At 63.7% G+C, this 51,862-nt stretch carries 44 protein-coding genes, 1 tRNA gene and 3 pseudogenes (1 of these 48 cut by a window edge); 19 read left to right on the top strand and 29 right to left on the bottom strand.

Annotated elements, in window-relative coordinates:
- Positions 1-83: 83 nt before the first annotated feature.
- Both tnpB and tnpA read right to left on the bottom strand, forming a co-directional pair.
- Positions 84-419, bottom strand: coding sequence for an IS66 family insertion sequence element accessory protein TnpB (tnpB, locus tag ACP7D4_RS18460; RefSeq protein ID WP_426210595.1), 336 nt, complete (start codon positions 417-419; stop codon positions 84-86).
- Positions 420-439: 20 nt separating this feature from the next.
- Positions 440-736 carry an IS66 family insertion sequence element accessory protein TnpA gene (tnpA, locus tag ACP7D4_RS18455; protein ID WP_426210588.1) on the bottom strand — a complete coding sequence of 99 codons (297 nt, stop codon included), beginning with the start codon at positions 734-736 and terminating at the stop codon, positions 440-442.
- Between the two features lie 54 nt (positions 737-790).
- Here tnpA and ACP7D4_RS18450 point away from each other — a divergent pair, with 54 nt between their 5' ends.
- Positions 791-1,588 (top strand): hypothetical protein, encoded by a 798-nt coding sequence (locus ACP7D4_RS18450; RefSeq protein ID WP_426210586.1) that lies wholly within the window; start codon positions 791-793, stop codon positions 1,586-1,588.
- A 228-nt stretch (positions 1,589-1,816) separates the two neighbouring features.
- Here the strand turns inward: ACP7D4_RS18450 and ACP7D4_RS18445 are convergent, their stop codons facing one another.
- The 6 genes and pseudogenes from ACP7D4_RS18445 to ACP7D4_RS18420 all read right to left on the bottom strand — a co-directional run bounded on the left by ACP7D4_RS18445 (position 1,817) and on the right by ACP7D4_RS18420 (position 6,312).
- Positions 1,817-1,993: a hypothetical protein gene (locus tag ACP7D4_RS18445; protein WP_426103641.1), complete on the bottom strand. Its 177-nt coding sequence runs from the start codon at positions 1,991-1,993 to the stop codon at positions 1,817-1,819.
- 88 nt (positions 1,994-2,081) lie between these two features.
- A complete protein-coding gene (ampC, locus tag ACP7D4_RS18440) occupies positions 2,082-3,245 on the bottom strand; it encodes a class C beta-lactamase (protein ID WP_426210594.1) in 1,164 nt (387 codons plus the stop codon).
- 34 nt (positions 3,246-3,279) lie between these two features.
- Complete coding sequence (gene blaOXA / locus ACP7D4_RS18435) at positions 3,280-4,086, bottom strand: class D beta-lactamase (protein WP_426210592.1); 807 nt, start codon at positions 4,084-4,086, stop codon at positions 3,280-3,282.
- A 69-nt stretch (positions 4,087-4,155) separates the two neighbouring features.
- A pseudogene (locus tag ACP7D4_RS18430) lies at positions 4,156-4,965 on the bottom strand (M56 family metallopeptidase); the annotation flags it as partial.
- 62 nt (positions 4,966-5,027) lie between these two features.
- Positions 5,028-5,411 carry a BlaI/MecI/CopY family transcriptional regulator gene (locus ACP7D4_RS18425; protein ID WP_426103640.1) on the bottom strand — a complete coding sequence of 128 codons (384 nt, stop codon included), beginning with the start codon at positions 5,409-5,411 and terminating at the stop codon, positions 5,028-5,030.
- A gap of 286 nt (positions 5,412-5,697) precedes the next feature.
- Positions 5,698-6,312, bottom strand: coding sequence for an OmpW/AlkL family protein (locus ACP7D4_RS18420; protein WP_426210584.1), 615 nt, complete (start codon positions 6,310-6,312; stop codon positions 5,698-5,700).
- A gap of 217 nt (positions 6,313-6,529) precedes the next feature.
- Here ACP7D4_RS18420 and ACP7D4_RS18415 point away from each other — a divergent pair, with 217 nt between their 5' ends.
- The 5 genes from ACP7D4_RS18415 to ACP7D4_RS18395 are packed head-to-tail and all read left to right on the top strand — an operon-like array spanning position 6,530 to position 11,260.
- The gene (locus tag ACP7D4_RS18415; protein WP_426210583.1) at positions 6,530-8,251 is read left to right on the top strand and encodes a hypothetical protein; all 1,722 of its coding nucleotides are present in this window, start codon (positions 6,530-6,532) and stop codon (positions 8,249-8,251) included.
- Positions 8,252-8,254: 3 nt separating this feature from the next.
- The gene (locus ACP7D4_RS18410; RefSeq protein ID WP_426210581.1) at positions 8,255-9,076 is read left to right on the top strand and encodes a glycosyltransferase family 2 protein; all 822 of its coding nucleotides are present in this window, start codon (positions 8,255-8,257) and stop codon (positions 9,074-9,076) included.
- 10 nt (positions 9,077-9,086) lie between these two features.
- Positions 9,087-9,494, top strand: a complete 408-nt coding sequence (locus tag ACP7D4_RS18405; protein ID WP_426103637.1) for a GtrA family protein — start codon at positions 9,087-9,089, stop codon at positions 9,492-9,494.
- A 37-nt stretch (positions 9,495-9,531) separates the two neighbouring features.
- The gene (locus ACP7D4_RS18400; RefSeq protein WP_426210579.1) at positions 9,532-10,215 is read left to right on the top strand and encodes a class I SAM-dependent methyltransferase; all 684 of its coding nucleotides are present in this window, start codon (positions 9,532-9,534) and stop codon (positions 10,213-10,215) included.
- Positions 10,208-11,260, top strand: a complete 1,053-nt coding sequence (locus ACP7D4_RS18395; protein ID WP_426103635.1) for a glycosyltransferase family 2 protein — start codon at positions 10,208-10,210, stop codon at positions 11,258-11,260. The genes ACP7D4_RS18400 and ACP7D4_RS18395 overlap by 8 nt, the downstream gene beginning before the upstream one ends.
- Here the strand turns inward: ACP7D4_RS18395 and ACP7D4_RS18390 are convergent.
- The gene (locus ACP7D4_RS18390) at positions 11,240-11,611 is read right to left on the bottom strand and encodes a YbaN family protein (RefSeq protein ID WP_426210578.1); all 372 of its coding nucleotides are present in this window, start codon (positions 11,609-11,611) and stop codon (positions 11,240-11,242) included. The genes ACP7D4_RS18395 and ACP7D4_RS18390 overlap by 21 nt on opposite strands.
- Before the next feature lie 258 nt (positions 11,612-11,869).
- On the opposite strand from ACP7D4_RS18390, the gene ACP7D4_RS18385 reads away from it, so the two are divergent.
- Both ACP7D4_RS18385 and ACP7D4_RS18380 read left to right on the top strand, forming a co-directional pair.
- On the top strand, positions 11,870-13,045 hold the full coding sequence (locus ACP7D4_RS18385; protein ID WP_426210576.1) for a M48 family metalloprotease: 1,176 nt from the start codon (positions 11,870-11,872) through the stop codon (positions 13,043-13,045).
- On the top strand, positions 13,042-18,207 hold the full coding sequence (locus tag ACP7D4_RS18380; RefSeq protein ID WP_426210574.1) for an AAA domain-containing protein: 5,166 nt from the start codon (positions 13,042-13,044) through the stop codon (positions 18,205-18,207). Before ACP7D4_RS18385 ends, ACP7D4_RS18380 begins: the two co-directional genes overlap by 4 nt.
- On the opposite strand, the gene ACP7D4_RS18375 is transcribed toward ACP7D4_RS18380, so the two are convergent.
- Positions 18,204-18,500 (bottom strand): hypothetical protein, encoded by a 297-nt coding sequence (locus ACP7D4_RS18375; protein ID WP_426103631.1) that lies wholly within the window; start codon positions 18,498-18,500, stop codon positions 18,204-18,206. The genes ACP7D4_RS18380 and ACP7D4_RS18375 overlap by 4 nt on opposite strands.
- 113 nt (positions 18,501-18,613) lie before the next feature.
- Positions 18,614-18,753 (bottom strand): annotated as a pseudogene (locus tag ACP7D4_RS18370) (transposase domain-containing protein); the annotation flags it as partial.
- Positions 18,754-18,927: 174 nt separating this feature from the next.
- On the opposite strand from ACP7D4_RS18370, the gene ACP7D4_RS18365 reads away from it, so the two are divergent.
- Positions 18,928-19,329, top strand: a complete 402-nt coding sequence (locus ACP7D4_RS18365) for a hypothetical protein (RefSeq protein WP_426210572.1) — start codon at positions 18,928-18,930, stop codon at positions 19,327-19,329.
- A 64-nt stretch (positions 19,330-19,393) separates the two neighbouring features.
- Here ACP7D4_RS18365 and ACP7D4_RS18360 read toward each other — a convergent pair whose 3' ends face one another.
- Complete coding sequence (locus tag ACP7D4_RS18360; RefSeq protein WP_426210570.1) at positions 19,394-19,594, bottom strand: hypothetical protein; 201 nt, start codon at positions 19,592-19,594, stop codon at positions 19,394-19,396.
- Between the two features lie 253 nt (positions 19,595-19,847).
- On the opposite strand from ACP7D4_RS18360, the gene ACP7D4_RS18355 reads away from it, so the two are divergent.
- From ACP7D4_RS18355 to ACP7D4_RS18345, 3 genes are read left to right on the top strand one after another with little or no spacing between them, the layout of a single operon-like run.
- Positions 19,848-20,471, top strand: a complete 624-nt coding sequence (locus tag ACP7D4_RS18355) for a DUF4254 domain-containing protein (protein WP_426210568.1) — start codon at positions 19,848-19,850, stop codon at positions 20,469-20,471.
- A complete protein-coding gene (locus tag ACP7D4_RS18350) occupies positions 20,468-21,280 on the top strand; it encodes a glycosyltransferase family A protein (protein ID WP_426210566.1) in 813 nt (270 codons plus the stop codon). Before ACP7D4_RS18355 ends, ACP7D4_RS18350 begins: the two co-directional genes overlap by 4 nt.
- Positions 21,277-22,350, top strand: coding sequence for a glycosyltransferase family 9 protein (locus ACP7D4_RS18345; RefSeq protein WP_426210564.1), 1,074 nt, complete (start codon positions 21,277-21,279; stop codon positions 22,348-22,350). Before ACP7D4_RS18350 ends, ACP7D4_RS18345 begins: the two co-directional genes overlap by 4 nt.
- Positions 22,351-22,770: 420 nt before the next feature.
- Here the strand turns inward: ACP7D4_RS18345 and ACP7D4_RS18340 are convergent, their stop codons facing one another.
- The 3 genes from ACP7D4_RS18340 to ACP7D4_RS18330 are packed head-to-tail and all read right to left on the bottom strand — an operon-like array spanning position 22,771 to position 27,046.
- Positions 22,771-23,886: a glycosyltransferase family 9 protein gene (locus ACP7D4_RS18340; RefSeq protein WP_426103627.1), complete on the bottom strand. Its 1,116-nt coding sequence runs from the start codon at positions 23,884-23,886 to the stop codon at positions 22,771-22,773.
- Positions 23,887-23,924: 38 nt separating this feature from the next.
- Positions 23,925-25,367, bottom strand: coding sequence for a N,N-dimethylformamidase beta subunit family domain-containing protein (locus ACP7D4_RS18335; RefSeq protein ID WP_426210563.1), 1,443 nt, complete (start codon positions 25,365-25,367; stop codon positions 23,925-23,927).
- Entirely contained in the window at positions 25,364-27,046 is a 1,683-nt protein-coding gene (locus tag ACP7D4_RS18330; protein WP_426210562.1) for a carbamoyltransferase family protein, read from the bottom strand. Before ACP7D4_RS18330 ends, ACP7D4_RS18335 begins: the two co-directional genes overlap by 4 nt.
- A gap of 135 nt (positions 27,047-27,181) precedes the next feature.
- On the opposite strand from ACP7D4_RS18330, the gene nudC reads away from it, so the two are divergent.
- Positions 27,182-28,000, top strand: coding sequence for an NAD(+) diphosphatase (gene nudC, locus ACP7D4_RS18325; protein ID WP_426210560.1), 819 nt, complete (start codon positions 27,182-27,184; stop codon positions 27,998-28,000).
- 25 nt (positions 28,001-28,025) lie between these two features.
- Here the strand turns inward: nudC and ACP7D4_RS18320 are convergent, their stop codons facing one another.
- Positions 28,026-28,841 (bottom strand): hypothetical protein, encoded by an 816-nt coding sequence (locus ACP7D4_RS18320; protein WP_426103623.1) that lies wholly within the window; start codon positions 28,839-28,841, stop codon positions 28,026-28,028.
- A 77-nt stretch (positions 28,842-28,918) separates the two neighbouring features.
- A complete protein-coding gene (locus tag ACP7D4_RS18315; RefSeq protein ID WP_426210558.1) occupies positions 28,919-30,682 on the bottom strand; it encodes an AsmA family protein in 1,764 nt (587 codons plus the stop codon).
- 158 nt (positions 30,683-30,840) lie between these two features.
- On the opposite strand from ACP7D4_RS18315, the gene ACP7D4_RS18310 reads away from it, so the two are divergent.
- The gene (locus ACP7D4_RS18310; protein ID WP_426210556.1) at positions 30,841-32,208 is read left to right on the top strand and encodes a thioredoxin family protein; all 1,368 of its coding nucleotides are present in this window, start codon (positions 30,841-30,843) and stop codon (positions 32,206-32,208) included.
- Between the two features lie 82 nt (positions 32,209-32,290).
- The gene (locus tag ACP7D4_RS18305) at positions 32,291-32,614 is read left to right on the top strand and encodes a transposase (RefSeq protein WP_426103620.1); all 324 of its coding nucleotides are present in this window, start codon (positions 32,291-32,293) and stop codon (positions 32,612-32,614) included.
- A 46-nt stretch (positions 32,615-32,660) separates the two neighbouring features.
- Here the strand turns inward: ACP7D4_RS18305 and ACP7D4_RS18300 are convergent, their stop codons facing one another.
- Positions 32,661-33,545 carry a LysR family transcriptional regulator gene (locus ACP7D4_RS18300; protein ID WP_426103619.1) on the bottom strand — a complete coding sequence of 295 codons (885 nt, stop codon included), beginning with the start codon at positions 33,543-33,545 and terminating at the stop codon, positions 32,661-32,663.
- Between the two features lie 100 nt (positions 33,546-33,645).
- Between ACP7D4_RS18300 and ACP7D4_RS18295 the strand changes: the two genes are divergently transcribed.
- Positions 33,646-34,647, top strand: coding sequence for an aldo/keto reductase (locus tag ACP7D4_RS18295; RefSeq protein ID WP_426103618.1), 1,002 nt, complete (start codon positions 33,646-33,648; stop codon positions 34,645-34,647).
- Between the two features lie 22 nt (positions 34,648-34,669).
- Here the strand turns inward: ACP7D4_RS18295 and ACP7D4_RS18290 are convergent, their stop codons facing one another.
- The 10 genes from ACP7D4_RS18290 to ACP7D4_RS18245 form a co-directional block, all read right to left on the bottom strand.
- Positions 34,670-35,092: a hypothetical protein gene (locus ACP7D4_RS18290; RefSeq protein ID WP_426103617.1), complete on the bottom strand. Its 423-nt coding sequence runs from the start codon at positions 35,090-35,092 to the stop codon at positions 34,670-34,672.
- 38 nt (positions 35,093-35,130) lie between these two features.
- Positions 35,131-36,213, bottom strand: a complete 1,083-nt coding sequence (locus tag ACP7D4_RS18285; RefSeq protein WP_426210554.1) for a lipid A-modifier LpxR family protein — start codon at positions 36,211-36,213, stop codon at positions 35,131-35,133.
- A 74-nt stretch (positions 36,214-36,287) separates the two neighbouring features.
- Positions 36,288-37,583 carry a cation:proton antiporter gene (locus tag ACP7D4_RS18280; RefSeq protein ID WP_426103615.1) on the bottom strand — a complete coding sequence of 432 codons (1,296 nt, stop codon included), beginning with the start codon at positions 37,581-37,583 and terminating at the stop codon, positions 36,288-36,290.
- Between the two features lie 153 nt (positions 37,584-37,736).
- Positions 37,737-39,605 carry a carbohydrate-binding module family 20 domain-containing protein gene (locus tag ACP7D4_RS18275; RefSeq protein ID WP_426210552.1) on the bottom strand — a complete coding sequence of 623 codons (1,869 nt, stop codon included), beginning with the start codon at positions 39,603-39,605 and terminating at the stop codon, positions 37,737-37,739.
- A 490-nt stretch (positions 39,606-40,095) separates the two neighbouring features.
- Entirely contained in the window at positions 40,096-41,232 is a 1,137-nt protein-coding gene (locus ACP7D4_RS18270; protein ID WP_426103613.1) for a choice-of-anchor Q domain-containing protein, read from the bottom strand.
- Between the two features lie 29 nt (positions 41,233-41,261).
- Positions 41,262-41,335, bottom strand: a tRNA-Cys gene (locus ACP7D4_RS18265).
- 102 nt (positions 41,336-41,437) lie between these two features.
- Positions 41,438-42,613: a Wadjet anti-phage system protein JetD domain-containing protein gene (locus ACP7D4_RS18260; RefSeq protein ID WP_426210550.1), complete on the bottom strand. Its 1,176-nt coding sequence runs from the start codon at positions 42,611-42,613 to the stop codon at positions 41,438-41,440.
- Positions 42,597-45,974, bottom strand: coding sequence for an ATP-binding protein (locus tag ACP7D4_RS18255; RefSeq protein WP_426210548.1), 3,378 nt, complete (start codon positions 45,972-45,974; stop codon positions 42,597-42,599). The genes ACP7D4_RS18260 and ACP7D4_RS18255 overlap by 17 nt, the downstream gene beginning before the upstream one ends.
- Positions 45,971-46,663, bottom strand: a complete 693-nt coding sequence (locus ACP7D4_RS18250) for a DUF4194 domain-containing protein (protein ID WP_426210547.1) — start codon at positions 46,661-46,663, stop codon at positions 45,971-45,973. The genes ACP7D4_RS18255 and ACP7D4_RS18250 overlap by 4 nt, the downstream gene beginning before the upstream one ends.
- A complete protein-coding gene (locus ACP7D4_RS18245) occupies positions 46,650-48,110 on the bottom strand; it encodes a DUF3375 domain-containing protein (RefSeq protein WP_426103609.1) in 1,461 nt (486 codons plus the stop codon). The genes ACP7D4_RS18250 and ACP7D4_RS18245 overlap by 14 nt, the downstream gene beginning before the upstream one ends.
- Positions 48,111-48,398: 288 nt before the next feature.
- On the opposite strand from ACP7D4_RS18245, the gene ACP7D4_RS18240 reads away from it, so the two are divergent.
- The gene (locus ACP7D4_RS18240; RefSeq protein WP_426210545.1) at positions 48,399-49,490 is read left to right on the top strand and encodes a hypothetical protein; all 1,092 of its coding nucleotides are present in this window, start codon (positions 48,399-48,401) and stop codon (positions 49,488-49,490) included.
- Positions 49,491-49,597: 107 nt separating this feature from the next.
- On the opposite strand, the gene ACP7D4_RS18235 is transcribed toward ACP7D4_RS18240, so the two are convergent.
- Positions 49,598-49,969: a translational machinery protein gene (locus ACP7D4_RS18235; protein WP_426103607.1), complete on the bottom strand. Its 372-nt coding sequence runs from the start codon at positions 49,967-49,969 to the stop codon at positions 49,598-49,600.
- A gap of 235 nt (positions 49,970-50,204) precedes the next feature.
- Between ACP7D4_RS18235 and ACP7D4_RS18230 the strand changes: the two genes are divergently transcribed.
- Together ACP7D4_RS18230 and ACP7D4_RS18225 are read left to right on the top strand one after the other, a co-directional pair.
- Positions 50,205-51,389, top strand: a complete 1,185-nt coding sequence (locus ACP7D4_RS18230; RefSeq protein WP_426210543.1) for a diguanylate cyclase — start codon at positions 50,205-50,207, stop codon at positions 51,387-51,389.
- Between the two features lie 86 nt (positions 51,390-51,475).
- A pseudogene (locus tag ACP7D4_RS18225) lies at positions 51,476-51,862 on the top strand (Tn3 family transposase); its annotated part runs 56 nt beyond the window's last position; the annotation flags it as partial.

Below are 51,862 nucleotides of genomic sequence, written 5' to 3'. Positions count from 1 at the left end.
TCGGGTGGGTACATGCAGTAACTTTACCAAACCATTTTCCGTTTTGGGTTTACGTCATTTGCATGTTTTTGAAATAAAGTTTGCTAGCACATGGCACGCGGTGTCATCGCCTGATGCGCCACCGCGTTCTGCCATTTCAAGCCGTCGATCAGCCAGCGCAACTGGCGTGCCGTCACGGCCAGCGCCTGTGCATCGTCGGCGTGCTCAGGCCAGTGGAAGCGACCTTCCTCCAGCCGGCGGAAGTGCAGCCAGAAACCGTTCGTGTCCCAGTGCAGGATCTTGATCCGATCGCGGGCGCGGTTACAGAACACGAACCAGTGCGGGCTGACTGGATCGAGTCCCAGCGTCTCGGCCACTACCAGCGCCAGTCCGTTGATCGACTTGCGCATGTCGTGATGACCTGTGGCGAGGTACACCATGCCTTGCGGTGTACCCCACATCAGCGCAACGCCATCACAACCGCGCCAAGCCAGTCCACTTGCGCCTGGCTGCGCAACCTGATCACGTAGCCGGTCGGTGTTTCGACTTCCAATACCTGTTCACCGTGGCCTCCCAGTAACGGCAGCGCGATCAGTTTTGTGGAAGTTGCTGGTGCCGGCGAAAGCCGCTTGCGCCAGTAGTGAAACGACGCCTCGGTTACGTTATTGACCGCGCACCAGGAACGAATCGGCTGACCCGACGCTGCGTGATCCTGAAGGCGCGTCGTCCAGATTGTCTGTTTCGTTTCTTCTTGCATGTTCGTGACTCCTTTAGTTGATGGAGCCCCGATTCTGGGTGTCGAAAATTAACAATGGAAGGTGGGGTAAATAGCGCGCTTACTATGTTCTGCTGCGTCGACTCGAACAAGATCACCAATTTCTATGGCAGGGTGGCACAAGAGTCCATCTTTGAACGATTTGGCTACACGGAAGACGATGGCTCGCCTATCGATCTCGTGAGCCACAGCTTGCGGCACTACCTCAGCATGCTTGCTGAAATGGGCAGACTCAGCAGCGCTGAGATTGCGATTTTTGCGGGCCGCAAAGATGTCCGACATAACCGGGCGTACGACCACATGAATTCGGACGAGGTACAGGCACCCATCAGCCAAGCTCTTAAAGCGGGCTTCACAGCAAACATCGTTCCTGCTGCTGGCTCGAGAGAACTGATCCTGCGCAGCGCGTTCAAGGGAATAGGACTCGTCGCCGCCCACACTACAAACTATGGCTGGTGCACGCACAATTTCGCAAGCGAGCCATGTCAGCTATATCGGGACTGCATCAATTGCGAGGAGCAGGAGTGCGTCAAGGGCGAAGATCACAAGACCGCAAATCTTCGCTCGCTCAAAAGCGAGACCGAGTACCTTTTGAACCAAGCGCGGGAAGCTCTGGACGTTGAGGAGTATGGCGCCGACAACTGGGTGGCGCACCAGACGAGGACATTGGAGCGAATGAACTTTCTGCTTTCAATTATGGAAGACCCTGCGGTTCCAGTCGGGGCGCGTGTGCGGCTCAGCGTAGCAAACGCCTTCCTGATTACCGCGACGTCAAACCAGTCCACTGACGTCCTCAATGTCATTGAACATCGCGAAGGGAAGCCGAAGAAATGAAGAAGACTCGCGCCCCTGACCTGACTGCTGAGCGCATCCAGGTAGTTCTTGATACCCTTGACTGCTGGGGGTTGATGTCCTGCAGCCGGCAAGTCGCCAGCAGGCTTTGCACACTGCCGATGTGCTTGGCGCCCAACTCAGCCCAGCTGAACAGCCGGTTCTTTTTACTCATCGGATCATTTGCAGGGAGCGCGCTCGAGGTGGTTCGTGTCGATCGATAGCTCTGGGTCATCCAGGTAAGCCGACAGGCCGACCCTTGCTGCGCGCCTGGCGGATCGCTTCGCCGAAGGCCGGGATGTGTTCGATCAGCAGGTTGCTGTCGGGATCGAACAGACGTACCGTGAACAAATAGGCTTGGCCGGGCACGCGGTTATTGCGGTAAGTGCTCATGCGGTAAGTGCTCATGCGGGCCAGTGTGCCCGCTGGCGCCGGATGCGGCGCCGATGCGCTCAAACGGATGGGGGAACGAATCGGGCGCGTGCGCGGTCGCGCTTTATTTGGCCATGAGCGCGAGCTGGACGAGGATCGCATGGGCTGCCTTGACGCGGGCCGGAATCGGGTAGTTCCTGTTTGAGAGCAGCACGATGCCGATTTTTTTCTGCGGTACGAAGACGATGTAATTGCCGAAGCCATCCGTCGAGCCCGTCTTGTTGAACAAGGTCGGGGTGGCCGGCGCGTGTGGCCGCTCCAGCCGTAGCGCCGGGTTCGGATCCATGATCATGTCGTACGCGTTTCCGCTTAACAGGTCATCTAAGGTGACGGGGTAGGGATACTGCTCCCATCCGAGGCCCTGCACCATGGCGCCGGACTTGAAGTAGCCCACGTGCGTGCCCGCGAGCGCACGCTGCATCGGTCTTGGCAGGCCCGCAGGATCGATGTTCGCCTGCACGAAGCGGATCATGTCGGCCGCGGTCGACGTCAGGCCATAGTTTTGCCTGGCCAGCACGCCGGGGTTCATCCGGACCGGCTTGCTCTCCTTGTTGTACCCCCATGCGTAACGGCCCATTTCGCTGGCAGGCAACTGGAAATAGGTATTCTTCAAACCGAGCTGGGGAAACAGCTGCCGTTCCATGGCGTCGGCAAAGTCGGCCTTCAGGGCCAGTGCGGCGAGGTGCCCGAACAAGCCCAGGCTCGCGTTGGAATAGCGGCGCTGAACGCCAGGTGCCGCGTCCGGCTTCCATTGCTGAAAATAGTCTGCCATGGTGGCGTCGGTGACGCCGTCGGGAAACTGCAGCGGCAGCCCGCCAGCTGTAAAGGTGCCGAGATGGAGCAGGCTGGCCTTGTCGATGGCGCTTCCCTTCAGCTGCGCCATGTATGTGCTCGGGTGCTCATCGAGCGACAGCTTGCCCAGCCCTTGTGCGTAAGTCGCCAGGGTGGCCGTCAAGGTCTTGCTGATGGAGCCGAGTTCGAACAGCGTTGCCGCGTCTACCGGCGCCCTGCTTTCTTTCGAGGCGACGCCGTAATTGAAGACATAGGCCTGGCCGTCGATCGTGATGCCGACCGCCATGCCGGGCACGCCGTGCTCTGCCATCAGGGGATGGATCGCCGTGTCGACCATGGCCCGCAGCTTGGCCGGGGCCTCTGCCGCCCAGCCGGGTGCGGACAACAAGCAGGACGCGACAAGGGCTGTTGCCGTGCGTTTGAGGCTTTTTGACAAGATGATCAAGTGAGTTCCTTTTGCAAAATGTTGATCAGAGGGTTTCGAGGCGCCTTGCCAGATCGGACAAGAATGCCTCTTTGGCGCGCGGCCCTGCGGCGCTGTTTTCCTGGCGCCGGTCGAGCACGAGGCGGGCAAAAACCACGGTGCGCTGTCCCTTCTTGGCCCAGCCGACATACCAGCCGTACTGGCGCGTTTCGTCATCCTTGCCATTTGGCAGGACCGGGCTTGCGGTACCGGTTTTGCCGTGGACTTCCCAGCCATTGGCCAGCATCACGCGCGGCATGATGCGAGCTGTCATGTCGAGCGCGTTTGCGCTCACGGGAAGTCGCCGATTGAGCATCTTTCTCAGGAAAGCCACCTGTTCCACCGGCGAAATTTTCAGGCTTGAAGCGACCCACGACATCGTCAGGCCGTTTTCCTTGCCGGGGTCTCCGGACACATCGCGATTGCCATAGCCGAAGCGCGTCACATAGGACTGCAAGCGCGCCTGGCCCAGGTGCGCGGTAACTTGCTGGGCGTACCACAGCACGGAATTCTTGAGCCAGCTCGTGGGGTCAGTTTCCGCGCGCCAGGATGGGATATCGCCGGCATAGCCGGGCTTGAATGACAGTGCCGGGGCATGTTCGTCGCGCAGGATGCCGCTGTCATAGCCCATCAGGCTGACGACGATATTGAAGGTTGATGCCGGTGTCACCTGCTCGTCGCACCGGCCTTCGTCGGCCAGCCGCTGGCCACTGTCCGCGTCCGCCATTTCCGTGCAAGCGAACAACTGCCCGGCCTCGTCATGCCGGGCGAGCGCAGGCTGGAACGCAAGGCTGCCCATGACGACGCCGGCCATCCCGCCGATCGCGGCCAGGCGTGCCCAGCGGCCGCGGGCGGGGGCGGCTGGCGTACGGATGAGCGCGATCCGCTCCGACAGCGAACTGGGGCTGACGCCGCCAAAGGCCAGGGCGGCGCTCGCGGCATGGCGCTGCAGTGTCAGCTGCGCCACGAGCGCCGCCGCATAATCCTTGCGCGCGGAGCGCGAGCGGCCGCGCAACACCGCGCGGTCGCAACCGAGCTCCTGGGCCCAGGACAGGTTTTCGCGCAGCATGCGCATGAAGGGATTAAACCAGAACAGGGTTTGAAGGACGATGCCGGCGCACATCCATTGCAGGTCGCGCCGCCGCCAATGGGTCAGCTCATGTTCGACGATCAATTGCTGCTGTGCCGAAGCGAAGCTGCGCAAGTGCTGCGGCAAGAGCAGGCGTGGCCTGAACAGGCCAAACAGCATGGGCGAGATGGGCGCGTCCACTTCGATGACGGCCAGCTTGGGCGCGTGCGGCAGCGCTGGGGCAGGAGATCCGGCGGCGGCCAGGCAGTGCAGCATGCGCCGCGCCCGCAGCAGGGCGATGAGCGCATGGCCAAGTCCGGCCAGGTAGATCAGCAACCATGCGCGCGCGGCATTGGCGAGCATGGCGCGGGCCGGATCTTGCGGTTTTTGCACGGCAGGCGCGGCGCCGGCAAGCGGCCCTGCGGCAGCGGCAACCGGGACCGGCGCGAACGCCGTTGTACTGTCCATGTCGATCGCCGGCACCAGCCGCAGCCGTTCGCTGTGCGGCAGCAGGATGACCAGGAAGACCGCCACCACAGTCAGCTGGGCCAGCAGCCACAGGGAACGGTGCGCGGAAGAATCGGCCAGGCGACGGCACAGCGCGGTCAGCGCCCACACGCCCATCCCGGCGGCGAGACAGCCGCCACTGGCTAACAGGAAGCGCAAACCAAGCAAGTCGATGGCGCTCATTTCGCTTCGTCGCCGCCTTCGGGCCAGTCGTTGAGGAGCTGTTCCAGTTGCGCGAGCTCGGCGTCGTCTACCAGTTTGCTGCCTGTGAACATGGTCACGGGCAGGGGCGTGTCCAGCTCCATGACGCGCTTGCCGAAGTCGTGCGCGAACGCGGCCAGGGTGTCGACCTTGTCGAGCGCTGCCTCGTACACCTGGACGCCGTGCACGGCCAACCGGCGCACCGAACCCTTGTCGAGCATGCGTTCGAGCGTCTTGCGGGTGGACGAAAACGACCAGCCAAGTTCGTCAGCTACCTGATCATGGATTTCGCGCGCGCTGAGAGGTTGCTGTCGCCAGAGCGACTTGAGCAAGGTCAGTTCAGAAATCGAGGGAATTGCCATGGTTTGCTCCGCGTGCGACAGTTGCCGATATTGTGCGACAACTGTCACATCCAAGTCAACAGGCGATGTGGGATTTTTCTACGTCTGGCGATGAGATGAAGATGGTCCATTCATTTTTTCAGGATGTGGTTTCCATTAGTTCCTGCAAAACTTCCAAAGCAAGAGAGCGATCACTCCTGCCTGTGCCTCGCTGATGATTGTTATCGCCGCAGCGCAGGCGTAAAAAAGCCCTGCAACTTATTCACTTGCAGGGCTTTTTGTTTCCTCGGCCGGGACGGCGCTTGCTTTAGAAGCGGTAGCCAACGCCCAGCGCGACCATCGTCGGATCAACCTTGAGCTTGCTCACGGTGGTGCCAGCAACGATCACGTCGCTGCGAATATTGACGCGCTTGACGTCCAGGTTGAGCGACCATTTGTCATTGATTTTATAGTCGATGCCAGCCTGCAAGGCCAGTCCGACGCTGTGGCTTTCCAGGTCCCCTGCACCATCTAACAAGTTCACGCTCGAAATGCGCGTGAAGTTGACGCCGACACCCACGTAAGGCGTGAACTGGCCGATCGCATCGAAGTGGTACTGGCCCAGCAGCGTTGGCGGCAGGTGCTTGAAGCTGCCGGCCAGCGCGCCGTCGATGAACACGTCATGTTCTTGCGGGTAGGTCAGCACCAGTTCGGCGGCCAGATGCGGCGTAAAGAAGTAACTGATGTCGAGTTCGGGAATGGTCTTGTTGGACACCGAAATACGGTCGGACGCGCCGACACCACCGATCGGTGTGGATTTGTCGGCCGGATTGAGATGGGCGGCGCGCACCCGAACCAGCCAGTCGCCGTCTTGCGCATGGGCGCTCGTGCCGATCGCACCGAGCAGGCTGAGGGTAATTGCAATAAGGGAGCGCTTGATCATCATGTTTTCCTAGTTGTGGGTTGTTGCTTGTTGGTATGTGATACAGCTTATTGATGTAGCTCAACTAAATCCTTGATGTGTGTCAAAATTTTTGATAACGCATGCAAACATGTATCACATCGCGCAAGGCCGCTGCGAGGCGGGTTTTGTTGTCCGCAAGCCTGTCCCACCCCCTCCCGACAAGTTTCGCTTCCTCATTACCGTCAAGAAAGTAATAATGTGGGTCGTGCCTCAGGGTGGAAAAATGACGTCGGCGAACAAACTACGATGGATGACGGGCGCAATGCTGCTCTCGCTGCTGGCCTTGGCCGGCGCGGCGGCCTACCTTGCCTTGCACCGCATCTTCCAGGTCGACGAAGCGCAAAACCTGTTCATGACGCATGTCGTGGCCACGCACCAAAGCAATCTCTATTTTTCCAACGCGCTGCTGTGGATGCTGGGGCCGATGTCGGCGCTGGTGAGCGCGCAGGAGGAATCATTCAAGATTTTCACGTCGGCGCGCCTGCTGTTCCTGGGCGTGTTCGTGCTCAACATCTATTTGCTGGCACTTAATACCGGCCGCAAGCTGACGACCTTCGCGGGCGTCGCAGCCCTGTTCGGCGCGGCCACGCTGGCGCCCTTGTGGGACTACGGGTTTGAAATCCGGCACGACAACCTGATCCTCACCGGCCTGCTGCTCATGTGGTGGCTGGGCCGCACCGCGCCGCGCGGGCGCTGGTCGTACGTCGGCCTTGGCGTGCTGTCGGTGTGCATGCCGTTCCTGAGCTTGAAGGCAATCGTCTATGTAGCCCCGCTCAGCCTGGCTTTCCTGGCGTTGCCCCCGCCTGCCCACGGGCAAGGCCGCGCGCCCCTGCTGGGCGCCTGGCTGCTGGGCGCGGCAGGTGGGGCCGTGGCGGTGGCGGCGGCCTATCTGGTGTCGGGCGCGTGGCCGGTGTTCCTGGCCGGCTTGCAGGCGGGCGCGGCCAGTGGCGCGACCGCCGTCCGGATGGATCCCGAGATGGCGCTGGGGCGATTGCCGCGCCAGGTTCCGCTGCTGCGCGAACTGGTGGCCATGGCGCTGTGCTGGGTTGTGGTCACGCTGTGCCGTGAACGGCGCGCTGCGCTCACCTGGGACGGCCTGCTGCCCGAGGCCTTGCTCACGCTAGGCAGCTATGGCGCACTGCTGATCAATCCGACGCCGTTCCCCTATAACCTGGTGAACCTGGTGCCGTTCGCCTATCTGCTCGCGTTTCGCTTCGGCGCGCCGCTGGTCGCCTTTGACTGGGGTTGGCGCCATGCGGGCGCGGCCCTCTTTGGCGTGCTGCTGCTGTGGCAGGTGCTTCCCTTTGCCGACGCCACCCGCCGGCACTTCGCCTACACCAACGAGCGGCAAAAAACCCTGATGGACGCGGCCGAAGCGCTGACCGATGCGCGCAAGGATCGCGTCTACGACGCCATCGGCATGCTGCCCACGCGCGCCAGCATCGGCTACAACTGGTACAACCATACGCTCAACAAGGCCGCCTTTGCCAATGGCAGCATCGCCTCGGTGGCCTCGATGCTGAACGCCCACCCGGCCTCGGTGATCATCCGCAGCTACCGGACCAATATGCTTCCCGACGCCGGCTGGCAATTCATCGAGCAGCGCTACATTGCGCTGAGCGATGATTTCTGGCTGCTGGGCGGCGTGCTCGCGCCCGGCGGGGGCAATTACACGGTGCTGCACCCCGGCCGCTATCTGGTGATGCAGTCCGAACTGGGGCGATTGCTGCCACTGCGCGGCGCACGGGTCGCTGGCAAACCGGTCGCGCAGCAACCGGTGGAACTTGCCGTGGGCAGCGTCAGCATCGGGGCGCCGCCTGGTGTGCGTCCGGCCGTGGTGTGGGTCGGCCCGCGCCTGGCCACGCTGCCGGCCATCGGCCCTGGCTATCATGATCGCTTGTTCATCAATTTCTACTGACCCATGCGCGCCCAAGCCTGCCTTCCGCTCGTCTCGATCTGCATGCCCATCTACAATGGCGGCGCCTATCTGGAGCCGGCCATACGCTCCGTGCTGGAACAGGGCTACGCAAATCTGGAACTACGGATCTTCGACGATTGCTCGACCGATGGCAGTTGGGAGCGGCTGCAGCAGATCGGCGATGCGCGCGTTATCCTCGAACGCAATGCGTGCAACCTGGGGCCGGAAGGGAACTGGAACCGGGCGCTGGGCGCGGCGCGCGGCAAGTACGTCAAGCTGTTCCACCAGGACGACTTGCTGCTGCCCGGTTGCCTGGCCGCGCAGGTCGACGCGCTGGAGCGCCATCCGCAAGCGGTGCTGGCCTTTTGTCGGCGCGATATCATCGGTCCGGATGGCAAAAAAATGCTGAGCCGGGGCGCGGGCCTGGACGACGGCCTGGTCGCGCTCGATGCGGTGGCGCGCCGCTGCGCGCGCCAGGGCACCAACATCATCGGCGAACCGAGCGCGGTGCTGTTGCGCGCCAGCAGCGCTGCCGCTGCGGGCCGGTTCGATGCATCGATCGCGTATATGGTCGACCTCGATTATTGGCTGCGCCTGATGGCGCAGGGACCGGCCTGGTACAGCGATGCGGCGCTGGCCGCGTTCCGCGTCTCGCCCGGCCAGTGGAGCGCGGCGATCGGCAAGCGCCAGGGACGCCAGTTTTCCCTGTTCCTCGACCGCCTGGCCCAAGGCGTGCTGCGCGGCCATGGCGCACTGGTCGCGTACGGAAAGCTGCGCTCGCACCTCAACGGGGTGCTGCGTTCCATCCTGTACCGGACTTTATAGGAGTGTGCCCGTGGTAGTATCCGCAACAATTTACCGCACCTTCTTGCGCCTGGTGCGCTTTTCAATGGTCGGGTTTCTCAATACGCTGGCCTCGTACGCGGTCTTCGCCCTGTTTATCCGGATGGGATGCCATTACACGATCGCCACCCTGGCTGCCTACACAGTGGGAATGCTGATGGGATTCAAGCTGCACGGCGCTTACGTTTTCGACCATCCGGGAGACCATCGCTTTTTGCGCTTCACCTTGATTTCGCTGGCCCTGTTCGCCTGCAGCCTGGGCATCCAGGCGCTGGCCAGGACCATCGTCAATGATTACCTGGCCGGCGCCATCGCGGCGGCGATCACGATACCGGTGTCGTTCCTGTTGAACCGCGCTTTCGTGTTCCATGCACCCGCGCCGCCCGACCAGGACCGGTAGATTGTCTTCGATTCACACGTCACAGAATGGGATGCGTATGCAAATGCTGTTTTTGTATGTGATGCAAAAGCTGTTGACCCGCAAGAGGAACAAGATCATCCGGGCCAATCTCAGCGACGACATGCTGGTCATCGGCGACTTTGGCTGCGGCCATTTTGCGAACAAGTACGCCAACGTCCTGGTCGATTTCGCGCAGAGCGACGACGTGCAGCGCGGCGGCTTCAAGGTGGCGAGCGGCGCCAAGACGCTGCCCTTCCACGACCTGAACCTGAACCAGTTTCCCTATCCGTTCAAGGAAAAGCAATTCGATTTCATCATCTGCAGCCACGTCCTCGAGCATCTCGACGATCCGGTGCGCGTCTGCGCGGAGTTTTCCCGCATCGCCAAGGCCGGCTATATTGAAGTGCCCAACTACAGCGCCGATCTGTTCGTCAGGAACAACGATGTCATTCACAAGTGGCTGTGCGCGTTCGGCGCCAAGTCGGGGTCCCTGATGTTCACCGACCGCAAGTCGTTCTTGAGCGCCTTTCCGCCGGTGGCAATCAATATCATGCTGCGGTTTTACCTGCAGCTGACCAACGTGCAGCTGGTCTGGCGCGACAGCATCCGGGCCGAGTATGCAACCTTCAGCGCGGCGCCTTCGGCCACCACCGTCACCAGTTCACCCAGTTCACCCGGTTCACCAAGTTCACCCAGTTCACCCAGTTCACCTTATGAATGACGCCATCGCCAATCGCACCAGGCTGCACATCGTCGTGCCCTGCTACAACGAGCAAGACGTGCTGCCGGAAGCGGCGCGCCAGTTCGACGCCGTGCTCGAGCGCCTGATCGGCAAGGGCATGATCGGCGCCGACAGTGGCATCATTTTTGTCGATGACGGCAGCGCCGACGCCACCTGGTCGCTGATCGAACACGAGGCGCGCACCCGCAGCAGGGTGGCCGGTTTGAGCCTGTCGCGCAACCGGGGCCATCAGAACGCCGTGCTGGCCGGGCTGCTGGCGGCCGATGGCGACGCCGTCGTAACCATCGACGCCGACTTGCAGGACGATATCAATGCGATCGACACCATGGTCGAGCGCTACCTGGACGGCTACGACATCGTCTACGGCGTGCGCGCGGACCGTTCCACCGATACCGTGTTCAAGCGCCGCAGCGCCTCGTTTTTTTATCGGCTGCTGGCGTTTTTTGGTGTGGAACTGGTGCACAACCACGCCGATTTCAGGCTGATGGCGCGCTGCGCCGTGGAAGCCTTGCGCGAATACCGCGAAGTGAACCTTTACCTTCGCGGCATCATACCGCTGCTCGGTTTTCGCACCACCACGGTCGAGTACGCGAGGAAGGAGCGCTTTGCCGGGGAATCGAAGTATCCGCTCAGTAAAATGCTCAAGCTCGCGCTGCAGGCGATCACGTCGTTTTCAACCGTGCCGCTGCAAATGATCACGGTCACCGGTTTTCTGGTGTTCGCCGGCGCCATGGCGGCATCGGCCTATGTGCTGTGGGGGAAATTGTTCACCGATGATATCGTGCCGGGCTGGGCGTCCACGGTCTTGCCCATCATGATGCTCGGTGGAATTCAGATCCTGGCGATCGGCGTGATCGGCGCCTATCTCGGCAAGATCGTCGACGAGGTCAAGTCGCGCCCCCGCTACGTGATCGACAGGGTCACGCAGCCGAACATGCCGCCACCGCCGCGCGGCGGGCGGCGCAAGGCTGACCGCGCGGCGGCGCCGGATCGCACTGCCGACTCAATCGGACGGCGGCCCTGACGACGTTGGCAGGCGCAGCAAGAACATGCTGACGGCGGCGCCTGTGCTCACGATCAGCAGGCGCAGCCAGAGCGACTCGTAGCGCCACGCCGCGTACGCGAGCGAGCTCCACATCAAGACCAGCGCCAGCACCTTGGCCCTGAAAGGAATGCCGCGGCCTGCCTCGTAGTTGCGCAGGTAGCTGCCAAACAGCCGGTGGCTCAACAGCCAGTTGTGCATGTCCTTGTTGCTGCGCGCGAAGCACGCTGCGGCCAGCAAAAGAAAGGGCGTCGTCGGCAGCAGGGGGACGAAGATTCCGATCACGCCAAGCACGATGGCCAGGATGCCGACAGTGGTCAGGACGATTTTCACCAGCGCCTGTCTTGCGTGCGGGCGGGAAGGGGGCGGGTTACAGAGGAAGTGATCGGGCCGGCTGTGAAAGTACGCATGTTCATTCCAACAATGTGGCAAGGGTTGCAGAAGTGTAAAACGTTTCACGCGTTTGCACACGAATCGCGGCCCCATCCACGGTGTTCCGTGCTGCCGTGCGTTATGATTCTGGCTTCCGATCCTGGCTTCCGATTCTTCCCACCGCGCGCCCGCCCGCCTACACCACAGGACCTCATTAACTTGGAAGCGACCACCTACCACGCCGATGTCTGCAACTACCTTTCGGCGCGCGAGCCCGACCTGTGGCGCTGGGGAGCCTTATCGACCCAGGACGACCTGCAGCAAGTGCGCCTGCACCTGCTGAAAACGACCTACCAGCTCAGCCTTAAAGCCCATCCCGAACTGCACGCTGCCGCCGCGCGCGCCGCGCAGGCGCTGGGGATCACGCCGGCGATTTCGCTGTACCAGTCGAATGACGGCGGGTTCGCCAATGTTGCCGTCTACACCGCGCCGGGCGAAGCCCACATCATTTTCCAGGGCACCGTGCTGGGTATGCTGAACGGCGCCGAGATCGACGCCGTGCTCGGCCACGAACTGGCGCACTACCTGCTGTGGCAGCGCGACGGCCAGCGCTACTGGATCGCCAGCCGCATCCTCGAGCGCCTGGCACTGGAAGAGTCGCCGCCCGGGGTCTGGGCCAGCACCGCGATCCGCTACCAGCAATACACGGAAATCTATGCCGACCGCGGCGCCTATGCGCTGTGTCGCGACATCGGCCCGTGCGTCGCCAGCCTGGTCAAGATCCAGACCGGCGCACCAACCGTGCACCTTGACAGCTACCTGCAGCAGGCCGAGCGCATCCTCGCGCACGACAGCGTGGCAGGCGAGCAGGCAGGCCACCCGCAAAACTTCATCCGCACGCGGGCGCTGGCGCTGCATGCCGACGGCGCCGAAGGCATCGACGCCGCGCTCGCGCTCCTGCTGGCCGGTCCGCTCAACCTGAACCGGCTCGATATCCTGGATCAGCTCGAACTGCACCGGCTTACGCGCCGCGTACTGGCGCAATTGCTCGCGCCTGCCTGGTTCGCCAGCGACAGCGTGCTGGCCCTGGCGCGCCGCTATTACGCCGACTTCCAGCCGGGCGAAGCTACGGCGAACGGCGCGTGTGCACTGCCGCCGGGGCACCAGCTGAGCGAATTTTTCTCCTTCGTCCTGCTGGACTTCGCATGCGTCGACCCGTCGCTGGACGACTTGCCGCTCGCCGGCGCGCTGCGCATGGCCGACCACCTGGGCATTGGCGAGACCTTTGACGCCTTGCTGCTCAAGGAAACCGGCATCAAGAAGGCCGCGCTGACTAAGCTGAAAGCTGCGCGCGACGACCTGCTCGCACGAGCCACTACCTCAATTGCACCATGACTGAACCGCTCAACCCGACCGCTCCCGCCGGAAAATCGTTCTTCGACTTTCTCGCCACCCTTTCCGACTACCCGCAGACCGAAGACTTGCAAGGCTGGGTGCTGCCCCTGTTCGAGCAGGTCGCCGCGCTGCACGCGCAAAACCGCGTGGCGCCGCTGGAAGGGGTGGCGGTGCTGCGCTTTGACTACAACCAGCTGTGGTTTGAAAACGCACTGGCGCGCGAACCCGTGCTGGCCCAATCGAAGCTCGACAAGGTCGATGAACTGGTGACGCTCAACGTCACGCGCCGCCTGTTCGCCGACGACAACCTCACGCGCGACCTGTTTGCCAGCGACGCCGACGCCGAGCATGCGGGCGAGCTGCCGGCCGCGCCCCTGTACCTGCCCGGTTACGTCTCGTGGGAGCACAGCTGCGGCCATCACGATGGACTCACCGACATCTTTGTACTGGGCCTGATTTTGGCCAGCGTGGCCTGCCGGCTCAATCTGTCCGACGAAGCGGACTTGGCGCGCTTTGTCGCCCATCGCGGCAATCTGTTCGCGCTCAGCACGCGCATGAATCCCGTCTGGGCGCGCCTGATCGTGCGCATGACGGAGCTGTCGCGCCACACGCGCGAGCCGGATTTGAACGAGGTGATTCACTCGCTGCGCAACTACCGCCTGCTCGACCTGGACACCGACCTGCCGCTGGGCGCGGCCGCCGCGCCCGACGAGCGCACGCGCCAGCTGCAAACGCACCTGCGCGACCGCCTGTTCGAAGTCTCGCGCCGCAACCGCATGCTGCACTTCAAGCCGTCGCAGCAAACGCTGAACATGACGGTTGGCTCATTTCCGCTGATGCTCGACGTGCGCAACATCACCGAGAATGCCCTGTTTTACTGGCATGCCGACCTGGCGCGCCAGGTGTGCAGCGAAACGGCGATCCCGCTGCAAAAATACCTGCGCTTCGAAGACCTGCCATTTTTGCCGGCGCAGCTTGACGCGATCCGCGCCACGGCGCAGCGCGACCAGGCTGAATACGGTTTCTCGCAGCTGCGCATGGCGGTATGCATGTTCAGGTGGCATAACTTCAAGGAAGACAAGGACGAGCGGATCACCACGCCGCTGCTGCTGCTGCCGGTCACCCTCAGCCGCAAAAAGGGCGTGCGCGATACCTATTTGCTGCAGGCGACAAGCTCGGTGGCCGAGGTCAATCCCGTATTGCGCCACGTGCTGCGCCAGGTGTACGGCATGGAGCTGCCCGAAACGATTGACCTTGACGGCGACGCGCTCGACGCGCTGCATGCCGACATGGAGCGCCAGGTGCGCCGTTCGGAGCCGGGCATCACGCTGCACAAGATCGCGCGTCCGCAAATCCAGATGATCCGGCGCCAGGCCCGGATGCGCCTGGACCAGTACGAGAAGCGCCGCAAAAAAACCATGAGCGGGGTGGCGCGGCGCAGCCATGGCGACTTTGAATACAGCTACGCGAACGGCGCCTACCACCCGCTTGGCATCCAGCTGTTTCTGGACCAGGTGGAACCCCAGCCGGCGCCCTTGTCAAGCATTGCGGGCAAGCCGCGCGCGATGTTCATGAGCGCGCCCGAGGCGTCTGACACGTCTGAGGCCCAGCTGTGCGTGGCGCCCGACTACGACGTCATCGAGCAGCAGACCTACGCCTTCGACCAGGAGCGTGCCGGCACCCCGTACGACTGGGAATTCGACCTGTGCGCCATCACGCTCGGTAACTTCAATTACCGCAAGATGTCGCTGGTGCGCGACTACAATGCGGTGCTGCAGGACGACTTGCCCAGCCCCTCGTTCGACGGCATTTTTGCGCTCACGCCGCGCCGCCAGTTTACGGACGCCGCCGCGCCCACCGACCTGGCCGAACAGTTCACCGTGGTGCCGCAAGACCCGACCCAGGCGCGCGCCATCGTGCGTGCGCGCGACGGCGAAAGCATGATCATCCAGGGGCCGCCCGGCACCGGCAAATCGCAGACCATCACCAACCTGATCGCCGACTTTGTCGCGCGCGGCAAGCGCGTGATGTTTGTGTGTGAAAAGCGCGCGGCGATCGACGTTGTGTACCACCGGCTGCAGCAGCAGGGGCTGGAACAGCTGTGCGCGCTGATTCACGATTCGCAGGGCGACAAGAAGTCCTTTGTGAAGGATCTGAAGGCTTGCTACGAAGGGTGGATGGCGCCGCTGGCCGATCCGCAGCACTACGAAACGCAGCGCACCGACCTGCTGGCGCAAGTGCGCCTTGAAGAAGCGCTGCTGGCCGATTTTTCGCATCGCATGAACGACGCGCCGCCTGAGGTGGGCATGGCGCTGCGCGCGCTCTACAAGCGCATTGCCATACTGGGCGTGCAGTTCGAGCTGGCGCCGGGGGACGCCGATGCGCTGCCCGACTACAGCGCCTGGCTGGCGCACGGCGCCAACTTTCTGGCGATCGGGGAGCGGCTGCGCGAAGCGGGCGCGGACCCGGTGCTGGCGCGGCACGCCGTGCGTCTGCTGGGCGCGCACGTGTTCGCGAGCGACAACCCGGCCAAGGCGGCGCGCGCGGCTGCGACCGAAGCGTTGCCGCTGCTTGGTCAGTTGCACCAGCAGCTGCAGGCATTGCCTGTAACGCTGTGGTCCAGCGTCGACCGCATCCGGCGCCTGGCCGACTACCTGCGCGCCATCGCGCCGCTGCTGCAGCGCCAGCTGCCCGAACTGCTCGACCCGCAACAGCCGCGCAGCGCGGCCTTTGCCACGCTGCGCAAAACCTGGCGCAAGCAGCAGGAAGCGGCAGCGGCAGCCGCCGTCAAGAGCGCCGGCTGGACGCGCCGTCCGTCAGCGCACGAGACGGCCATTGCGCTTGTCCAGGCCGGGCAGCTCGAGACGCAGTGGTATGCGTTCGTCAAGCCCGCCTGGTGGCAGCTGCGCGCGCTGTTCAAGTCGCACTACAGCGCGGCGCCTACTGCAGTTATGCCGCGCTGGAGCGACTGCCTGCAATGGCTGCAGCAGGACTACCAGGCGCAGGAAGCGCTGGCGGCCACGCACGCGCAGATCGAAAGCGAATGGCAGGTGGACGATGTGGACGCGTTTGCCGCGCAGGTTGAGCAGATCCACGCGCACAATGCCAACCTGTCGTCGGCGCTGATCATGTTCCAGCATGACGTGGCCAACCGGGCCTTTGCCGACACTGGGGCGCTGCTGGCGCTGGCCAACCTGGGCGAGGCGGCCTTGCACGCGATTGACGCGGCCGTATCCGGCGTGGGTGAATACGGCATCGACCAGGTGCACGCCGAACTGCAGGCGATGCAGGAAGACGCATCCTGGCTGCCGCTGATCGTAGCCAATCTGCAAACGCTGGCCGCGGCGCCGCCCGCCTTTGCGCAGGCGGCGCGCGCGTGGCCGCATGCCGGCCTGTCGCTGGAACTGGCGCTGGCGCGCGCCGCGCTTGGCCGCGTGTACCGTGACGACAGTGCCTTTGCCCGCCAGACGGGCGAGCAAATCGACCAGTTGTGCGCGCGTTTATCAAGCCATGTGCGCCAGCTGCATGCCTTGAACGCGCAAGTGATACTGGAGCGGCGCCGCAACGCCTTTCTGGCGCGCGTGGCGCTGGCCAACAAGAACGCGGCTCACCTGGACGAAGGCGGCAAGGACTTCAAGAAGCGCTACACGGAAGGCCGGCGCGAAGTCGAGAATGAATTTTCAAAGGTGATGCGCTACAAGGCGATTCGCGAGCTGGCGTCAGGCGAGTCGGGCCTGGTGGTGCGCGACTTGAAGCCAGTATGGATGATGAGCCCTTTGTCGATCTCGGACACGCTGCCGCTGGAGACCGACTACTTCGATGTCGTCATTTTCGATGAGGCCAGCCAGATCCCGGTGGAGGAGGCGATTCCATCGCTGTACCGCAGCGGCCAGGTGATCATCGTGGGCGACGAAATGCAGCTCCCGCCGACCAATTTTTTCGGCGGCCATGCCGACCCGGGCGAGATTGACGACGAGGAGATGCTGGCCGACCTGTCGAGCGACAGCTTTCTGACGCAGGCGGCGCGCAGCCTGCCGTCGACCATGCTCGAGTGGCATTACCGCAGCCGCTCGGAGGCGCTGATCACGTTTTCCAACCACCGCTTTTATGACGGCCGCCTGCTGACCATTCCGGACCACGCCTTGAACCATCCGGCCGAGCCGATCGTGGTGGGCACCGACGCCGCCACTGCGGCCGGCCCGGCGCTGGCACAGGCACTGGCGCGCCCGATCAGTTTTCATCACGTGCCGGGCGGCCTGTATGGCGAGCGGCGCAACGCGGCCGAAGCGGCCTACATCGCCAGCCTGGTGCGCGCGCTGCTGGTGGGCGGCAGCAAGCTCTCGCTGGGCGTGGTGGCGTTTTCGGAAGCGCAGCAAGATGAAATCGAGCAAGCGCTGCTGGCGCTGGCGCGCGCCGACAAGGCGTTTTCAACGCTGCTGGACGCCGCCTATGAGCGTGAGGAAGACGGACAATTTTGCGGCCTGTTCATCAAGAACCTGGAAAACGTGCAGGGCGACGAGCGCGACCTGATCATCATGAGCGTGTGCTACGGCTACGATCGCGAGCGCAAGATGCTGATGAATTTCGGGCCGATCAACCGCGCGGGCGGCGAAAAGCGCTTGAACGTGGTGTTCTCCCGGGCCAAGCGGCACATGTTCCTGGTCAGTAGCATCAAGCATACGGATATCAAGAACGACTACAACCCGGGCGCCTTTGCGCTCAAGTCCTACCTGCAGTTTGCCGAGCTCAGTTCCGTGGGCGACGAAGCCGGCGCCCGCCAGGTGATTGACTTACTGGGCGGCCAGCGCCGGGCGCAAGTCCGGCCGGCCGCGCATCCGGTGGTGGCGCAGGTGCGGGCCGCTTTGGAAGCGCACGGTTTCCTGGTCGACAGCAATATCGGACAATCGGGCTTGCGCTGCGACCTGGGCGTGCGCAAGGAGGGCGATGCAGTGTATCGCCTTGGCATCCTGGTCGATACCGACAGCCATTACGAGACGGTCGATTTGCTTGAACGCTACCTGCAGCAGCCCGGTCTGATGACCGGCGCCGGCTGGAACCTGGAGCGCGTCTTTAGCAAGGACTGGGTGGAAGCACCGGATGCGGTGATGGCGCGCCTGCTGCTGGCAGCGGGCGCCACGCCCGACGCGGGCCCTGCTGCCTAAGCCTTGATCGAAATGGTCTTGCGCGCTTCGGGGGCAAGCTGGTCCTCGGCGCGGCGGCCGGGGTTGCGCCGGCGGGTGTGCGCAGTGCGCGTGTCGAGGAACAAGGCTTGTTCCTTTTCGCGCCGCTCGCTCGTTCTGCGGTTGCTGACGCGGCGATCTTCATCGGGCGCGACGCCTTGCACAGCAACAAGTTTAGGCGGCTGGGGGGAGGCAGGACGAAGGCGGCCGGGCCCCAGTTTGGACTGGTGCGGCGGCGGCTTGTCAAAATAGCTGTCAATTTTTACGGGTAACATACAAATAAACGGTATACGAGTCGTATACATCGAGGCTGAACATAATGTTGTAACGACAGGTTTGCTTATTACTTTAGCTGTAAGCGCTAATTTCGCTGCACCTTGCCAGCGTCCTATGCTTGCAGTTGGTCCGTGACGGCTGCATAGTTGAACGGCAGTAGGTCGCGAACATGGTCATCGCTGGCCGGCCCGGCAATTCGGTTAGCACATGGCGCAGATAGGCATACGGCTCGACGCCGCACGCTCGACAGGTGTGTCCGGTGAATCTGGAGGCTATCTCAACAGGATGCGCAATTTCCTGTCTTACGTGGTGGGCAAAATGCGCAGGCGCGTGTGGGTGTGTTGACATCCAGTGCGAGCCATCGCCAACATTTCCTTTTGTTTTGCTATGGGATGGCATATATTAGTGCCATTAAATAGAAAAACGGTGGCAGCGATGTTTGCGAGATCTATTCCGGCTGATTTTTCTCAACTACGCGGAAAAGCCGCCCGGGTTTGCCTCGTTGCGGTCCTGCATCTTGGCCTTGCTATCGCGTTGTTCGCCTCTGCCACACCCTATCGTTCGATAGTGATCCCGGAAAAACCGGTCGACGTGGCGCTGCTGCAGCGACCCCATGCGCTAAATCTGCTCCCTTGTCCTTGTACTTCAGGTATCGGCACGGGCCTGTTGGCGCCCGCCATTGTTGGCCACCGTCTCACGCGTTCGCGCCGCAATGGTTCGCCACGGATCGACGAACCCAATTTTATCTGTGCCTTTCAGCCGCCCGCGAAGTGTTTGCCGTGGAACTCCGAAGTACATGACAGCATTCCTTGTCGTCTGCTGATGTAGAGCAGAGAGCCATTGCCGCTTCGTGTAGTGTTTCCACCGCTGCGTTGCCCCGGGAGGGTAGTTCTCAAAGGTCACGTCCCATCGATTGCTCGACCAGCTTGGCATTGACGCCGTGCTTGACCGCGATGACCGCCAGCGAAACGCCGGGCTGCAGGCACGCCCTCGCCAAGGACCGCTTCGATTGCGCGTCGTAGCGGCGTTGCCCGTCACGACGCATAAACGTCACTACCAGCTGAAACTCTGGGTCGGCACGTTTCTCTTGCATCGGTGTCCACCGCCAATCAGTGGACACCTATGTTCCGCTCCTTTGGCAAGATACCCAGTGTGCGGAAAAATTCGCGCTTACCTTTAGCTTGCACAGCAGACTATTTTCTCTACTTGTGCGTCCGTAACTCTCCGCACCCAAGTTTGATCTGGCGCGAACTTGCATCCCGCTGAGCGCGAACTTGTTGAACTGATCCGTTCTCAAACCAGGGTAAGGCCGCACTTGCGGCCACTCGCTATGCCCGGGGGACGCCATGCTGACGCAGTTCGATGCCTTGTTGATTGTAGAGTTTCACGACGAAAATTTATCACGCAAAGAATGGCTGGGTGGAACAATCGGCCCGGCACTCAATGGTGTGTGGCGCTGGATAGACGCCAATCACCGCTTTAACAGCATGCTTTGGGATGAGGAAGATCGGGCGCGTCGGGTTGACGTCGATCCGGCCGAGATTGCCGCCAGTAAGCGCCTGATCGATCGCCACAACCAATTGCGCAACGACGCGGTCGAAGCCATGGACGAAGCCATTCTGGCGCAGTTGTCCGAGGTGCGGCACGACGATGATGCGCGCCTGTCTAGCGAAACGGCGGGCGCCATGATCGACCGGTTGTCCATCCTGGCGCTAAAAATCTTTCATATGCGCCAGCAGACGCGGCGTCCGGACGCCAGCACCGCCCATATCGATACCTGCCGCGCCAAGTTGCAACGGCTCACGGCGCAGCGCAACGACCTGGCATGCTGCCTTGACCAGCTGCTGATCGACGCGCACAGCGGGCAGGCGTATTTCAAGGTGTACCGCCAGTTCAAGATGTACAACGATCCTTCCATGAATCCGTACTTGTATGCAAGGGCGGCTTCGGCGTCCGGATCGGCGCGATGAACCCTGGCGTCGCCATTGACGTGCTCATTCCTACTTGCAACCGTGCGTGCGCGCTGGCCGTGACCCTGGCGGCCCTGTCGGCGCAAACCATGCGCCGCTTTCGCATCATCATCTCGGACCAGTCCGACACGCCGGGCGCCCTGGGCAGCGCCGAGGTTGCCGCGGTGCTGCGCTATCTGGCCGCGCGCGACATCGCCGTGGAGGCGCTGCGCCACTTGCCGCGCCGCGGCATGGCGGAGCAGCGCGCCTTTTTGCTGTCACGCAGCGAAGCGCCCTACTGCCTGTTCCTTGACGACGACGTCATCGTCGAACCGGACCTGCTCGAACGGTTGCACAAGGCCATGGTCGAAAAAGATTGCGGCTTTGTCGGCAGTGCCTTGCACGGATTGAGCTATCTGTTCGACCAGCGTCCCCAGCACCAGGAAATCGAGTGGTGGGACACCGAGGTTGAGCCTGAGCGAATTTTGCCGGGTACGGCGGCGTGGGAACGCCATCACTTGCACAGCGCTGCCAATCTGTTCCACGTGCAGCAGCGGCTGGCGCTGGAGCACCGCGAAACCCGTTGCTACCGCGTGGCGTGGGTCGGCGGCTGCGTGCTCTTTGACAGCGACAAGCTGCGCTCTGCGGGAGGCTTCGACTTTTGGCGCGAGCTGCCGCCGGAACATTGCGGCGAAGACGTGCTGGCCCAGTTGCGCGTGATGGCAAGGTTCGGCGGCTGCGGGATCATTCCATCGGGGGCGTATCACATGGAGCTGCCAACCACGATTGCGCGCCGCGAGGTCGATGCGCCAAAGGTATTGTGGCAATGAGCGTACCCGTCCTGCACGACGCGCGCAAGATTGCCGTGTTCCGGCCGAACGCGGTGGGCGACTTCATGTTCTGCCTGCCCGCATTGCACGCGCTGCGATCAAGCTATCCCGAGGCCGAAATCGTCTATCTGGGCTTGCCGTGGCATGCCCAGTTTCTTGCCGGGCGGCCAGGTCCCGTTGATCGGGTGGCCGTCGTGCCGCCGCTGCCGGGCATTGGCGGGGCCGGCGCTGCCGCCGCCGCTGCCGCTGCCGCCGCTGCCGATGGTTTTCTCGATGCCATGCGTGCTGAAAAATTCGATTTGGCCTTGCAGATGTTTGGCGGTGGGCGTCATGCCAATCCGCTGCTTGCGCAGTTCAACGCGCGCCTGTCGGCGGGAATGCGGACGGCGGACGCGGCGCCGCTGGACCGCTGCATCGTGTATCGCACCATGGTCAACCAGCGTTTGCAGTTGCTGGAAGTGGCGGCGCTGGCCGGCGCCAAAGCGTGGCCCATGAAGCGGCAGTTGCAAGCAACCCTTACCGACCGGCAGCTCGCTGCGCAGCTGGTGCCCGCGTCGCCCGGGCAACGGCTGGTCATCGTGCAGCCGGGCGCCAGCGATGCACGCCGTTGCTGGCCGGCGGCGCGTTTTGCGGCAGTGGCTGATGCGCTGGTGGAAGAGGGGGCGCTGGTGGCGATCAACGGATCGGCTGCGGAAGCGGCAATCGTCGGCGCAGTCATTGAAGCGATGCGCTATCCGGCCATTAACCTGAGCGGAAAGGCCTCGCTCAATGCGCTGTGTGGATTGTTGGAGCGTGCCACGTTGCTGGTGTCGAATGACACCGGGCCATTGCACATGGCCTTGGCGCTGGACAGGGCGTGCGTGGGCGTCTACTGGTTCACCAACCTGATCGAGGCGGCGCCCTTGTGCCAGCACGCGCACCGTGCGGCCTTGTCAACGCGCGTGCATTGTTCTGTATGCGGGATGGAAAACACGGTCAGGCGCTGCGAGCATGATGCAAGCTTTGTCGATGATGTCTCGCTCGAAGAGGTGACGGCGCTGGCGATTGATTTGTTTCGTGCTGCGCGGTGATGCATTAACGCATTACCGGCCTGGTGAAGCGCGGTCGGCGGTGCGATCCGCAGCTTGCAACTCGCGTTCGCACACGCAACTCAAGCCTCACGATGCACCTCGCACCTCGCAACTGTCAGTCGTCACTCAAGCCTCGCAACTCGCCACCCCCAACTGGCATTCGTCACTCATGCTTGGCAAGTGGCAAGTGGCAAGTGGCAAGTGGCAACCGGCAACTCGCGGCTCGTATTCGTCACTCAAGCCTGGCAACTGGTAAATCGCAACTTGCAACTCGCAACTTGCAACTCGCATTTATCACTCAAGCTTGGCAACTCGCTACTTACAGAACGAGCGCCATATACGCCGGACGTACGGGAGCGGCACCAATTTTGATCGCTCACCAGTTGGGCGCGCCAGTAAAGCGTGAAGCACGAATCGACATCAGCCCAATGGCCGTTCTCGCCAAGTGTCACCGCCAAGGGTGGAGTGTTGCCGCGTCAATGCTGTGGGGTTATCGGCGGCTGCGTCATCAAGGTACGAAGGCAAGCTGAGCAGACTGAAAGCATGGTCGATGACATCGCGCACGCGCTCGCATTCGGGATCCCACAGGCAGCGATGGCGCTGCTTGTCGAGCGGCGCCCAGCGGCGTATGTCGGCTTTGCTGAAGACGACGACGCTATGCAACTTGAGGCCGGCGGCGATGTGCGACACCCCAGTATCGTTGCAGATCAGCAGCCGCGCGCGGCTCATCAGGGCGGCCATGGCGCCGATCGAGATGGGCGCGGCGGCGTCGAGCGCCTTGTAACGCATGCGGCTGGCAACCGCGGCAGTGAGCGGTGCTTCGTCCGCCGAACCCGTCAGGACAATTTGCACGTCAAACTCGGCGGCGATGTGGTCGGCAACCTGGGCGAAGCGGGCAGGGTGCCAGCACTTGTCGCGCATGCGCGCGCCAGGATGAATGCAGACGTAGCCGCCCGCCGTCAGGCCGTCGGACAGCCCGCTTGCGCCAAGCTCGCGTTCGTCGGCGTCGGTGATGGGAAATTCAAGGTGATCGCCTTGTGCGGGCGCCCCTAACAAAACCACCAGGTCCAGCAGACGCAACGGTTCCGCGCCGCCGTCTGGGTAGGGATGAAACTGTTCGCGGCCAACGCTGGCCGCGTCGCCGTAGCCGGCCATGGCGCAGGCGCCAAAGGCACGCGTGACGTTGTTGCTGTATTCGCCGCTGCCATGCATTTGCAATGCCATGTCAAACCTGCGTGCGCGCATGGATGCGTAAAACTCGGCGAGCAGGTGCTGCTGGACGGCTTGTTCGGGAAACGCTGCGTGACCGGGGAAGGCAAGAAATTCGTCAATGTATTGAGGAAAGCGCGCCGCGAACTGCGCCGCCCAGGGCAGCCCGATCAGCGCGATCCGGGTCTGCGGCAGCGCGGCGCGCAAGGCACGCAAGGCCGGGATGGCGCACAACATGTCGCCCAATTGCAGCGCGCGAAACACCGCAAGCGTGGCGCCTGCGTGTTGGTCAATCCACGTGGTGCCTGAATCTGTGTGTGCACTCATTGGACGGCCGCTTTCGGCGCCGGAGTCTGTTTGCCCGCTCATTGGATGGCTGCTTTCGTAAGGAGAGTTGTCGCGATTGAAGTTTCCTCGCGCTCAGGGGATTCCGCGGTGCAGTGCGGGCGGGCGCAACGCCCCATCAAACCGTCGATCACGTTGCCGGTCATCGTGTCGACGCGCTCGTCCTGGCCGCTGCCCAGCACCTGTGCCCAGTCTGTGGTGCCTGCGCTGAAGACGGTGCCCCCGCGCGTGAAAATGCTCATCGTGGCCGCGTGGACCCCGCCCGCTGCGGCGCACGTTTCACGCAGCGGGCGTTCTTGCCAGCGCGCGTCGAGCGGACAAGCCGCAAGGAGCGTCAAGCCTGCTGGCGTGCCGCACTGCCGGGCGTCCGGCGCCAAACTGGCCAGGCCAGAGGCGTGGTCAAAAGCGGCCAGCGGCGCGCCGTCGCATTCGTAACCGGCCAGCGGTGGAATTGTGTTGGCACCAAAGCATTCGCCGCAGCGCAAGCCGGTACCGGCGAAAATCCAGTGGTCCGGGTCTTGCACGGCGAACCCGGCTGTTTCGCGCGGACCGTCCCACCAGCCACCTCCATGCCGGTAGCTGACGCCTGCCAGCGCGTCTTCCGGGCGGCCGGCGCCGCTTGCGGGCCACCAATGGTCGAGTGCGCCGTGCGGGCCGCCCTGATGGCACACCATGGCGCTTGCGCCGTCGACCAGGTGGATGCGCCACCAGCACAGGTTGGCGCTAAAAAAGGCGGCGTTGCCGCCGCGGCCGATGAAGCCTTCCACGCCGTCGCGCATGGCTTCGCTCCAGTATTCGTCATGCCCGACGCTTAGCAGCAGGCGATAGTTGCGCAGCAGGCCTGGGTCGGCATGGATGTCGAGGTCGGTGCAAAATTCGGGCGTGTAGCCTTTGTGCAGCAGCCAGCCAATGAAGCGCGCATCCCAGTGCGCAAAGGTCTGGCGTGGGGACGCGGCGTCGTAATAATCCGGTGCGCCGAAGGTGGGCCCGCCGACACCCCCGCCAGGCCGATGGAACGACAGCCTGGTTCCAGGCGGATTGCTGGAACGGGGTGGGTTGGCGTAGTAGCAGCCGCCGCCGGAAAAATTGTAGGCATTGTAGGTGGCCAGCGGGATCTTGTAGAGCAGCCGAACGGCGCCGTAGCCGCGCACCACGAACAGGACCGCTGCGTCGCGCAGGGCGACGTGCGGCGCGCCTGCCCCGGGTTCTTCGAGGTGGGCGATGTAGGCGCCCGACGGCCAGCCGGCCGGCAGGGCGAAGCCGTACGCCGGCCATTGCCAGTCCTGGTCGGCGCCGCGCTCGCAGGCGCGCTCGCCGTCGACCCAGCTGGAGGTAAACATGTGGACCAGCTTGCCCGCCCAGCGGTAGAAGCCGACCCGAAAGCGGGTGGCGTCGGTCGACACGTGCAGCACGAGCCGCTGGCCCGGCCACACGCTGGCGCTGGCGGCGTAGCCGTGGATCATGCGGGTGCTTCCGGTTGGCGGCGCTTGCGGACGATGTAAGGCGGCATGGCCAGCACATGCATCGGTGTGTTGCGAAACGTTTCCATGGCTTCGGCCGGCGTCTCGACGATCGGCTCGTCCTTGCCGTTGAACGAGGTGTTGAGCAGGACCGGCACGCCGGTGCGCTGCTGGAATGCTCTGAGCAGGCAATTGAGCATGGGGTCGTCCGCCGGGCCCACTGTTTGCAGGCGCGCCGTGATGTCGACATGGATAATGGCCGGCACGGCGCTGGCCGCGTCAAGCAGGACCGGCGCCGCGTACTGCATGAAGGGCGACGGCGTGGGGATGTCGAAATACTGGTCCGCGTGTTCCAGCCGCACCACCGGCGCCAGGGGCCGGAACCATTCGCGCAGCTTGACCTTGTCGTTGATCCAGTCGCGCATGTGGGCCAGGCGCGGGTCGGCCAGGATGCTGCGGTGGCCCAGCGCGCGCGGGCCAAATTCGCTGCGGCCGTGGAACAGGCCCACCACCTTGCCCTCGCAGATGAGGTCTGCCAGGCGGCCGCACAGGTCGTCCTGGTGGTCGATTGGTTCGACCAGCATGTCGGAGGCGTCGCCGACGGCAGCGTCAATGGCCGCGCGCGCCGGCTGCGGGCCGAGGTAGTCGCTCTGCCAGCGGTAAGTGCAGGCCTGGCCGGCCAGTTGCGTCAGCCCGTACAGGGCGCAGCCGAGGGCGGTGCCCGCGTCGCTGGGCGCGGGGGGAATGAATACGCGCTTGAACGCTGTTTCGCGCAGCAGCCGCTCGTTGGCAGAACAGTTCAGGGCGGTGCCGCCGGCAAAGCACAGGTTGTCGGACCCGGTTTCCTTGTGCAGCCACTGCGCCACGCTGACCAGTGCATCTTCAAAGGCGCGCTGGCCGGCGGCGGCGAGCGCGGCGCTGGCGGCAAAATGCGGGTCGCCCTTGCCGCTGTAGCGGAAACGCCCGCGCTCGCGCATGATGGCGCGCCATTGCGCGGGAATGGTCACCTGCCAGCCCTCCACCTGCAGCGGGGGCAGGCGCAGTGCGTTCGGGTCGCCGTGCGGCGCCAGGCCCATGACCTTGCCTTCGTTGCCGTGGCCGGGGAAGATGGCCTGGGTCAGCAAAAAGTAAAACATGCCCAGGCCGACCAGGCGTTCGTCGTCGCGGTTCCAGACCTGCTTGTCGATGCAGATCACGCGCTCGCGGTCGGCGCGGTAAAAAGACGCCACTTCGCACCAGTTGCCGGGCACCCAGGCCGCACCGCGCCAGTGCTCGGTGAGCGCCGACACCGGGCTGCCCTGGCCATCGATGACCATCACCGCCGCCTGCTCGAAGGGGGATGGATGGAACACGCTGTAGACGTGCGCCAGGTGGTGCGAGATGTGGCTGCGCAGGCAGCCGGGCGCGAGCTTCAGCGAAGACGCCAGTTCGCGCTCGTACGCGGCCAGATTGTCAAGCTCGGCGTCCGACGAATAGCATTCGACCAAAATGTCGATGGGCTGGTCCAGCCCCGGCAGGCGCGGCGCGTAGATGGCGGAAAAGTCGCCCGTGCGCCCCCAGTGATGCTTTTGCCGGGTGAGCCTTTCTTTCTGGATGGCCCACTCGAGTTGCGCGCCGCGCATCAGGCAGACACTGGCGTCTTGCGTTCGGTTGACGCCGAGTATCAACGGTGCACCTTTCATCTATTTCTCCTTGGCGGATAACTCACGATCACGACTGTTTGAACGATGGCCGGCGCATTAGTTCAAGATCTTTTATCGTGAAAAGCGGTATCATTCTTGCAGCCCATATTGCTCATAGATCGAAAGGTTGGCCGCATGTTGCAAACGCCCTTGTCATTCACGCCGTTGATGGCGCCCCGGGAACACGCCGACCCGCTCAGTTTTGTGTTTCAGGGAGGATTGTTGCTGGTGAGCCAGGGCGACCTTGCCTTGCCGCAGCCGCAGCAACTGGCCGCGCTGGGCGACTGGGGCGGGCGCACCCATCCGGTGGGCTTGTGGGGCGAGCGCTACTGCCAGGCCACGTGGTGCGAACGCGACACGCCGGCGCCCGACGGCTGCGAATGGCGCAACCTGCGCGGCCTGTTTGGCGAGATGGATGATGGCATGCTGGGCGTGGCCGGGCGCGCCGGGCAGATCGCCGAGTGGGCGCGCACGCACCGCTTTTGCGGCGCCTGCGCCTCGCCCATGGCGCTGGTGGGCGGCGAACGCTGCTTCAAGTGCGCAGCCTGCGGGATGATCGCGTATCCGCGCATTTCACCGGCGATGATGGTGTTGATCAGGAAGGGCGAGCAGGTGCTGCTGGCGCTGCATACGGCTTCGCCGAGCAAGCGCTTCACGCCGCTGGCGGGCTTTCTGGAGGCGGGCGAATCGATCGAGGAAGCGGTGCATCGCGAGGTGTTCGAGGAGGTTGGCCTGCGGGTGCACAACTTGCAGTATTTTTCGAGCCAGTCCTGGCCGTTTCCGCATTCATTGATGATTGCGTTCACGGCCGATTATCTCGATGGCGAGATCCGGATCGACGCCAGCGAGATCGCCGAGGCGCGCTGGTTCGGACCGGGCGACGAGTGGCCCGAAAAAGTGCCGCATGTGTCGGTGTCGAGCATTCTGGTCGACGCCCACCGGCCGGCCAGGTAGCGATACTGCGGAGGGGAGCTGGCCTTCAAGGTTTGGCCGCGCCCCGCACTTCGACCGTTTTTTTCATCAGGTTGAACCAGAACGGCGCACCGAACAGCGCCGTCGACGCCGTCAGCATCCAGCCCGCCACATTGAGCGCGAACGCGTCGTTGAACCTGGGCGGAAAGCTGTCCCACCCGATCGGCAAACGCCACAGCGCCTCCATTGCCTGCCCGTCCACCGACGCCGGCGCCGCCGTGATCTGCGCGGCCAGCGCGGGATGCTGCCACAGGGTGCGAAACAGGTGAATGCTGTCGATGTTGAACAGCACCGCCAGCAGCAGCGAGAGCGCAAGGCTGATCATCATCGCGCGCCTTTTGTAGGCGGCCGACACGCGCTCCATGGCGGTATCGAACCAGCCGCTGACGGCCAGTTCGAAGGCCTGCATGTCGCCGCCCGCGCGCTGGTAAATGCCTTGCAGCGCGCGCTTGATCTGCGGGTCAGAGAGGGCGTCGATATCGCGCCCGAGCTGAGCGTAGTCGCCCGGGATCGACTGGATCGCATCGATCAGGGCGATGGCAAAATGGGCCGGCTCGATGAACGCCGGTTTGGCCCTGGTCGAACGTGCATCCACCAGGCCGGGGCTGGCGTGCGGGTTGACCAGCGCATGCGAATAGATGGCGCCGGCGAGCGCAGTAAGGTGGGGATCGTTGAGCATGCTCTTGATGCCGTCGAGCAGGCAGCGCGGACGCAAACGCAGCGCCGCGGCCAGCGCTTCCTGCACGGTGCTGACGATCAGCGCCACGCTCGCGTAGCAAAAGGTCAGGCCAACTGCAACTTCCAGAACTGTGCTTCCGAACATGGCGTTCTCCCGCGCGCGATCATACGGCTACGCTAGCGCAAGCGAGGTGATGCGCAGGTCGGTTTGCGCAAACTATGTCACCGTTTGAGCAGGCCCCGGATGGCCTTTTTGAGTTTGTTGCGCGCCGTTTCCTTGACCGCCGCGCCGGAGACAGCCTTGGCCTCGACGCGCCACGCGATCGCGTCCCACGGGCCGCTCAGCCGCACCGGCAGCGTCAGTCCCGTTGCGCCCAGCGTGCAGGCGAGCGTGTAGTCGACGTGCTTGCGCGCCAGGTCGATGTCGCCGGCGCCGGCCACGCCAAACAGGGGTGCCTGGGCGGCCAGGTCGGCGTTGTGGGCGATGCCGCCGGCGATCGTGAAGCTGGCGCCCAGCCGGCTGAAACCGGTCTTGACGCCGGCTTCACGATCCACGGCCAGCCCGTTCGCCGCCTGCGCGCCGACGATCATGGCGCCGATATCGATGCCGTTCAAGGTGCCTTCGGTCAGGCGCAGCGACGCCGTGCCGGAAAGCGCCTGGCGCATCTGCAGCGTGCTGGCGCCCTCGGTGTTCACGTCGATCATGACGTCGCCCCTGGCCTGGAGCGGTGTCTTGCCCAGCAGGTCCTTGAGCAGCGGCCCGACCTCGATCGCTTTCAGGCTTTGCACGAAGGTGATGTGCGGGGTGCTGGCGCTGCGCGAAAAATCGAGCGTCAGCGCGCCGCTGCCGCTGCCGCCATACAAGTTGGCGCCGATCGGCTGCAGCACGAACCTGGCGCCGTCCGAACGCAGCGCGGCGCGCACGTTGGTCGCGTGCATGGTGCCGACCTTCAGTTCGCCCACGTGCACGCCGCCGCTGGCGCGCAGCATCGACAGCGGCGACAGGTCGAAGGCGTCGCCCGCTTCCAGAATGGCCGGGTCGCCCGGCACGGCGTCGGGCACCAGCCGGTTCTGGTAGCGCCCCAGGTCCACCTTGTCGACGTGCAGCGTGAGGTGGTAGGCCTTGTCGTGGTAGCCGCTTTTCAGGTCGAACACACTGGCGTCGAAACTGCCCGCCAGGTCGGCCGCGAATTCATCTTTATCGAGGTCGACGTCGATCTCGCCATTGACCTTGACGCGGGCGTCCTTGAACGGCAGGTCGAGATTGGCCACGACGTCGGAAAAGGCGATGCGGCGGCGCTGCGGATCGGGCAGGAAGCTGGCCTTGAGCGTGAGCGCCGTGCTCAGCGCCGGGCGCTTGCTGCGGATGCTGGCCGACAGCGCCATGCGGCTGGCCACGCCGCGGGCGATGGGGCCGGAGTCGATATTCAGACTGCTGACGTCAAGCGTGCGCCCACTCCTGCGGTCGTCGAACAGCACGCGCGCGTTGCCGACCCGGATGCTGTCGATGGCCAGGCGCACGGGCGAAGAACGCGCGCCGCCGCCGCCGGCCGCAGAAGCGGCGGCATCGCGTCCGGACGTCAGGTCGCCGGTATTCATGCTGCCGTCTTCCAGGCGCACCACCCTTGCGCGCACGCCTTCGACGTCGATCCGGTCGATCACCACTTGCTGGTGCAGCAGCAGCGGAATCAGCGCCACCGTCACGCGCGCGCTGTCGATGGCGGCAAATTGCGCCGCGCTGCCATGCTCGGACAGCGTGACGCGGCCAAGGTCGGCGCCGATGCGCGGATAGAACACCAGCCTGATGGTGCCGGGAATGGCCAGCGTGCGCTGGTGGCGCGCGCGCACCTGGCTGATGATGTCGGCCTTGTAGTCGTTGGGATCGACCCGCGCGCCTGCCAGCACGGCCGCCAGAAGCAGCAACAGCAGCAACAGCAGCAGGGTTGCGCCTGCCGCGAGTGCGGCGAACTTCAGGGATCGGTGCATGACTTTCGGTTCGGTAAGGGCGGTATGCGAGTGTAGCATCGACCCGGCAGGCGATTTTGAAAAGTGCGCGCCACTGTGGCCTGCCGAAGACAGTCGCGGCGGCCGGTTCGCTCTTGTATACTGTTGCCATTTATTTGAACAAGGAGCGCACGAGGCGCATGAACATCGACTGGCACCCGGGCGACCCTGACGCCGCCTTCGCCCGCGCCGCCGCAGCCGGCCTGCCCCTGTTCCTGTATTGGGGCGCATCCTGGTGCCCGCCGTGCAACCGGATCCGCGCCACGGTCTTTGAGCACGCCGCGTTTTGCGCGCTGGCGCCGTCGTTCATGGCGCTGCAGATCGACGGCGACGCTCCCGGGGCGCAGCAGCTGGCCGAGCGCTTTCATGTGCGCAGCTATCCAACCCTGGTCGTATTCAACCCGGCCGGCGCCGAGATCACGCGCTTGCCGTGCGAACTCGACGCTGCGCGCTTTCTCGACATGTTTGCGCTGGCGCTGACGGCGCGCCGCACCGTGGCCGAGTCGCTCAGCGCGGCGCGCTCGCGCGAGCGCCAGCTGTCCAACGACGAATGGCGCCTGCTCAGTTTTTATTCGTGGGACACCGACGAGCGCCAGGTGCTCAAAAGCCTCGATATGGCCGCCACGCTGGCCAGCATGACGCGCGTGTGCGTGCTGCCGGAGGCGCGCCTGCGCCTGCAGTGGCACACGCTGTACGCGGCGGCCATGTCGGGCAAGGGCGGCATCGACCAGCGCGCCGCCGTCAAGCGGCTTGAAGAAACGCTGGCCGACGCCCATGTCGTGCGCGCGCATATGGATATCGTCACCCACCACGGGCAGGACCTGGTGCGCTTTTTGACGACGCCGCAGTCGCCGGCGCGGATCCGGCTGGCGCAGGCCTGGGCGCGCGCGATGGCGCTGCTGGAAGCGGACGCTTCGCTCAACCTGGCCGACCAGTTGACGGCGCTGCGCACGCGGGTGCGCATGTCGCGCCTGGGCGCCGCCGAACCCGGCCTGCAGGCGCAGGCGCGCCAACGCGTGGCACAGGTGCTGAGCGTCGAGATGGGCGCGGCGCTGCGCCACCAGGTCATCAATACTGCGGCCGGGGTGCTGGCCGACGCCGCTCTGCTCGACGATGCGCAGCAGTTGCTGCTGGCGCAGTTGGAAACATCGCACGCGCCGTTTTACTTCATGCACAGCCTGGCCGAGATTGCCAAAAAGCGGGGCGACCCGGGCGCGGCGATCGACTGGTACGAGCGCGCCTGGGACAGCGCGGCCGGTTCCGCCACGCGCTTGCAGTGGGGCGCGGCTTACCGGCAGGGCATGGTCGATTTTGCGCCGCACGGCATAGAGCGCATCGAACACTTCGCCGGGCGTATGCTGGCCGAGCTGGAGAACCTGGACGCGGCGTTTTTTCAGCGCAACCGGACCCAGATGGCCCGCATGGGCGCCAGGCTGGCCCAGTGGCGCGGCGCCGGACCGCGCGCGGCAGCTTTGCGCCAGGCAACCAAGGCCGCGTCCGCGCCCTGATGCGGGAAGTTTCAGCAATCGCGGGAACCTGTTCCAGATCGAAGCCTCAAATGGTTTGTCAGGTTGAAGTTTGGGGTACATTATGGCACGAGCTGAATTCGCCAGTGACATCACGCGGGAAGACTTTGAACGCGTCCGACCGATGCTCGAGGCTGCGCGACGGCGAACCCGACCGCGCAAGCACGACCTGTACGACGTGTTTTGCGCGGTGATGTATTTCATTGCCAGCGGCGCGGCCTGGCGCAGCCTGCCGCATGACTTTCCGCCTTGGCGCACGGTACACGAATACTTCACGCAATGGACGACGGCGCAGGGCGGGCGCACCAGCCTGCTGGAACAGGTGCTGCAGGAACTGGGACGCGAAGAACAGATGCAAAAGCTGCGCGTGCTGATGCAGCCGCGCTAGCAGACTGTAAGGTGTAAGTGTGTAAGTGTGTAAGTCTGACAGGCTGCTAGGCAAGCACCAGGACCGACGCCACCCAGTCGACGAAGGCGCGCACGCGTGACGACATGTGCCGGTTGTGCGCATACACGATCGACACCGGCAGCGGCCCGGCGCGCCAGGCGGGCAGCACCTCGACCAGTTCGCCCGCAGCCAGGTGTGCTTCGATGCCCATGCGCGGCGCCTGGATCAGCCCCAGGCCGGCCAGGCAGGCAGCGGTGTACGCTTCGGTGCTCGAGACGCTCACCGTGCTGCGCATCTGGATCACATGGTCGACGTCGTCGGCGTGGTATTCCCAGTCCATGTCGCGCCCGCTCTGGCTGGAGAAAAAATTGACCGCCAGGTGGTCCTTGAGGTCGGCCGGGGTGTGCGGCGTGCCGTGCTGCGCCAGGTAGCGCGGCGCGCCCACATTGATTTGTTCGAGCTGGCCGACGCGGCGCGCGATCAGGCTTGAGTCGCGCAGCTTGCCGACCCGGACCGCGCAATCGACGCCTTCGCCGACCAGGTCCACAAAGCGGTCGCGCGAGCCGATGCGCACGTGAATGGATGGGTAAGCGGCGAAAAACTCGGGCAGGCGCGGGATGATCTGCAGGCGCGCCAGGCGCTCGGGCATGTCGACCCGGATGGTGCCCGGGCCGGGGCCGGCGAACAGCCCGTTCATGTCGTCGAGTTCATTGAGCAGCACGGTGCAGCGTTCGAGATAAATGGCGCCTTCCACCGTCAAGCTGACCTTGCGCGTGGTGCGCTGGAGCAGGCGCACGCCCAGGTGCTGCTCGACGCTCTGGACGGCGTTGGTGACGGTGGGCCGCGGCAGGCCGAGCTGTTCGGCCGCCTGCGCAAAGCTTTTGCATTCGGCTACGGCGCGAAAAATCTGCAGGGCCTTGAGCTGGTCCATTGTTAGTATTACTCGAATAATTTGATGTTAAAAGACGTATTTATTGTTTCGTTTGATAATAGCATAATGATTTCACTTGTTCACACCACGGGAGATCACTTTGAAAACGCTACAACTGGGCAGCACCGGACCGCGCGTTGCGCAACTTGGGCTTGGCTGCATGGGCATGTCGGACCTGTACGGTCCGGCCGACCGCGAGGAAAGCCTGGCCACCATTCACGCGGCGCTCGACGCCGGCGTCACGCTGCTCGACACGGGCGACTTTTACGGCATGGGCCATAACGAGCTGCTGATCGCCGAAGCGCTGGCGGGGCGGCGCGCGCGCGACAATGCGCTCATCAGCGTCAAGTTCGGCGCATTGCGCGACCCGGCCGGCGCCTTCATCGGCTACGACGCCAGGCCCCAGGCGGTGAAGAACTTCGCCACCTATTCGCTGCGGCGGCTGGGGGTGGAGCACATCGATATCTACCGGCCGGCGCGGCTCGATCCGCAGGTGCCGATCGAAGAGACGGTCGGTGCGATTGGGGAGCTGGTCAAGGCGGGCTATGTGAAGCATATCGGCTTGTCGGAGGTGAGCGCGCAGACGCTGCGGCGCGCGCATGCGGTGCATCCGATCAGCGACTTGCAGATCGAGTATTCAATGATCACGCGCGGGATCGAAGCGGAGATTTTGCCGGTGGCGCGCGAGCTGGGCATCGGCATCACCGCCTATGGCGTGCTCTCGCGCGGGCTGATCAGCGGGCATTGGTCCAGCGCGCGTGCGGGGGAGGCGGACTTTCGGGGCCAGAACAGTCCGCGTTTTCAGGGCGCGAACCTGGAGGCGAATCTGGCGCTGGTGGAGCGGGTGCGCGCGATCGCTGCGGACCTGGGCGTGAGCGTAGCGCAGGTGGCCATCGCATGGGTGATGGCGCAGGGCGCCGATATTGTGCCGCTGGTGGGGGCGCGCAGCCGGCTGCGGCTGACCGAGGCGCTGGGCGCCTTGCAAGTGACGCTGTCAGCGGCGGACCTGGCGCGGCTGGACCAGGCGGTGCCGCAAGATGCGGTGGCCGGTACGCGCTATAACGCGTATCAGATGGGGCACCTCGACAGCGAGGTAAAATAGATAGGCGCGGTGAAGCGTAGGTTCAAGCCGGCGGCGCGATCGCTTTCTCGGTCGGCGCAAAATCCATCTTCTCTTTCTCGCCCAGCCTGAACACGCCCACGGCGGCCCCGATGGCATTGGGCGCCGGCGTGGGCAGCTGCGTGCACCCCTGCATTTCAAACTGCTTGAGCTCGTCGCCGGAGCGCACGGTAAAGACATTCTCGCCCGTGGTGAACAGCTCCACCACCACTTCTGGCGCCGCCACTTTTTGCAGCTTGATGGCGCGCTGGCAGTCGGGAAAGCGCGCGGCTACAACCGAGAGCGTAATGGCCTGGTCCCAAAAATATTCCTGCTCGGCGCGCACCGTGATTGCATGGTCGCGCGCATCGCTGACGTAATAGCTGGCGGACTGCTTGATGCATCCCGCCAGCAGCAGCGGGGTCAGAACAATCAGTGTCTTGCGCATGGCGGCGTCCCGTCGGTGATATACCCACCGAGTATAAATCAGAACTCCGTGCCAATGGTCAGGGCCGACACCTTATGGCTGGGCACGCCGAGCGGCGAGCGGAATTCGGGCGAACGCTGCGTCACCTTGACCTGCGCGAACCACGGGCCGTGGCTGGCCGTGCGGGTGCCGGGAAAATCAAAGCGGGTGCCGAACACGACCTCGTAGAGGAAGGGGCGGCGCTCGAGCGAGGGATCGTTGTCGTGGAACAGGCGTCCGTCGAGGAACACGTTGTAGCCCACCGCGCGCGCTTCGACGCTGCCAAAGGTGGTGCACTGAATCCACGGCACCATGCACGAGGTCAGCGCGGACGCCTTGCGCTCCGTGGCGCCGGCGATCTTGTTGCCGATACCCGGCGGGGGCGGCGACACGGGCGGCAAGTCTTTGCCGATCACCACCGCCACGCCGGCCGCTGCATAGGTCTGGATGTTGCCAGCCGTCACGCGCCAGTAGGTGGCGGTATTGAACCGAACGTGGGCCGGCAGGTCGAACGAAAGCGACTCGCGCCCCGTGCGTTTTTCTGCGCTGACCAGCACGCCAAGCGAGCCGCCCAACTGGTGGTCCCAGCCTTGCGGCTGCGGCCGGTCCAGCAGGTGGTGAAAGGCTTTCTGGGCAGGCTCAGCGAGCGAGGCGGGGCCTGTCACGCCAATCTGGCCCGTGAAGGTGGTCAGGGTGCGCTGGTCCGGCGACAAAAATGCGTAGGCTTGTTCGTAGTACAGCAGGCCGGCCCACGGACGGTCGAGCGGCTGCGCTTCTGCCACTCTGATATTGCGCGGGGTGTACATCAATTGGCCGACGTTGGTCTGGCTGGTCAGCACCGTGGCGGGGTCGCAGCCGGTCCAGCCGCACAGTCGTGTAGTCAGTCTGCGGGCAAAGTCGCCGCGGGTGTCGGTGGCGTGCTTGACTGAAAACTGCACGCCGCTCGTATAAAAACGGTCGGTGAAAAAGCGCGAATCGTTTTCGTAGGTGAAAAAGTGGACGGTTTCTTGCGGGGGAGGCGCTTGCTGGGCAGCAGCGCCTCCGAAGATCGCCGTCAGCGCCGCCACCAGTGCGCGCGATGCATTTTTTACATGGATAGCCATCGCCGCACCGCCTTCGTTCAGGTCAAGGACGAGTTCGATTGTAGGCGTGCATAGTCGCGTGGCTTTGCCTCGCGTCAACTTTCGCGTTTGCGCTTGGGCCAGAACTTGTCGAGCAGCGGCTTGACGCTGGTGCCGTGCACGAGGATCGACAGCATGATGACGACAATGGTTACCTGGATCATGTCTTGCACCATATTCTTGGGCAAGCCGTGGTTGATGGCGTACATCAGGTAGTAAATGGAGCCGATGCCGCGCACGCCGAACCAGCCGACGATGGAGCGCACGCGCGTGGAGCTGTCCGAGCCCAACAGGCCGAGCATCACGCTCAGCGGACGCGCAACGCAAAACAGGAAGATGGCGGTGCTGACCGTTTGCCAGTTCCAGTTCTGGACCGTTACCATGCCGCCCAGCAGCAGCACCAGCGTCAGCTCCGACAGCCGCTCGATGTGTTCCTTGAAGATCAGCGATTCAGCGCTGACGGTGGGCGTCGATTCTTCGGCCGGATCGGTAGCGTCGGCGTCGGGCACCAGCAAGCCCTGGCGGTCCTTGTGGGCGCCGGCCAGCATCAGCTCGGTCTGGCGCAGGGCCACGCCGGCAAAAAACACGGCCAGAAAGCCCCAGGCCTTGAACACCACGCACACGCCGTAGACGACGGCGATCAGGCCCAGGCCCACAAAGTCGTCCAGCACTTCGTGCTTGGGGTCCTTGCCGCGCAGCATCCAACTTAGTTTGCCGAGCGCGGCGCCGCCCAGGGCGCCGATGGCGATGGCGCCGATGGTGGCCCAAATGACGTCGATCATCACCCAGCGCCAGCCGAAGTCGCCCAGCTCGTGCGCCCCCATCAGGCCCAGGCCCAGCATGACGAAGGGAAAGGCGGAGCCGTCGTTCATGCCCGCTTCGCAGGTGAGGGTGAAGCGCAGCTGGTCGCGGTCATCGGCGTGGCGGACCTGGACGTCGGTGGCCAGCACCGGGTCGGTGGGCGCGAGGATGGCGCCGAGCAATACCCCGGCGCCCAGCGGCAGGTGCAGCACGTAGTAGGCAAAGGCGGCAACCAGCCCGACGTTGATCGACATCGACAAAAAGGCCAGCCGCACCGCCGGCGCCCAGCGCTTGCGGGTGATGGGAACGGGCATCTTGACGCCGGCTGAAAACAGCGAGACCAGGACCGCGATTTCGGTCAGGGTTTCCAGCAGATGGGATTCGGCGATGGGATTGAAGTGGAAGATGCCCAGCACCATCGGGCCGAGCAGCAGGCCGACGCACAAGTAGACAATGGCGGAGGTGAATGGCGAGCGGGAGATGGTCGTGGCGGCCAAGCCGCGGGCCAGCATCAGGCAGCCGATCAGGATGAACCAGTGGATTGTCGTCATGCGACGATTTTACAGAGGAAAAGGCCGGGGGAATGTGCGTTACAGTACGGCGTGGGGGAACTGGGACGATGTGGGATCGGCATGCATCCCACATCTTGCGTGATAGAACATCGTCCCGGCGCTGCGCTGCGCGGGGACGATGTGCAACGCTGGTTAAAAGGCAAAGCTCCCGGCATCAATCACTTGCACCGGCTGGCCGCACGCTGCCGTCGTCACTTCGCGATTGCCGCTGCCGGTCGACTGATTGCGTTCCCACACATCGGCCACCGCGCCCTTTTTCAGGAATTTGTACTGGATGGCCGTCGAGGGCGGCATTTGCAGGGTGCGCGACCAGGCCGCGTTCGCGCCCGTCACTTCTTGCGTGAGCACATTGCCCGTCCCGCCTGTCCAGTTGCCCAAGGCACTTTGATTGCCGCTCACGTACACGCTCTGGCCCGTCACCGTGTTCGCATTGGCAACCCGGAACTTGACCGAGACCGAGGTGCACGCTGGCGTGCCGCCCACCTTCTGGTTCACGTGCAAGGCCACTGCCGGGGTGCTGGCGCCGTTGTTGCCCGGAATGCTAACCGTCACGATGCCATTGCTGGCCACCGTCAGGCTGCCGCCGGTACACCCGGTGCCGGCAGCATTGAGTTGCCCTTGGGTCACGTTGCAATAGGTGCCGGCAGGCAGCATCGTCTGCAGCGAGGCATTCCAGGCCGCACCATCATTGTTGATCGCAATAAATCCCTTGGCGCCGCGGGCGAAAGCGATCTGGTTAGCCGTGCCCTGGACGAACCAGTCGACCCCGGTTCCCGAGACGGTGGAGCGGAACTTGACCATGTTCGAAATGTTCGACCAGCGATGGACAAAGTCCCACGACTGGTTGATCAGCGGATTGCCGCTGGCGTCGAACGGGCTGGCTGCCGGCGGGCCGTCGTCGGTATTGCTGAAGCGGTAACCAGAATGCACTTGGGCGTGTCCGTACGGCCACGCCAACATGAAGATATTGGCCAAGTCGAAGCGCTTGGTGCCCTGGGCGTCATTGGTATGGCCCGCAACATAGTCGCTGGCAACGAGCGAGCTGCCATTACGCTCGGTATCCCAATTGTTGACGAAAACCGTCGCTTTATCGCTTGGAACAAAGCCCCAGGTGCCGCCCCAGTTGCCCGGCGTGCCCATGATGGTGCGGATTTGCGAGATGCTCGCGCCCGCGTTGCGGAAGGCCGATTTCAGCGCGAAGGTGTACTGGAATTCATTCAGCGTGCCATTGGCAAAGTAATCGGAACGCACGACGTTGCTGTCGGGGATCACTTCCTGCGTTACCCACAGCGACTCGCCCAGCTTGGTGGTGCGGTTGGTGCCGGCCAGAATGGCGGCGATGTGGGACGGTTGAATGTGCTTGGCGGCATCGATGCGGATGCCGTCGGCGCCCATCGCCACCAGTTTGTTGAAGTAATTCTTGATCTGGCCCTGCACATAGGCGCTCTCGGTCATCAGGTCGGGCAGGCCGGTGAGGCGGCAATTCATGACGTTGTTGCGGTTGCCCGGCGAGCCGTAGTCGCCGTCGGCGATGCCGCAGTTGGCATGGAAGTCGGACGCGCTGAAGTTGGGGTAGCTCAGTGTGGTGGCGCTGAACGTATTGCCGTTGGTGGCGGTGCCGGCCACGGCGGCCATGTGGTTGACCACGGCGTCCACATAGATGCGCACGCCTGCGGCGTGGCAGGTGTTGATCATGGTCTGGAACTCGGCTTCGGTTCCCATCTTGCTGTTGAGCGAGGTAAAGTTGACTGGCTGGTAAATATCCCACCACGGGCCAATGTTGGCGGCCGCATGCGGTGGCGACACCTGTACGGCGCCGTAACCCTGTGGGCCGAGGAAGCTGGTGCATTCCTTGGCAACATCGTTCCACTTCCAGCGGAACATTTGTACCGAGGTGTCGGACGGGTTGAGTGCGGCCTGGGCCGGCGCGGCAATGGCGCCGAAAAGAGTGCCGGCTGCGAAAATGCTGCTGACGAGCCTGACGCTGATACGCTTTTTCATGTTGCTTCCTTGTGATTGTAGGTAGTGGAATGCAAGGGATGCGAGTGCCCGGCGCCGACCCCACTTGTCTCCATCAAGGGGCAGTGCCGTTGTTACAATTGCCGGAGGGTGTTGAGCTTTAGCTCTTGTTTAGTTCCCCTCGGTAAGTAAATGTAGCACAACTACACAAAATGTACACTGCATCTTTGTATTTTTGTGAGTATTCACCCAACAACCATAAAAATCTCACAGCCGCCTTGTGACAATGTGTAGGCGACCTACACGGGTAGTGGTGGCGAGGCAAAAGGAAAAGGCCAGGAGGAAAGTTCCTGGCCTTGGGCGCTTGCTCAAGTGGAGGCGGCTCAGCAGAGTTTGCTTGTCCTGTTGCCGGGCGCGTCTAGCACGAGGACGATGTAGCGGGATTTGTCGTCGCGCCCGATTGCGCGATCATGTCTGGCAGATGGACGGCAATGCGTGTGGCGACACGCGACTTGCAGCGCAACGGCAGTTGCTACTTGAACTGGAAAGCGCCGATGTCGACGCCCGCGCCCCGGGGGCGCGCTTTGCCGGCAGCGTCGTTCAATGACGTCTGGTCGTCGATGCCCTTGCCGATGGCGGGTGAATTGCTGCGCAGGCGGAGGTCGAGATCGCCCTTTCTGGCGTAGCGCACGAACTGCGGCGCCTGGGTAATGGTGCCCGTGTGGGTCAGGCCGTTGCGTAATTGCCAGTCGGCAGCGCTGCTCTGGAACACCAGGTTGTTGCGGTAGCTGTTGTGCGGGCCAGTCTCGCCTTGTTCCGAGATGCCGAATTTGTTGTCATAGACGATGTTGTTGTGAACCGAGGTGTAATCGTTGGGACCCTTGGTGTGATAAAAGTCGCCGCCACCGACCAGAATGCCCGTCATGGAGGCGGCGACCGTGTTGTTGCTGACGACGACGTTGTTTGCGTCGTGCCACATCTGAATGGCGGCGCCGCCGATGTTGTGCACCACGTTGTGGTGGGCGCTGCCGGAAGTGCTGATGTAGATGCCTTCCACGAAGCGACAGCCGGGCTGGCCGATGTGATGGACGGTGTTGCCGATCACGTCGCTCTTGATGCCGCGATAGTAGCTGTCGACCCCGATGCCGGCAGCCCCGGCGCCATTGCACGAGTTCTCCAGCGCGATATGGTGCACCAGGTTGTTGCGGATAACAGCAAACGAGCCGCCGTTGTAGATGCCGTGCGACCATTTCATACCATTGCGCGCGGCGCTGCCGTCGATTTCAAAGCCGACGATGTCGACATAGCTGCCGCGGTTGTCCCAGCCGGCCTTGGTGTCGGACGACATGGGCGGCACCAGCTTGGCGCCCCATTGCACGGTGGACACGTAGTAGATGCGCTGCGCCTCCGTGCCGCTCATGGTGGTCTTGAAGCCGCCCGTGTAGACGCCAGGGGCAACGTGAACCGTGGTGCCGGGCAGGGCAACTTTGGAGGCGCGCAGGATGGTCTGGAAAGGCAGGTCGGCGGTGCCGGGATTGCCGTCGTCCCCGGTAGGGGCGACGTAATAGTTGTACGTTGTGCTGCTGACCGGCGCGGCAGCGGCGGCCGGGATGCTGTGGCCGGCTGCTGCGAGGAAGAGGGATGCGGTGAGGAGGGACTTATGATTCATCAACAGTTTTCCTCTGCTGAAGGAGAATGTGGAGGCGGATGTTGGAATCGAACCAACTTCCCCAGCTGTGCAGGCTGGTGCATTGCCATTTTGCTACTCCGCCGATGCTTCAGTTTCGCCCAAGCCGTGCCGAGCTGATCCCGAATAGATCAAACTCGCTTGAAAAAGGGCAGGAGAAATTTCTCAAAAGAACGGTGTGAGCGACTCAGGTGCCGTCGGCGCGCGGGCCAAGTTTGGCGGCCAGCGCCGCGCAGGCGTCCTCCCAGATCACGCGCTCCTGTTCCAGCCGCGCGTTCTGGGCCAACGTGTTCTGCTTGAGGCAGCGATACGCGTCGGCCTCGGCCTGCGTCAGCAAGGGAAGCGCTTGCGCCGGATGCTGGGCTTGCTCGCTGCTCCACAAATCGCGGTAGCGCAGCAGGGTCGCTTCATCCATCAGCACCGATTCAAGCCTGGGAAAGTAGCCGCGCGCGCGGTTCAGGATGGCAAAGCCGTGGGTATCGATGTCGCCCCAGTAGATGCAGCGGGCAGCCGCGATCCACGGCACCTGCCCCAGCAAGTCCACGCTGTAGCCAAGTCCCATGAACACCACGGCGCCGGGAATGTCGCCAAACGCCAGGCCCGTCTGCAAATTCTCCACGATGAATACCCTTGACGCCGGCAGCGCCAGCGCGGCCAGTTGCGCCGGCGGCGCCGTGATGTCGCCAAGGCCGCCCACGCGCGCGCGCAGCAGCGGGTCGAGCACGCGCATGCGCACCTGCGGCGGCGCTTTTTTAAGACCGCACATCTGGTAAAAATCGTCGCTCTGGGCCGCGCCCGGCCGCAGCGCGGCGAGCAGTTCGGCCAGCACGCCCTTGCGGCTCTCCAGCCACTTGCTGTCCACGCCAAGCACCGGCAACTGGCGCACATAGAGCGCGCTCGCGGGATTGGCGAGCAGCCAGGCCAGCATGTCGCCCAGGCGCAGAAAATCGGCATCGTTGTAGTCGGCCAGCACCGAGAACAGGCGCGGCAGGCGCTGGGCCAGCGCCGGCCAGCGCTGCGTGAGCAGTGCAAAACGCGTGCTGGCGCGCTGCCAGCGCTCGTACTGGCCGGCCCAGCGCGCCGCGTCGTCGGCACTGTGCAGCATCAGCGTGGTTGGCAGGCGCTGCTCGCCCAGCACTTTCCATTGGCGCTGCACCCAGGTGAGTTCTCCCGCGCCTTGCCAGGCGGCCCAGGCGCCGACCCAGGCGCGCACCGCGTCGGTCTGGCGCAGCGCCTGCGCTTCGGTCGGCAGGCCGAGCGGGATGTTCATGGGCCACGGGCCGGGCGCGCCGGCCAGCCAGTCGGCGGCGCCGCCGGCAAAGCGGCGCACCAGCAGCTGGCGTACTTCAGGCGGCAGCTTCAAGCGCGGCCTCGGTGCGGGTTTGCTCGGGCAAGTCAAGCCGCTGGCGCTGCTCATCGTATTCGATCAGCAGCACGCCCGACACGCGGCGGTCGCGAATGTCGACAAAACAGGCGCCGCCGATAAACGGTTCGAGCGTCATGACCGACTTGAGCGGCGTGGCTACGATCATCTGGAAGCCGAAGTTGGTGAAGATGTTCATCGCCAGCGCGGTAAATTCGTTGTCGGCCTTGTCGAACGCTTCGTCCAGCACCACCGGCGCGTACATGGGCAGGCCATGGTCGCTGCCGCCAAGCTGATAGCGCAGCGCCGCCGCCAGGCAGGTCGTCGCCAGCTTCTGGCGCTGCCCGCCCGACTTGCCGGCACCGCTCTGATAGACCTCGACTTCCACGCCGGCGGTGTCGATTTCGCGGCCGATGAATTCCACATGCAGGCGCACGTCGAGCACCGCTTCGCGCCAGCGCCGCTGCTCCGGCTCCTGGCTCGAGAGCTTGTCCACCAGGCGGCGCAAGGCGATGAAACGCGCCTCGGCAAACTGCGGGTCGTCGCTCCAGGCGTTGGACAGCGCCTTTTGAATGTCCTGCCTGAATTCGCGCACGTCGGGCAGCTGGCGGTCGCTCGGCTCGATGTGCAGGTAGGTGGTTTGCTGCGCGCTCTGGTTGAAAGGCACCTGGCGCAAGCTCTCGTTGACCAGTTCCATCCGTTCCAGGATCGCCTTGCGCGCGTCATTCAGGTAGGTCGACAAAGCGGCCAGATTCTGGTTGCTCTGGTTTTGCAGCAGCTCGAAAAAGCGCTGCTCGTGGGCCGGCAAGCCGTCCGTTTCAAGGCGCGCCAGTTTCGAGAAAAAGTCGCTGGCCGCGGCCAGCGTTGCATCGAGTCCGTCGGCGTCGCCGCGCCACTTGGCGATAAAGGCGGCAAAGGTGGCCTCGATGGCTTTCTCGCACAGGCCCGCCTCGCGGTTCAGGCTTTCGATCTCGGCGCCCAGCGCCTTGGCCACGCTGCGGTCGGCCCCATCAAGGGTGCGCAGCGTCACGGCGTCCGGCAGGGCTGCGTAGCGCGCGTCCAGGCCTTGCTGCTGCGCGCTCGTGAGCGCCAGCGCGCTGGCCTCAAGTTCGGTGGCGGCCAGGTGCTGGCGCTGCTCGTCGATCTTGCGCAGGCACGTCTTGTAGTCGACATTGATTTCGCCGAGCAGTTTGTTCGCCTTGTGCACCAGCTCCTCTTGCTGCTTGAGCAGCTCGTCGATGCGCTTGAGGGCGGCGTTGCCGTCGCGCGCGATCTGCAGCTGGCGCGTGATGGCGGCGATGCGATCGGCCAGCGGTGCGGCATCAATCTCCTGGTACTGCAGGTTGACCAGCGTCTGGCATTGCAGCAGGCGCGCGCCGCGCTGCGCCAGTTGCTTGCGCAAGGCATCGAGTTCGGCTTCGGCCTTGGCGATCGTCGCGTGCAGGTCGCGGTCCTGCTGCTCGTAGATGGCCAGCTTTTCGCGGTTGTCGAAACCGAGCACCCAGTTCTGGCGCGCGTCGACGCTACTGCGGTCATCCTTTTCGTGGCGCGAGCGGCTGTGCTTGACCTGCCCTTCGCGCGTGAGCGCGCGTTCCGGCGCGGCGCGGAAAGCCTTGATACTATCCACGCAGTCGTAGTCGAAGCGCTGGCGCAGTTCCGACTGCAGCCAGGCGGCGCTGGGCCCGGGCTTGACGTTCAGCTTGAGCACCAGCGAGCCTGCGCGCACCGGCCGCACGGCCGCGTTGTCCACCGCGCCGGTTCTAAAGTACACCAGGCGCCGTCCCAGATTGACGCCGTTGATGTGGTTGACCAGCGCGCCGTAATGGTCTTCGTCGACCAGGATCGACAGCGCAAAGCCGCGCAGCACGCGCTCGGCGCTGCCGCGCCACGGCGCTTCGTCGGGCTTGACTTCGATCAGCTCGCCCACGAACGGCAGCGCCGCTTCGGCCACGCCGATGGCGCTCGCGATCTCGCGCCGCAAGTCGAGCATGGGCGCCGGAATGTTCGACGGTTGGCGCCGCAGCGAGGCGATTTCGCGCGTGATGCCCTGGCGCGTGTTGGCCGCCTCGGTGCGTACGCGGTCCAGCACCAGAATTGCCTCCTGCGAGCGGGGGTCGGACTGCCAGTTTTCGATCTCCTGGCGCGCGGTACCCAGCAGCTCGGCAAAGCCTTGCGGCGTGGCCGGCAAGCTCCAACCCAGCAGCGTGCAGGCGTCAACCGCCTGCTTGCGGCGCCGCATGCGCTCCTTGCGCTGCTCTTCGAGGCTGGTCTTTTCGCTTTCCCAGTGTTCGATCTGGTCGCCGCCCGCTTCGCGCCGCTGGTGCTGCAGGTCGCGCAGCGTGGCACTGCGGTTGTCCAGCGCATCTTGCTGGCGCCGCACCTGGCCGTCCAGGCCCTGCGCTTCGATTTCCAGCGCGGCAATGTACGCGCGCAGCAGCGTGATGCGGCGCAGTTCGCGGTAGCTGTTCATGCCGCCGCGCAGGTCTTCGAGCGCACTGCGCTGCATCTGGATCGCGCGCATTTCCTCGTGCCGGGCGCGCGCGGGCGCGAGCATGTGCACCTGTTCGCGCGCCGTGACCACGGCCTGGTGAGCGGCATTGAGTTCGCCAAATTCATTGACCAGGCGCTCGGCCACGGCGAACGTTTCGGGCTTGTCGAGCATGAAGTCGCGCAAAAACGTGTTCAGGTCGCCCAGGTTCTTGGCCGACTGGGTCTTGTGCAGCAGGCGCAGCGCCATTTCGCTGTCGATCCCCAGCAGGCGGCAAAAGCGCTCGCCGTAGGGCCGGAATTCGTCGCGCGCGTACGCGTCGGGAAAGGCCAGCTTGAGTTTGCGGATGTCGAAGTTATTGCTGCCAAAGTCGCCCAGTTCGCGCAGGTCGAACCCTCTTTCGAAGATCAGGTAGTAGCGCTTGACTTCGTTGTTGGCGTTGGCGTTACCGCGCAGCCAGAACAGCTGGACCAGCACCACTTCCTTGCCCAGCGCATTGCGGTAATGCAGCGCGATGGCCGACCAGGTGGTGCCGGCGCGCAGGTAGCGGGTCGCGTATTCGCCGGATGTGGCGTCGCTTTGCGCCGCCCATGCGCCGCGCACGTAGCTGACCAGGTTGCGGTCGCGTCCCGCGCGGTCGGCTTCACGCGCGGCGGCGTTAAAGTCGACCCAGCGCGGCGGCGTGAGGATGGCGGAAAAAGCGTCCAGCAAAGTCGACTTTCCGGCGCCTGAGCGGCCCACGATCAGAAAACCGCGCTCGCTGATCGGCACGTCGTGCAGGTCGGCGAAGGTGCCCCAATTGAAAACCTGCAGGCGCGTCATGCGGAACTGCTCGCGCGCGAACAGGTTGCCGCTGCTGTGGTCAATGCTCATGCGTCGCTCTCTTCGTCGGCCGATTCGCCCGCAGACTCGCCCGCGGGCGTGAGCGCGCCGTCGGCCATCTTCTGATACAGCGTGCTCAAGCTCTGGATTTCTTCGGCTGAAAACAGCAGCCGCAGCGTGGGAGAAATCTCGAAGCGCTCGTCGCTGCCGCGGATCTTGTTGAGGATATTGTGCTTCTTGACCTTCTCGACCGAGGCGCTAACGCGCTTGGTGAAGCCGGCGCGGTCGGTGCTGGCGGCGCGTTCGTACAGCGTGAGGTTTTCGAGAATCTCGTCAAGGTCGACCACGGCGCGCTCGCCATGCGCGTCGGCCTGGGTCAGGCGCTGGCGCAGATACAGCACCAGCACCGAATCGAGAAAGGTGAGCTGAGCGCGGCGCAGCAGCTGGGGCACTTCGAGTTCGGCCGTGTCGGCCTGGCGCGTAAAGGCGACCTGCATGTCGCGGTCGATCACCAGTTCCAGGAACAGTTCGGCCAGGCGCTGGCAAACCAGGGCTTCGTCGCGCAGCAGCACCGGCCACAGCTTGCCGTGGCGGCGCGCTTCGAGCGATGGGCCGGCCAGCAATTGCACCAGCACGCGGCGCGTGTCGAGCGCCAGCTGGCCGGTGTCGCCCAAGAAAAGCGCAGTGGTCGGAAGGGCGGCGTCGACAATGGCGTCAAGCGCCGGTTCAGGCAAGTTCATCTGCGCGCTCCTGGAGAAAGTAAATGACGGGGATGCGGGCGCGGCGCTGCAGTTCGTCGGCGCCGGTCCAGCTGACGGTTTCGCTGGCGCTGCCGGTCATGCCGTGGCGGCTGCCCAGCGCCAGCAGGCCGACCACGCTGCCCAGGCCTTGCTCGGCCGGGTAGTGCTGCAAAATGTCGGCGATCGACGCCTGCGATTGCTGCGCCAGCACCGCGCGCACGTGCGCCTTGAGCGAGCGGAAATCGATCTCCGACTGCGCCACTAGTTCGCCGATGCTGGCCAGGTCGATCGGGGCGGCATCGCCATCGACCATGTTGCCGGGCAGCGCCTGCAGGGCCGGGTCGTGCAGCACCCATTGCGACAGGGAGCTGAGCTTACTGCTAGCCAGTTCGAGCGAATACTGCAGTGTGTCGGTGGCCTTGACCTGGTCCTTGAGCGCCAGGGCCGCGCGCTGGGCGCCGCGCAGCAGCTGGTTCAGGCGGCGCTGCTCGAGAAATTCGCGGCTTTCGACAAAGTGCTTCAGGCTGCGTGCAAACGACTGCAGCACGTCGTGCACCATGCCGCCCTGTTCGAGCAGGGTGCGCGTGAGGCGCAGCAAAAAGCGCCGTTCCTGCACGTCGAGGCTGGCGACAAAGGCGCGCGACATGAGCGCGTCGAGCGCACCTTCGAGCGTGGCCGACTGCTCGGGATCGGTGAGCAGGCGCCAGAAGGCCGAGAAGGTGCGCCCGGCGTCGCTCTCCGTGATCAGGTCGATGCCGGCAAACAGCGAATCGAGCACCTGGCCGCGGTTGCCGTCGTTTTCCATGATGCGCTCGCGCAGTTCGCGATTGAGCTGCTCGAACTGGTCGCGCACGCGCCGAAAGTCGCCGGCCAGGTCGTCGGCCAGGGTGATGATTTCGCGCGTGCGCTCCAGCGCGGCCGCCTCGGGCAGCACGCGCAGCACGCCGTGTTCAATGGCGGCGATGTCGCGCTCGATGCGCTCCTGCTCGGCGCGCAGGCGGGCGATGCGGCGCACCTTGTCGGTGTCGGTGTCGTCGGACAATTTGGCCAGCGCGTCGATGACCAGGCCCAGGCGGCTTTCAGTGGCGCTGGCGTGGGGCTTGACCAGGCCGGACAGAAAACGGATCGCCTCGATCGAGGACGAGGCCAGTTCGTATTCTTCTTCGGACGAGCCGGCCGGGAAGCGGCGTTCGAGAAAGCCTTCGGCAAGCCAGCCGGCGACGTAGCTTTGCGCCGTTTGCGGCCAGTCTTCGCCAAAGCTGCGCAGGCGTTCCAGTTCGCGCCCGATGCGCTCGTGCAGGATGGAAGCGGGCAGGCTGCGTTCGGCGTCGTACAGGTGGGTTTGCAGCAGGCCCATTACCGTGGGGCCGTTGGCGGCGGCCAGCAGGCGCCACATGGGCAGCGTGCGCATGCGGCGGTAGGTGGCGAGAGTCTTGTCTGCTTTCATGGAGCGGGGTGGGTAATGGCAGTGGCAATGGGCGTTGTGCAATGGCCGTGCCGCTGCGAAGGCGGCGGGGGCGCGCGGGCCGAGTATAGCACCGGCCACCCGATCGGTTTCGCGCCGGCGCCGCCTGCTGCCGGGCAATGCCCGCGCTCAGGACGCCAGTTACGCTATCCGAGTGCGGTTTGCATGCGACCATTTACGTGCAAGACGGGGCGTGCCGCCTTGACCTGTCTGCCGCGACTGGCCTGCTGGCGCTATAATTTCAATCTTTACTGCCTGCCTTTTCCCGCCATGCCAACCAAGCCCAGCCAAGCAGTCCGCCTTGCGCCGACCCAGACGTCGACCATCACATCAAAGGTGCGGGCGCAATTTAACGCGCTCGTCAGCAAGCTCGAAGCCGAGCGCAAGCGTTTGGCCGCGTGGCACGACGCGATGCCCAAGATGCGCGCCCGCGCCGACGCCGAATTGATGCCGCTGGGCGATCGTTTTGGCGAGTGCCAGCGCGAACTGATCATGTTGTTCGATACCGCCTACCAGACCAAGAAGCTGACCAAGAAGGAGCGCGAAAAACTGGCCGACCTGATTTGCGCGATGTCGCTCGAGATGCTGGAGGATGACGACGACAAGGAACTTGTAGAAATTTATGAACGCTACAGCGGCGCGGCCGAACTGGCGGACGATCCGGATTTCCAGGCCTTGAACGACATTATTGAGCAAATGATGAACGAAGCCGGCGCAAAGGCGGGTGACCCGTTCGGTCCGCCTGATGACGGCGACGACGAACCTGAAGCGCCACCCGGCGCGGCCGAAAAAGGCGGCGCCAAGGGTGCGGCCCGCAAGACCAGCGCGGCCGCAGGGCGCCAGGCGGAAGAGGAAAAGCGCCTGGCGCAGTCAGTCAGGGACATTTTCCGCAAGTTGGCCAGCGCCTTGCATCCGGACCGCGAAACCGATCCTGCCGAGCGAGACCGCAAGACGGGGTTGATGCAGCGCGCAAACGTGGCGTATGCAAGCAACGATTTGCTGGGGCTGCTGGAACTGCAGTTCGAGGTTGACCAGATTGATGCGACCAAGCTCGACACGCTGGGCGAAGCGCGCATCAAGCAATACAACAAGATGCTTGCCAAGCAAGTTGATGAGGTGCGCCTTGAAATTGGCGAGTTTGAGCACTGGCTGCAGTACGTCATGCATGTCTCCGCGCGCGGCAAGATCACGCCCGCGCTCATGGAGCGTTCGCTGACCGAAGAGATCAAGACATTCAAGATGAAAGTCGAAGGGATCGAGCAGGATCTGCAGGACTTCAAGGACGTCAAGGTACTCAAGGCATTCCTGAAGACCTATCATATTCCGCATCCTTTTGATCCCATGGATGGCTATTACGACTAAGCGATTGCGGTGAGTGGCAGTAGCGCCCGGCGCGCAGGTTCGCGCAGTTGACGGCGCAATGGAAAACGGCCCCAGATGGGGCCGTTTTCCATTGCGCGTGCGGCAGTTTAGTTCATCATGTCCGCTTTGACAAAATACTTGCGCGCGTATTCCAGCAGCTGGCCATCGTTCGGATGGTCAACGGTTTCAACGCTGACGACTTTGTCGGCGATCTCGGCGTGGTTCTTGTTCAGGTGCTTGATGAACGCAAGCTTTTCCTGGCCAGGCCCGACGATCAGGATTTCTTTGGACGCCAACAGTGCGGCAGCCACTTCATCCATGTAATCGGTGCTTTCGACGGCGCGGTTATTGCCCTGAACGCCATCCTTCTTGTGCTGCGACGTGGTCTTGACGACTTCGGTCTCGGCTGCGTCGCGGCTGAAATGGATGACATGAGCTTCGGTTTGGTCGAGCCAGACGATTGCGTGATTAAACGACATGGTGATTTCCTTAAATAGGGAGTTGCGCAGACCGATGGCCTGGGATGGGCAATGAAGCAAATGCGGCAAGCCGCCCGCGCCTTGGTCAGCGAATACGCCGAGTATGCGCCGTATGGACGCGTGCATCTGTACGGAAGCGAACAGATGCGCTTTGTTATATCAATCCTGGCCACAACGGTGTGCCAGCGGGTCGGGGTGTATGATCTGCTGATCAGAGGCAACAAATAACCCGACGATGGTCCATATCGATCCTGAATTACTGCGTACTGCCGGCCCTTCGCCTTATCGGAACGCGTACGAGAAAGGTTATGGCCGGCTCAAGTTTGATGGCGCGCTTGAGGGCGAGTTCCAGGTGTCTTATACCGAGGGGCACCTGGTTCGCGTGCGCCTGGCGGCTTACCTGATCATCGTGCTGTTTGCCGCATTTGTCGCCATCGATATATTTACGCTGCCGGCCACAGTTTGGTACTGGACCGTACCGATTCGCCTGGGCGGCATCATTCCTGCGTTTGTCGTGTTGCTGTACGTGAGTTACCGCCCGTCGCTGCATGCTTATTTGGGGCGCGTGGTGTACGGCGCGGCCATTGTCGCCGGCCTGGGCACCACGGCGGTGATTGGCGCGGCGTACCGGCTGGGCACGCAGATTCCGTATGAAGGTATTTTGCTGGTAGCGCTGTTTGTTTACCTGATCGCATGCTTGCAATGGTGGCGCGCCCTGGCTGCAAACGTGGTGACGCTGGTGGCGTTTGTTGCCATGGAGATGCTGTACCAGCGTGATGTGCAGGCGCGGCTTTATCAGATTATTTTTATGTGCGCGGCCAATGCGGTAGGTGCGTATGGGGGCTACTTCCTCGAGCACAGCGCGCGCACCATGTTCTTGATTAACAAGCTGCTCAATGAACTGGCCGAACTTGATGGGTTGACGGGCTTGGCGAACCGGCGCACGCTCAATATCCACCTGGACCGCATCTGGCGCCAGGCGCTGCGCGACCAGCAGGCGGTAGCGATTGCGATGATCGACATCGATCACTTTAAAAAATACAACGACCGCTATGGACATGCGCAAGGCGACGCGGCGCTGCGGGCGGTGGCTGATGTGATTGCGCACTATGCAAGAAGACCACTGGATATTACCGCCAGGTACGGCGGGGAAGAGTTTGCGGTGGTGTGGTTTCATCCGGCGGCATCTGAGTTGCCAGGTATGGCGGAGGAGATGACCAATGCTGTTGCCGCGCTGGGGATGGTGCATGCGGATAGTGAGTTTGGGAAAGTGACGATCAGTGTTGGGGTGGCCGTGCTGACACCGGAGGCGGGGCAGTCGAATGCGGATCTGTTGCGCGCGGCCGATAGTGCGCTGTACGAGGCCAAGCATTGGGGGCGCAACCGCATGGTTGTGAGCACAATCGCACAAAACAGGTAGTGTGGAAGCTTTAACCGCTGCATCCTTGTATCATTTTGGCACTTGGCGCAAAAAAGCAAGTTTTTAGCGCATTCCGACAAGACAAGCGTCAGAACGGTTTGGCGAGCGCGCTGCGCGAGCCGGGGCGCATTGAGCGCAGTCTGTTCATCCTGGACTAGTTGCAGAGCGTCGAGATGCGCCGGCGCGTGCACGCCGGTTTGAACAAGGGCGAGGCGCGCAACGCGCTGGCCAGGGCGGTGTTCTTCAACCGCCTGGGTAAAATCCGGGATCGCAGTTTCGAGCAACAGCGCTACCGCGCCAGCGGCCTCAATCTGGTGACGGCGGCCATCGTTCTGTGGAACACGGTGTACCTGGAACGTGCTACGAACGCCTTGCGCAGCCACGACTCGCGGTGGACGACGACTTGTTGCGCTACCTGTCGCTGCTGGGCTGGGAACACATCAACCTGACCGGCGACTATTTGTGGCGCGACA

It is taken from the genome of Massilia sp. TWP1-3-3 (assembly GCF_049897805.1).
Taxonomy (GTDB): Bacteria; Pseudomonadota; Gammaproteobacteria; order Burkholderiales; family Burkholderiaceae_D; genus Telluria_A.
This window is presented reverse-complemented; position numbering and strand designations above follow the sequence as displayed.

What these genes read in the sequence shown, in the direction of transcription:
- ACP7D4_RS18300 (WP_426103619.1), bottom strand. Translation starts at nt 33,545, where the DNA reads ATGGACCAGCTCAAGGCCCTGCAGATTTTTCGCGCCGTAGCCGAATGC.
- ACP7D4_RS18310 (WP_426210556.1), top strand. Translation starts at nt 30,841, where the DNA reads ATGAACATCGACTGGCACCCGGGCGACCCTGACGCCGCCTTCGCCCGC.
- ACP7D4_RS18230 (WP_426210543.1), top strand. Translation starts at nt 50,205, where the DNA reads ATGGTCCATATCGATCCTGAATTACTGCGTACTGCCGGCCCTTCGCCT.
- ACP7D4_RS18255 (WP_426210548.1), bottom strand. Translation starts at nt 45,974, where the DNA reads ATGAGCATTGACCACAGCAGCGGCAACCTGTTCGCGCGCGAGCAGTTC.
- ACP7D4_RS18330 (WP_426210562.1), bottom strand. Translation starts at nt 27,046, where the DNA reads ATGAAAGGTGCACCGTTGATACTCGGCGTCAACCGAACGCAAGACGCC.
- tnpB (WP_426210595.1), bottom strand. Translation starts at nt 419, where the DNA reads ATGGTGTACCTCGCCACAGGTCATCACGACATGCGCAAGTCGATCAAC.
- ACP7D4_RS18290 (WP_426103617.1), bottom strand. Translation starts at nt 35,092, where the DNA reads ATGCGCAAGACACTGATTGTTCTGACCCCGCTGCTGCTGGCGGGATGC.
- ACP7D4_RS18425 (WP_426103640.1), bottom strand. Translation starts at nt 5,411, where the DNA reads ATGGCAATTCCCTCGATTTCTGAACTGACCTTGCTCAAGTCGCTCTGG.
- ACP7D4_RS18335 (WP_426210563.1), bottom strand. Translation starts at nt 25,367, where the DNA reads ATGATCCACGGCTACGCCGCCAGCGCCAGCGTGTGGCCGGGCCAGCGG.
- ACP7D4_RS18280 (WP_426103615.1), bottom strand. Translation starts at nt 37,583, where the DNA reads ATGACGACAATCCACTGGTTCATCCTGATCGGCTGCCTGATGCTGGCC.
- ACP7D4_RS18240 (WP_426210545.1), top strand. Translation starts at nt 48,399, where the DNA reads ATGCCAACCAAGCCCAGCCAAGCAGTCCGCCTTGCGCCGACCCAGACG.
- ACP7D4_RS18380 (WP_426210574.1), top strand. Translation starts at nt 13,042, where the DNA reads ATGACTGAACCGCTCAACCCGACCGCTCCCGCCGGAAAATCGTTCTTC.
- ACP7D4_RS18450 (WP_426210586.1), top strand. Translation starts at nt 791, where the DNA reads ATGGAAGGTGGGGTAAATAGCGCGCTTACTATGTTCTGCTGCGTCGAC.
- blaOXA (WP_426210592.1), bottom strand. Translation starts at nt 4,086, where the DNA reads ATGGCCGGCGTCGTCATGGGCAGCCTTGCGTTCCAGCCTGCGCTCGCC.
- ACP7D4_RS18285 (WP_426210554.1), bottom strand. Translation starts at nt 36,213, where the DNA reads ATGGCTATCCATGTAAAAAATGCATCGCGCGCACTGGTGGCGGCGCTG.
- ACP7D4_RS18350 (WP_426210566.1), top strand. Translation starts at nt 20,468, where the DNA reads ATGAACCCTGGCGTCGCCATTGACGTGCTCATTCCTACTTGCAACCGT.
- ACP7D4_RS18275 (WP_426210552.1), bottom strand. Translation starts at nt 39,605, where the DNA reads ATGAAAAAGCGTATCAGCGTCAGGCTCGTCAGCAGCATTTTCGCAGCC.
- ACP7D4_RS18305 (WP_426103620.1), top strand. Translation starts at nt 32,291, where the DNA reads ATGGCACGAGCTGAATTCGCCAGTGACATCACGCGGGAAGACTTTGAA.
- ACP7D4_RS18345 (WP_426210564.1), top strand. Translation starts at nt 21,277, where the DNA reads ATGAGCGTACCCGTCCTGCACGACGCGCGCAAGATTGCCGTGTTCCGG.
- ACP7D4_RS18415 (WP_426210583.1), top strand. Translation starts at nt 6,530, where the DNA reads ATGTGGGTCGTGCCTCAGGGTGGAAAAATGACGTCGGCGAACAAACTA.
- tnpA (WP_426210588.1), bottom strand. Translation starts at nt 736, where the DNA reads ATGCAAGAAGAAACGAAACAGACAATCTGGACGACGCGCCTTCAGGAT.
- ACP7D4_RS18315 (WP_426210558.1), bottom strand. Translation starts at nt 30,682, where the DNA reads ATGCACCGATCCCTGAAGTTCGCCGCACTCGCGGCAGGCGCAACCCTG.
- ACP7D4_RS18375 (WP_426103631.1), bottom strand. Translation starts at nt 18,500, where the DNA reads ATGTTACCCGTAAAAATTGACAGCTATTTTGACAAGCCGCCGCCGCAC.
- nudC (WP_426210560.1), top strand. Translation starts at nt 27,182, where the DNA reads ATGTTGCAAACGCCCTTGTCATTCACGCCGTTGATGGCGCCCCGGGAA.
- ACP7D4_RS18250 (WP_426210547.1), bottom strand. Translation starts at nt 46,663, where the DNA reads ATGAACTTGCCTGAACCGGCGCTTGACGCCATTGTCGACGCCGCCCTT.
- ACP7D4_RS18245 (WP_426103609.1), bottom strand. Translation starts at nt 48,110, where the DNA reads ATGAAAGCAGACAAGACTCTCGCCACCTACCGCCGCATGCGCACGCTG.
- ACP7D4_RS18320 (WP_426103623.1), bottom strand. Translation starts at nt 28,841, where the DNA reads ATGTTCGGAAGCACAGTTCTGGAAGTTGCAGTTGGCCTGACCTTTTGC.
- ACP7D4_RS18270 (WP_426103613.1), bottom strand. Translation starts at nt 41,232, where the DNA reads ATGAATCATAAGTCCCTCCTCACCGCATCCCTCTTCCTCGCAGCAGCC.
- ACP7D4_RS18400 (WP_426210579.1), top strand. Translation starts at nt 9,532, where the DNA reads ATGCAAATGCTGTTTTTGTATGTGATGCAAAAGCTGTTGACCCGCAAG.
- ACP7D4_RS18395 (WP_426103635.1), top strand. Translation starts at nt 10,208, where the DNA reads ATGAATGACGCCATCGCCAATCGCACCAGGCTGCACATCGTCGTGCCC.
- ACP7D4_RS18340 (WP_426103627.1), bottom strand. Translation starts at nt 23,886, where the DNA reads ATGAGTGCACACACAGATTCAGGCACCACGTGGATTGACCAACACGCA.
- ACP7D4_RS18235 (WP_426103607.1), bottom strand. Translation starts at nt 49,969, where the DNA reads ATGTCGTTTAATCACGCAATCGTCTGGCTCGACCAAACCGAAGCTCAT.
- ACP7D4_RS18410 (WP_426210581.1), top strand. Translation starts at nt 8,255, where the DNA reads ATGCGCGCCCAAGCCTGCCTTCCGCTCGTCTCGATCTGCATGCCCATC.
- ACP7D4_RS18420 (WP_426210584.1), bottom strand. Translation starts at nt 6,312, where the DNA reads ATGATCAAGCGCTCCCTTATTGCAATTACCCTCAGCCTGCTCGGTGCG.
- ACP7D4_RS18355 (WP_426210568.1), top strand. Translation starts at nt 19,848, where the DNA reads ATGCTGACGCAGTTCGATGCCTTGTTGATTGTAGAGTTTCACGACGAA.
- ACP7D4_RS18445 (WP_426103641.1), bottom strand. Translation starts at nt 1,993, where the DNA reads ATGAGCACTTACCGCATGAGCACTTACCGCAATAACCGCGTGCCCGGC.
- ACP7D4_RS18360 (WP_426210570.1), bottom strand. Translation starts at nt 19,594, where the DNA reads ATGCAAGAGAAACGTGCCGACCCAGAGTTTCAGCTGGTAGTGACGTTT.